Source organism: Lacipirellulaceae bacterium, from assembly GCA_040218535.1.
Taxonomy (GTDB): Bacteria; Planctomycetota; Planctomycetia; order Pirellulales; family Lacipirellulaceae; genus Adhaeretor.
This window is the reverse complement of sequence record JAVJRG010000006.1, coordinates 1-57,671: the sequence shown is the minus strand read 5'-3', so window position 1 is coordinate 57,671 and position 57,671 is coordinate 1. Positions and strand designations below refer to the sequence as shown.

The 57,671-nt window shown below is 54.6% G+C and carries 40 protein-coding genes and 2 rRNA genes (1 of these 42 running past the window's edge); 9 read left to right on the top strand and 33 right to left on the bottom strand.

Annotated elements, in window-relative coordinates; translation table 11 throughout:
- From RIB44_08975 to trmB, 3 genes are all read left to right on the top strand, one after another.
- On the top strand, nt 1–757 hold the 3' portion of the coding sequence (locus tag RIB44_08975; GenBank protein ID MEQ8616712.1) for a hypothetical protein. Its footprint begins 296 nt before the window's first position; the window shows 757 of its 1,053 coding nt (coding positions 297–1,053); its start codon lies beyond the left edge, outside the window; its stop codon occupies nt 755–757.
- Between the two features lie 429 nt (nt 758–1,186).
- Nucleotides 1,187–1,684 carry a 3-hydroxyacyl-ACP dehydratase FabZ family protein gene (locus RIB44_08970; GenBank protein ID MEQ8616711.1) on the top strand — a complete coding sequence of 166 codons (498 nt, stop codon included), beginning with the start codon at nt 1,187–1,189 and terminating at the stop codon, nt 1,682–1,684.
- A gap of 111 nt (nt 1,685–1,795) precedes the next feature.
- A complete protein-coding gene (trmB, locus tag RIB44_08965; protein ID MEQ8616710.1) occupies nt 1,796–2,437 on the top strand; it encodes a tRNA (guanosine(46)-N7)-methyltransferase TrmB in 642 nt (213 codons plus the stop codon).
- Nucleotides 2,438–2,516: 79 nt separating this feature from the next.
- On the opposite strand, the gene RIB44_08960 is transcribed toward trmB, so the two are convergent.
- The 3 genes from RIB44_08960 to RIB44_08950 form a co-directional block, all read right to left on the bottom strand.
- The gene (locus RIB44_08960) at nt 2,517–4,127 is read right to left on the bottom strand and encodes an amidophosphoribosyltransferase (protein ID MEQ8616709.1); all 1,611 of its coding nucleotides are present in this window, start codon (nt 4,125–4,127) and stop codon (nt 2,517–2,519) included.
- A 158-nt stretch (nt 4,128–4,285) separates the two neighbouring features.
- Complete coding sequence (locus RIB44_08955) at nt 4,286–6,754, bottom strand: c-type cytochrome (GenBank protein ID MEQ8616708.1); 2,469 nt, start codon at nt 6,752–6,754, stop codon at nt 4,286–4,288.
- Between the two features lie 126 nt (nt 6,755–6,880).
- Nucleotides 6,881–7,261: a DUF2237 domain-containing protein gene (locus RIB44_08950; protein MEQ8616707.1), complete on the bottom strand. Its 381-nt coding sequence runs from the start codon at nt 7,259–7,261 to the stop codon at nt 6,881–6,883.
- A 216-nt stretch (nt 7,262–7,477) separates the two neighbouring features.
- Here RIB44_08950 and RIB44_08945 point away from each other — a divergent pair, with 216 nt between their 5' ends.
- Nucleotides 7,478–8,491 (top strand): class I SAM-dependent methyltransferase, encoded by a 1,014-nt coding sequence (locus RIB44_08945; protein MEQ8616706.1) that lies wholly within the window; start codon nt 7,478–7,480, stop codon nt 8,489–8,491.
- A gap of 262 nt (nt 8,492–8,753) precedes the next feature.
- The gene (locus tag RIB44_08940; GenBank protein MEQ8616705.1) at nt 8,754–10,172 is read left to right on the top strand and encodes a GIY-YIG nuclease family protein; all 1,419 of its coding nucleotides are present in this window, start codon (nt 8,754–8,756) and stop codon (nt 10,170–10,172) included.
- Between the two features lie 86 nt (nt 10,173–10,258).
- Here RIB44_08940 and RIB44_08935 read toward each other — a convergent pair whose 3' ends face one another.
- Both RIB44_08935 and RIB44_08930 read right to left on the bottom strand, forming a co-directional pair.
- A complete protein-coding gene (locus RIB44_08935) occupies nt 10,259–11,479 on the bottom strand; it encodes a hypothetical protein (protein ID MEQ8616704.1) in 1,221 nt (406 codons plus the stop codon).
- Between the two features lie 308 nt (nt 11,480–11,787).
- Nucleotides 11,788–12,393, bottom strand: a complete 606-nt coding sequence (locus RIB44_08930; GenBank protein MEQ8616703.1) for a RimK/LysX family protein — start codon at nt 12,391–12,393, stop codon at nt 11,788–11,790.
- Between the two features lie 285 nt (nt 12,394–12,678).
- On the opposite strand from RIB44_08930, the gene RIB44_08925 reads away from it, so the two are divergent.
- Nucleotides 12,679–13,935, top strand: a complete 1,257-nt coding sequence (locus tag RIB44_08925; GenBank protein MEQ8616702.1) for a PQQ-binding-like beta-propeller repeat protein — start codon at nt 12,679–12,681, stop codon at nt 13,933–13,935.
- A gap of 21 nt (nt 13,936–13,956) precedes the next feature.
- On the opposite strand, the gene RIB44_08920 is transcribed toward RIB44_08925, so the two are convergent.
- The 12 genes from RIB44_08920 to RIB44_08865 form a co-directional block, all read right to left on the bottom strand.
- Complete coding sequence (locus RIB44_08920) at nt 13,957–14,703, bottom strand: hypothetical protein (protein MEQ8616701.1); 747 nt, start codon at nt 14,701–14,703, stop codon at nt 13,957–13,959.
- A gap of 718 nt (nt 14,704–15,421) precedes the next feature.
- Nucleotides 15,422–16,468 (bottom strand): zinc-dependent alcohol dehydrogenase family protein, encoded by a 1,047-nt coding sequence (locus tag RIB44_08915; protein ID MEQ8616700.1) that lies wholly within the window; start codon nt 16,466–16,468, stop codon nt 15,422–15,424.
- A 33-nt stretch (nt 16,469–16,501) separates the two neighbouring features.
- A complete protein-coding gene (locus RIB44_08910) occupies nt 16,502–16,996 on the bottom strand; it encodes a hypothetical protein (GenBank protein MEQ8616699.1) in 495 nt (164 codons plus the stop codon).
- Between the two features lie 227 nt (nt 16,997–17,223).
- The gene (locus tag RIB44_08905) at nt 17,224–18,408 is read right to left on the bottom strand and encodes a GNAT family N-acetyltransferase (protein MEQ8616698.1); all 1,185 of its coding nucleotides are present in this window, start codon (nt 18,406–18,408) and stop codon (nt 17,224–17,226) included.
- 249 nt (nt 18,409–18,657) lie between these two features.
- Entirely contained in the window at nt 18,658–19,980 is a 1,323-nt protein-coding gene (locus tag RIB44_08900) for a hypothetical protein (protein MEQ8616697.1), read from the bottom strand.
- A gap of 198 nt (nt 19,981–20,178) precedes the next feature.
- Nucleotides 20,179–22,263, bottom strand: coding sequence for a hypothetical protein (locus tag RIB44_08895; protein ID MEQ8616696.1), 2,085 nt, complete (start codon nt 22,261–22,263; stop codon nt 20,179–20,181).
- 65 nt (nt 22,264–22,328) lie between these two features.
- Entirely contained in the window at nt 22,329–22,820 is a 492-nt protein-coding gene (locus RIB44_08890) for a PEP-CTERM sorting domain-containing protein (GenBank protein ID MEQ8616695.1), read from the bottom strand.
- A gap of 207 nt (nt 22,821–23,027) precedes the next feature.
- Nucleotides 23,028–24,134: a hypothetical protein gene (locus RIB44_08885; GenBank protein ID MEQ8616694.1), complete on the bottom strand. Its 1,107-nt coding sequence runs from the start codon at nt 24,132–24,134 to the stop codon at nt 23,028–23,030.
- Between the two features lie 366 nt (nt 24,135–24,500).
- Nucleotides 24,501–24,609 (bottom strand): 5S ribosomal RNA (gene rrf, locus RIB44_08880).
- A gap of 113 nt (nt 24,610–24,722) precedes the next feature.
- Nucleotides 24,723–27,648: ribosomal RNA gene (locus RIB44_08875) — 23S ribosomal RNA — on the bottom strand.
- A 635-nt stretch (nt 27,649–28,283) separates the two neighbouring features.
- Complete coding sequence (locus RIB44_08870; protein MEQ8616693.1) at nt 28,284–28,751, bottom strand: hypothetical protein; 468 nt, start codon at nt 28,749–28,751, stop codon at nt 28,284–28,286.
- A 111-nt stretch (nt 28,752–28,862) separates the two neighbouring features.
- The gene (locus RIB44_08865) at nt 28,863–30,341 is read right to left on the bottom strand and encodes a diguanylate cyclase (protein MEQ8616692.1); all 1,479 of its coding nucleotides are present in this window, start codon (nt 30,339–30,341) and stop codon (nt 28,863–28,865) included.
- A 541-nt stretch (nt 30,342–30,882) separates the two neighbouring features.
- On the opposite strand from RIB44_08865, the gene RIB44_08860 reads away from it, so the two are divergent.
- On the top strand, nt 30,883–31,500 hold the full coding sequence (locus RIB44_08860; GenBank protein ID MEQ8616691.1) for a PEP-CTERM sorting domain-containing protein: 618 nt from the start codon (nt 30,883–30,885) through the stop codon (nt 31,498–31,500).
- Nucleotides 31,501–31,581: 81 nt separating this feature from the next.
- Here the strand turns inward: RIB44_08860 and RIB44_08855 are convergent, their stop codons facing one another.
- The 8 genes from RIB44_08855 to RIB44_08820 form a co-directional block, all read right to left on the bottom strand.
- Nucleotides 31,582–32,817 (bottom strand): alginate lyase family protein, encoded by a 1,236-nt coding sequence (locus RIB44_08855; protein MEQ8616690.1) that lies wholly within the window; start codon nt 32,815–32,817, stop codon nt 31,582–31,584.
- A gap of 25 nt (nt 32,818–32,842) precedes the next feature.
- Entirely contained in the window at nt 32,843–34,327 is a 1,485-nt protein-coding gene (locus RIB44_08850) for a mandelate racemase/muconate lactonizing enzyme family protein (GenBank protein ID MEQ8616689.1), read from the bottom strand.
- Nucleotides 34,328–34,531: 204 nt separating this feature from the next.
- Nucleotides 34,532–35,905 carry a Gfo/Idh/MocA family oxidoreductase gene (locus tag RIB44_08845; protein ID MEQ8616688.1) on the bottom strand — a complete coding sequence of 458 codons (1,374 nt, stop codon included), beginning with the start codon at nt 35,903–35,905 and terminating at the stop codon, nt 34,532–34,534.
- A gap of 12 nt (nt 35,906–35,917) precedes the next feature.
- A complete protein-coding gene (locus tag RIB44_08840) occupies nt 35,918–38,140 on the bottom strand; it encodes a polysaccharide lyase 6 family protein (protein ID MEQ8616687.1) in 2,223 nt (740 codons plus the stop codon).
- Between the two features lie 101 nt (nt 38,141–38,241).
- Nucleotides 38,242–38,637 carry a hypothetical protein gene (locus RIB44_08835; protein ID MEQ8616686.1) on the bottom strand — a complete coding sequence of 132 codons (396 nt, stop codon included), beginning with the start codon at nt 38,635–38,637 and terminating at the stop codon, nt 38,242–38,244.
- A 65-nt stretch (nt 38,638–38,702) separates the two neighbouring features.
- Complete coding sequence (locus RIB44_08830; GenBank protein ID MEQ8616685.1) at nt 38,703–39,212, bottom strand: hypothetical protein; 510 nt, start codon at nt 39,210–39,212, stop codon at nt 38,703–38,705.
- 84 nt (nt 39,213–39,296) lie between these two features.
- A complete protein-coding gene (locus RIB44_08825; GenBank protein MEQ8616684.1) occupies nt 39,297–40,298 on the bottom strand; it encodes a DUF1559 domain-containing protein in 1,002 nt (333 codons plus the stop codon).
- 86 nt (nt 40,299–40,384) lie between these two features.
- Nucleotides 40,385–42,055, bottom strand: a complete 1,671-nt coding sequence (locus RIB44_08820; GenBank protein ID MEQ8616683.1) for a PEP-CTERM sorting domain-containing protein — start codon at nt 42,053–42,055, stop codon at nt 40,385–40,387.
- Nucleotides 42,056–42,662: 607 nt separating this feature from the next.
- Here RIB44_08820 and RIB44_08815 point away from each other — a divergent pair.
- Entirely contained in the window at nt 42,663–43,718 is a 1,056-nt protein-coding gene (locus tag RIB44_08815) for a hypothetical protein (GenBank protein MEQ8616682.1), read from the top strand.
- Between the two features lie 117 nt (nt 43,719–43,835).
- On the opposite strand, the gene RIB44_08810 is transcribed toward RIB44_08815, so the two are convergent.
- The 7 genes from RIB44_08810 to RIB44_08780 form a co-directional block, all read right to left on the bottom strand.
- Complete coding sequence (locus RIB44_08810; protein MEQ8616681.1) at nt 43,836–45,005, bottom strand: XylR family transcriptional regulator; 1,170 nt, start codon at nt 45,003–45,005, stop codon at nt 43,836–43,838.
- Between the two features lie 156 nt (nt 45,006–45,161).
- Nucleotides 45,162–46,889, bottom strand: a complete 1,728-nt coding sequence (locus RIB44_08805; protein ID MEQ8616680.1) for a divalent metal cation transporter — start codon at nt 46,887–46,889, stop codon at nt 45,162–45,164.
- A 45-nt stretch (nt 46,890–46,934) separates the two neighbouring features.
- Entirely contained in the window at nt 46,935–48,155 is a 1,221-nt protein-coding gene (locus RIB44_08800; protein ID MEQ8616679.1) for a divalent metal cation transporter, read from the bottom strand.
- A gap of 72 nt (nt 48,156–48,227) precedes the next feature.
- Entirely contained in the window at nt 48,228–48,980 is a 753-nt protein-coding gene (locus RIB44_08795) for an SDR family oxidoreductase (GenBank protein MEQ8616678.1), read from the bottom strand.
- A 55-nt stretch (nt 48,981–49,035) separates the two neighbouring features.
- Entirely contained in the window at nt 49,036–49,983 is a 948-nt protein-coding gene (locus RIB44_08790; GenBank protein ID MEQ8616677.1) for a sugar phosphate isomerase/epimerase family protein, read from the bottom strand.
- Between the two features lie 54 nt (nt 49,984–50,037).
- Nucleotides 50,038–52,935: a hypothetical protein gene (locus RIB44_08785; protein ID MEQ8616676.1), complete on the bottom strand. Its 2,898-nt coding sequence runs from the start codon at nt 52,933–52,935 to the stop codon at nt 50,038–50,040.
- Between the two features lie 81 nt (nt 52,936–53,016).
- A complete protein-coding gene (locus RIB44_08780; protein ID MEQ8616675.1) occupies nt 53,017–54,426 on the bottom strand; it encodes a polysaccharide lyase 6 family protein in 1,410 nt (469 codons plus the stop codon).
- Here RIB44_08780 and RIB44_08775 point away from each other — a divergent pair.
- Nucleotides 54,359–54,772 (top strand): hypothetical protein, encoded by a 414-nt coding sequence (locus tag RIB44_08775; GenBank protein MEQ8616674.1) that lies wholly within the window; start codon nt 54,359–54,361, stop codon nt 54,770–54,772. The two genes, RIB44_08780 and RIB44_08775, sit on opposite strands and share 68 nt — an antisense overlap.
- On the opposite strand, the gene RIB44_08770 is transcribed toward RIB44_08775, so the two are convergent.
- Complete coding sequence (locus tag RIB44_08770) at nt 54,722–57,670, bottom strand: glycosyl hydrolase (GenBank protein ID MEQ8616673.1); 2,949 nt, start codon at nt 57,668–57,670, stop codon at nt 54,722–54,724. The two genes, RIB44_08775 and RIB44_08770, sit on opposite strands and share 51 nt — an antisense overlap.
- Nucleotide 57,671: the final 1 nt, after the last annotated feature.

Sequence of the window (57,671 nt, the reverse complement as noted above, 5' to 3'; positions counted from 1 at the left end):
CAGTGCTATTCATATCGGAGACAAGGCTTACTACGACACACTCAACTCTCGTTTCGAGAAATACGAGGCCGTGCTCTACGAACTCGTAGCGGACAAAGGGACGAAGGTTCCCAAGGGACGCGGCACCTCAAACACCAATCCATTGGGCGCTCTACAAAACGGTATGGGCAGCCTGCTGGAACTTGAGCATCAACTAGAGCAGATTGATTACACGAAGAAGAACTTCATCCACGCGGACCTCTCGCCGGAGGAACTGTGGCAGACAATGCGTGACCGCGATGAGAGCTTGCTCAAGATGTACATGGACATGCTCAAGGCGGCGGAAGCCCAGCGGGTGAAGAAGCAGAAGGCGAAAGCCAAGAAGGGGGAAGGAGACTTTACGAGTAAGTTGCTCGAGATCGCCTCTAATGCCCTGCCCGCCGGACTGCAGGTATCTGAGGCTGAGGTGGATATTGTGAAGGCCTTCATGTCGGACGATCGTGCTCGCGGACTGAAAGTGGCTCTCGCGAAGCAGTTTCTCGACGTCGAGGCGATCACGGCGGTTCTTTCTGGCCCTGACGGTTCGACGCTGATCAGCGGACGCAACAAGCGGGCTCTCGACGTGCTCGAAACTCAACTCGCGGCTGGCAAGGAGAAGCTTGCGATTTTCTACGGTGCAGGCCACTATCCTGACATGCACGAGCGGCTCGAGAAGCGTTTCAAACTTGTGCCAGTGAGCGTCGAGTGGGTCGATACCTGGGACTTACGCGAGAAGTGAGGCTCGCCAAGCCAAATCGTAGAACGGGCACTCCTGCCCGTTAATGCACTGATACGACGCGAGTTCAAGCGACGGCCAGGAGTGGCCGTCCTACGAAAGGCTCCTCGTCACAGCCTTTTCCGCTGGCATTGAAATTGGTATACTAACGCGATTAGAGACACCAGCATCACAGCAATAGGGAGACCCTTCTCATGGCTAAGCCAGGCCGCAAAGTGAAAAAAGCTAACCACGGCAAGCGCCCCGCGTGCAGCCGTCCTCGCAAGAACCGCCGTCAGAAGATCAAGACCTGATCAGTAACTGTGTGCCACTGGCTCCGCCAGTGTTGTCGAGTTTACCCGTCTTATCGTGCCGGATTCCCGGGAGAACCACTGGTAGAGCCAGTGGCACCCCGGCTTTACAGAAGTTCGCTCCTTCTCAGAGCTTTTCGTTTTGCCCATTCGTGATGTCATTCTCGACCCTGCGGAGATCGACTACGACACGGTCGTGGCGGACATCAACGAGATTCGCTCGCACAATCCACAGCGTTACTTGATGGAGCAGCTCACGGCAATCGTCTACGACGACCCGGAAGCAAACATCTGTGCGGGGTATCGCGACCTGACGCCCGAGGAGTTCTGGGTACCCGGCCACATGCCAGGGATGCCGCTGATGCCGGGTGTGGTGATGTGCGAAGCCGCGGCGCAAGTATGCTCGTTCCACACGCAGCGGCACGATCTGTTAGGAGCCGTGATGGTCGGCTTTGGCGGGCTCGACAAAGTAAGATTCCGCGGGCTGGTTCGTCCGGGTGATCGCTTACTGGTCATGTGCGAGAAGCTGAAACTACGTCGCGGGCGGATGATCACATGTCGCTTTCAGTGCTTCGTCGGCACGGACCTCAAGTGCGACGGCGAACTGAGCGGCATTCCGCTGCCGGTGGACAATATGTAGAGGATGCTGCGTGGACAATAGCCGGAATGCGTTAGCATCCGGTTCCTCAGGGCACCCGGGGGCTAACGCCCTGCGGCCGCCCTGCGGCTGATTCGAGAGAAGTATTAACCCATGGGCCGACGTGCTCTCAAAAAACTCCCTCCCGGGCTCGACACGTCGCGGCACTTCACGACCGTTGAGCAGTTGCCGACCCCCTGGAATCCCGCGGAGCTGTTTGTCGTCGAACAGCCGCTCGAGGTAGAAGTCGGCAGCGGGAAGGGCCTGTTCCTGCAATCCGCGGCGGCGGATCATCCTGAGCGGAATTTCCTCGGCGTCGAAGTCCGTCGGAAGTACGCGGAGTACATTGCCGGAAAGCTCGCCCAGCGAGAACTGGACAACGCCCTTTCCGTCCACGGCGATGGGCTGCGGATGTTTCGCGAATGTATCCCTGAGGCCTCACTTGCCGCGGTGCATGTCTACTTCCCCGACCCCTGGTGGAAGGCACGTCACCGAAAGCGCCGGGTGCTGAACGAACCGTTCCTAAACGATGTCGTCCGCACGCTGCAAACTGGGGGACGATTGCATTTTTGGACAGATGTTGAAGAGTACTTCGTCAGCACCTTGGAACTGATCGCTGAGAAGATCGACTTAGAAGGGCCAATCGAAGTAGCAGAAAAAAAACCCGAACACGACATGGACTACCGCACGCACTTCGAGCGACGGAAACGGCAGGATGACAAGCCGATTTTTCGGGCTGAGTTTGTGAAAAGTTAGCCGCCGACCTTGGTCAGCGCGGGGCTCGTACTCCTTACTAGCGCCGACCAAGGTCGGCGGCTAATCCCCTGGAGAACTCTCAAGTCGCAGCCGCTTCGTAAGTCCGCCCTGCTTCGCAGCCGCCCTGCTCTTCTTGGTTGAGGGCGATGTTGTAGAGCTTCTGGCCCCAGGGCGTGGGGTACTCGCCGGTAACGCACGCTCGGCAGAGGCTGTCGGCGGGTTTCTCGATGGCATTGGCGATCGACTCGACTGGGAGGAAACGCAGCGAGTCGGCCCCGAGTTCCGTGGCCATTCTGGCGAACATCGTTTCTTCATCTTCGCCTTCAGCGACGCTACTATTGCCGCGGGCGAAAAAGGGCGGTGCGAAGAGTTCGCCGATCGTGGACATGTCGATGCCGTAGAAGCAGGGGGCGGTGATCGGTGGGCAGGCGACGCGGACGTGGATTTCTTTGGCGCGGCCCACGTCGCGAATTTTTGAAATCAGCACCCGCATGGTCGTTGAGCGAACAATTGAGTCTTCGACCAGCAGAACACGCTTCCCTTCGAGGACTTCGGGCAGCGGCGTGTACTTGGAGGCGGCTTTCGCTTTACGGTTCGCGCCCCCTTCGATGAATGTGCGGCCCGAGTAGCGATTGCGGATGAGTCCTTCGATGCTCGGGACGCCCAGCTTGAAGGCCATCGCATCCGCGGCGGCTTTGCTTGTGTCAGGTACGGGGACGACGATCGTGTCTTCGTCTCGAGGGACATCTTCCAGTGCGGCGAGTTCTTCCCCCAACGCTTTCCGAGAGAGATAAACGCTTCGCTCGTCCATCGTACTAGCGACGTTCGCGAAGTAGATCCACTCGAAGAAGCAATGTGCCCGGCGGGGATTGTCACTGAATCGCTCGATGCTGATTTCGTTGTTGCTGACAATGATTGCCGTGCCGGGTTCCAGGGACTTGATCGATTCTGCTTGGAAGCCGAGATTCAGCAGGGCGACGCTCTCACTTGCGGCGGCTAGCAGCGGGCCTTCGATGGCGTAGCACATCGGTTTCACGCCGAGCGGGTCGCGAGCGATGAGCATCTCGCCGAGCGCGTTGAGCATCGCCAGGCTGTAAGCCCCGTCGAAGCGGGTCGCCAAGTGCCGCATCACATCAATCAGCGGCATGCGACGATCGCCGGAGAGTTCCCGGCTGATCTCGTGCATGATGATCTCGGTGTCCGTCGTGCGGGCCAGATGGTGATTGTCTTCTGCGAGCAGCTTTTCGCGCAAATGGGCGTAGTTGGCGAGCTGACCATTGAAGGCGAAGCTGAACCACTTGTGTTTCTGGAGGTGATGTCGCTCGAACGGCTGGGCGTAGCTGGCGTCTTCTTTGCCGCAGGTAGCGTAGCGAACATGGCCAATGGCGGCACAGCCGGCATATTCCCGCATCAGGGCTTCGCACTTGCCGCGATGGTTCAAGCGGAAAGCCTCGCTAACGGTACCCAGCTTGCGATAGGTATCGATCAGTTGCTGACGGACGGGGTTGTAGCTAGTCATCCCCGCTGAAAGCTGCCCGCGATTTTGGATGTCGAGCAGCATCCGCGGCATCAAACGCGAGATTTCCTCTGGCCCTTGCGAGGGGCAAAGGTCGCTGACGGCAGCTCCCTCAACGTTGCTACGAAGATGATAGATCGCGGCAACGCCACATTCGTGGTGCAATTCGCTCATGCGGGAGAGTCAAACCGAGGCCAGGCGGGAAGAAAACGTCCTTGAGCGCTCAATTCTATTCCGCGCGGGTGCATCCCTCAACGGGCCAGCAGTATTTCGCCGCTGAGCTTGCTCCGCGTAGGTCCTTGAGCGCGGAGCAAGCTCAGCGGCGAAATGAGCTAGTTTGACGGTTTTGGAGCTGGCGCGAGAAATTCCAAGAGGTCTCTGAAATCTTGTACTGACAAGGTCTTTTCAAGCCCCGCCGGCATGATGGAGATCTCTGAGGGCTCGCGCATTTCGATTTCTTCATTCCGTAAGCGAAAGATTTTCCCGTTGGCGTCGCTGTAGTTCCACGCACCGCCATCGCCCCCTTGCGGCATCTTGAGGCCGAGATGCGTCTTGCCGTCGTCGGTGGAGAGCACCCACGGGACGTAACGGGGGGCGATTTCTTGGCTGGGCTGCAGGATTGAAGCGAGAATCTTCTCGCGGCTCGTGGAAGTCGAGAGTCGAGTCAGGTCAGGCCCTACCCTGGCTCCGCGGCCGCCATGCTGATGACAGGCGGCACACTGGGGGCCAACTTTGCTGAAGAAAAGTCGCCGCCCCGAATCAGCGTCGCCTGGGGATGCGTCGAGAAGTTCACTCCAAGCCGTCAGATCGTCCGCTGGCGGTTTCGCGTCTGTGCCGCTTGCCGGTTTCGCCGTCAACCCGGCTAGTCTGAGAGTACGCGCAGCTTCGCTCGCAACGTTTCGATCAGAGTCTGCAGCAAGCTTCTGAAGTAACTCTTCGTGCCTCTTGGCCGACCCCGAAAGGCCAACGATCGCTTCGCAGCGCAACTTGCTATCGCTGTTCGTGTCGCTAGCGATCTCGGAAAGCTTGACGAAGCGATAGCCTGCTTCTTGTTGGGCGAGCGTACGCACCGCTTCGGTCCGCACTTCCGCGTGGGGCGAGTCGAGCAGCTTCGCGAGCGTATTGGGATTGAGGTATTCGTGATTGGGCGAGAGCAGACGGAGTGCCAGGGCATGAATCGCGGGTGGTCGGTTGGTGTTCTTGAGTTCGCTGACCAACACCCGATCCGCCACGGCTTTATCATGCGGCCCGCCGTTACCATCGAGCCAATCGACGGCGGCAAGTACGGCTAGATAGTAACGCTCGGTGGGAAGTTCACCTTCGAGAAGTTTGGCGACTTCGTCGCGGAGTTCGGTGATTTTCTCGTCGGCGATCCAGCGGACGGCGTAGAGCCGGACATCGGGGGAGGCGTCGCCAAGCGCTCTCTTTAACAAGGCGAGCGGTTTTGCCTCGGGATAACCCCAACGATACTGTGCGAGGAAACCAAGACGCTCTTCTGCAAGCGTGTATTCGGAAAACACCACTGCCAGCGAATTGTCTTGATCGTTTGGCTCCGCCGGAAGGTAGTTGCTGGAGTAGTGAGCTAGGTGTCGTGTGAAGGGATCGTCAGAAGTGACCTCCAGTTCGGGAGCGAGGAAGTCGCCGAAAGTTTCCTCCTCTCCCTCTTTCACAGAGGGAAGCTTCAGACGCCAGATCCGACCTTTGCCGTGGACCGGGTAACTTCGGCTGACCCAATCAGCGAAGTACAGGTGCCCGTCGGGACCGACCGCCATGCCGGTAGGGCGGAAGTCGGCGTCTCCTTGGATGACGATCTCCTGAGTAGCCGTGAACGACATTCCCTTCTGCTGAATCCGATACCTTTCGATGCGGTGGTCACCCCAGCTTGTGACCCAGAGGTAACCACGGTGAGGGATGATCGCCGTCGGAGCTTCGCCGGTGCCGCACATCATTGGCAGCGTGCCAGGGAGTTCTCCATCCCAAGCCTGCAGAGGATGGAGGCCGGCACGACCGTATTCCCAGCGGTGTCCGTAATCGCCTTCGGGAACGACGTTGATCAGCCGGCACGGCGGGCTTGCGTCGGGGTCGTTGTCGACGGTGAAGATGAAGGGAATCTGCCTAGGTAGATCGTTGATGACGCAAATGCTAAAGGGATTCCAAAAACCTGCAGCTAGCCTGCCCAGTTCACTGCCGTCGGGGAGACATTCATAGATGACGCCGACGCCGCCCTCCCCTGAGTCGCGACTTCCGTCGCTGCCAACGAGTGTGTAATCACCGCCGAAGTTTTCACCCAACCCAATCAATAGGGCCTCATCGAGTCCGAATAAGGCAATCCCACTCAACCCATTGTGCGGATACTGCGCTTCGGTTTCCAACGTTAGTACGTTCTTCGTTTCATCCGCTTTGCCATCGAGATCGGTGTCACGAATCCTTGTTACTTCGCGGCGAGTCACGACGTATAGCCACTCACCAGTGGCCATGGTATTCATGGCTTGCTGGAATCCTTCCGCAAATACGGTTGGCTTCTCAAAAGAGCCGTCGCCATCCTTGTCGGCGAACATCAGGATGCGGTCGCCCTTCGGTCCTTCGTAATCGTCGGGACGTTGGTGCGTGTGTGACTCGATGACGAACATGCGGCCTTGGTCGTCGAAGGTCATGCCGACGGGAGTGACGATTTCTGGCTCTTTGGCGATTTGCTCAAGCTCGAAGCCTTCGAGAAGGACGCGCGGGGGGGCGGCGAGGCTTGAAGCGTTTAATGAAAGGATTCCAGCAAGGATCGATGCAATGAGAAATGGCAGTCGCATTTGGGAGCTCGTACTGTGAGTGAGTCGTTGAGAGCAGCACAAGAATCATAACCCGAAGCGTAAGCGAGGGAGAATACTCTCCTGGAGTAGTCCCTCGCTTACGCATCGGATCATGAGCAAAGAACCTCAGAAATGCGATTCTGCGTCGAGGGCGTGCTCTTTGAGGTCGTCGAGATCGACGAACTCAAGTGTCGACATGTGCGTTGAGGCCAAGATGACTGCTGGTGCCATTCCCGCTTCGAACGCTTCTTGCCAGCGTTGTGCGCAGAGGCACCAACGGTCGCCGGGCTCTAAGCCGGGGAATTGGTACTGGGGCTGTGGCGTCGACAAATCGTTGCCGCGTGACTTGGAGAAATCGAGGAAGGCGGCGTTCATTTCCGCACAGACGGTGTGCACTCCCATATCGCCTGGCCCGGTGCGACAAGTGCCATCACGATAGAAGCCCGTCATGGGGTCAGTGCAGCAAGGTTGAAGGTCCTCGCCGAGAACATTCTTCGGGGTGCTCATTCTCTGTGTGCCCTTTTTGTATCGACGTTGATCGCCCAATCTGTCGAGGGGGAGCGTGCAATGTGGCAGGTTAAAGACGAGTCGTCAAACTTTTTTCTTGCAAGCGCATTCAACAACTCCCGCTTGAGTCGCCCAACGGACTTGTCGTGTGCGGTTGGCCGAACCATACTAATCGCTCGCCTGCGGACTCTCCACTCACGAGAAGTTGGGTTATCTATGTTGCGCGTGCCGTTGTTTTTCATCGAATGGTTTGTCTACGGTATTTCTTACGCCTACCTGCAGTTCCACATTCGTTCCCCCAAGCCTTTGGATGAAGAGCAAGCTTGGAAGAATCTGACCGACGAGCTGCCTCGCGGACTCAAATGGATTCGGACGGCGTGGCCGATTCGACCGCTCAGGCGGCTACTCGTCCGCGCGAAAATGAAGCAGGATCACGCGCTGGGCATCGCTGAGCATTACGATGTTTCTAACGAGTTCTACGAGCTATTCTTGGACAGAAAGTACATGTTTTACACGTGTGCGGACTTCCATAGCGCTGAGGAGACCATCGAAGAAGCTCAGCAGCACAAAGCCGACTTTATCCTGAACTTGATTGCTCCCCAGCCGGGTGAGCAGATCTTGGAGCTTGGCTGTGGCTGGGGTGCAATGCTCAAGCGGATTTACGAGGAGACCGGGGACAAGCAAGGTTTGCACGGTTTGACACTATCGCAGGAACAAGTGAAGTACAACGAAAGCCATAACGGTTTCCAAGTGAAGTACGACAACTTTGTGACGCGAGACTATGAGCAAGGGGCGTATGACGCCATCTATTCGATTGGCGCGTGGGAGCACGTCCGCGAAGATGAGATTCCCATGCTTGTAAAGAAATTGTATGGGGCACTGAAACCTGATGGACGGATGGTGCATCACTTCTTTTGCCGAACTCAGGAGCATCTGATTGCCGGGGCAGCAGCGTCGCAGATTTACTTTCCCGGTTCGATGGGGGCTTCGTTTCGTCATCACCGCGATGCTTTTGAGGCAGCCGGCTTTAGAATCTCGCATTGTTCGGTGCATGATTATCGCCCGACGCTACGGGCCTGGTTCGAGCGGCTTGTCGAAAATCGAGAAGCCGCATTGAAGCTCGTCGACGTGAAAACCTATAACCGCTACATCACGTTCTTTGCCGCTTCATGGCGCTATTTTGAGGATGCCTCGGGGATTCTTACGCGATGGGTTCTAGTCAAGAAATGACCAAGTAACCATCTAGGGCTTTTCCGGTAGTAGTGGTGTGAATGCCCAACTGCTTGGAAAATCCCAGCTGACTGGGGACGCTCGGCTTGATTGGGGGCCTGTAGCAGGTCAAAATAGTTCTTTAGCGGGGAGCCTTCGTGTGTGGTGGCGTTCCGCATGCCAGTCAGTGCAACTGCAAAAGCTTTCAGGAAAGCTTTCCCGGCATCTGGCAAGAGTGTCTCGGCAGCGGCTTGTATCCCTTCAGACCACAGTTGTCTCTTCAATGTCGAAGATCATCAAACTGTATTGCCCCAAGTGTGGCTCCGCCGCCCAAGGGCAGGCAGAGCAGTTCGCCGATGCTATTGCTTGTCCCAGTTGCGAGCAGAAAGTTGTTTTCGTCGACTACGCTCATGAGGCGATTGCCGCCCCTCCCAAACCGAAAGGTAAGCCAACCCCTACCTGGGCAGACCGTCTTCTTCAGGTCTTGATTGGCTGTGGTGTTGCGCTTATCGGCATCACTTTGCTCGGTTTGCTCAACGGCAATGTGAGCAATTCGACCTGGGGCTCGATTGGAGCAGTCGTCGCGGCAGGTGCGGCTTTGTTTCAGATCGCACGGCTTAAACGCGATAAGTTACACGCGGACGAGGCTCGCAAGCGGACCGAGCGCGCACTGGTGCTCAGCAATGCTCAGATCACCACGGCAGCAAACATCAACCAAGGCTTTAAGAAAAACTTCGATCAGCTTGTCAAAGACGAAGCCGCTAAACTCAACGTGCAAAATGCGAAAATCGTCGAACGCATTGACGAGGCCAAGAAGGATGCTGAGGGGAGAATCCGCAAAGCCGATGAGCAAGATCTTCGCCTCAAGCGACTTGGGAATCGATTCCTCGAAGATCGATTTGAGGCGATCCTCCTGGATGTCACGGCGACCAACCTTGAGGGTTCAAAGCAGCGTCTAAAAGAGGCGATCGACTTCTGCCGACGGAATGACTGCCACATCCTCAATCGTCGAGAGGAAGAGCTCAATCGCGAGCTCGTGCAGCGTTACCACGAGGAGGTCCGTCGTAAGCGAAACAGGATGCAGCGACATGCAGTCGCGAAGCAGATTCAGGAAGAGAGGCGTCGGCAAGAAGAGTTGGAAGCTGAGCTTTCCCGAATTGAATCAGAAAAGTCAGCGATCCGCGACAAGCTAGCGAGCGCTAGTGAAACGTCGGTTGGTGACGATACGGTTCTTGAAAAGCTCAAGAAGCAACTTGCCGACCTTGAGGCTGAGGCCTCACATACGTCGGATCTTTGGAGAGATCGAGAAAAGGGCCATATTTACGTCGCCTCGAATATTGGCACCTTTGGGGAAGGCATCTTCAAGATCAATATGACAAGCCGCAGCGACCCACACGGAGTGATTGAAGAACTCTCTAAACAAGCGACGCCCTTTCCATTTGAATTGCATATGCTTGTTTCCAGCGAACGCGCCGCGGAACTCTTGGGACTTATTCACGAGGCCTTGCATAGCACTCGGGTCAATCGCGTTGACTTCACAAAGGATTTTTTCCGAGTTAATCGCGATGATATTTGGCGTGTCGTGGTCGCCAATCACGGCGTGATTGAGTACGAAGACTTGCCCTCTCCTGCGCAGTATCAGGAAAGCGCGGCAATGAGTGAAGGGGAATTTGAAAGAGTCTCGAAAGCGGTGCTAGATTAGTCGGACTCACTTGAAGCAAAAAAAGCCTTGTTGAGCGCGTCGTGCACTCAACAAGGCTTTCGCTATTCAAGAACGCTAGTAAATCGCTACCGAACCATTCGGAGTTCGTTACTTGGTAGCTGGCCAACGTCGAAGCGTTCGATCTCTTCTCTTTCAGCAGCAGAAATCTGTTGCGGGGACTCATAGGTCTTTTGCTTGGCGAGTTTGCCGTCTTCTTTCCACCACCGCCATTGACCGATGAGGGCACCTTCTTGGTAATGGCCGATGGCAGCTTTCTGACCATTCTCGTGCCACCAAACCCAGGTGCCGTTGTGCACATCGTCCTGGAAGTCACCCTCAGCCGCTTTCTGGCCATTGGGATGCCAGTAAGTGAAGTGGCCGGTGCGCTTGTCGTATTTGTATTGGCCTTCTAGCTGAGTTTGGCCGTTCGCGTGCCATGCGATCGATTTGCCATGACGTAGAGGCTCGCCAGTATTCTCGTACTTGGCGAATTGCATGCCCCAGAAATCGTCAGCGGTAGTGACGACCGTTTTGGGAGCAAGGTACTGAGCTTCCGTCTTTTTGCCTCCGCGTCGCGAGAAGTTCGACTTCTTCGAGACGATTTGACGGCCATCGAGGTAAGAGGCAACCTTCTTAGGCTGACCAGTCTGGGGATCAAGCTGTAGGACGTCGCCAACGGGAACGCCCTGCTTGTATTGTGTTTGGCGAACGACCTTGCCGTTGGTATCCCACAACACGGCGATTCCGTTGCGTTTGCCGTTGCTGATCGAGACCTGGCTGCACTTCTGCTGGTTCGAATCAAAAATGACCCACTCACCATCCAATTGGCCATTGTTGAAAGTGGCTTGGGAGAGGAACGGAGCCTTAAAGCGATTAAATGGGGCCTGAGAGAACACGGGCGACGACTTGCGATCCTGCCATTTCGTCCATACGCCGGTACGGCTGCCCATGTCGTAGCGTCCTTCAGCGACGACGGCACCATCACGGTTGAGCATCTTCCACTCGCCGTGGTTGATGTAGTTGCCTTGTTCGTCAAGTGTCACTTCACGCTGAATGTAAGGCTTCCCATCGGGGTAGCGTTCCGTGAAAGTTTCGATCTCACCCTGGGTCGCTGAGCGAAGGCTTCTCGCCTCGTAGTTGTCATCAATCGTGTCGTAGCCGAGCGCTTCTTCTTCAGCCGTTAGGGCCGGTTCCGAATCGGGAAAGGAGAATGCCTCCTGGGCGATAACCGGAGATACCAAAGTCGCAGCGGAAATCGCCATGGGAGCGATCGCGCGAGCCAATTGAGTGATTCTTGGGACTGTCATCGATTTCTTCTCCAGAAACGAATGCGGCGGCTTAGCGAGCGGAAAAACTCACGAGCCTCGACTTCAAGTCTCCGAGTGAAGACCCAGTTTGCTCTGCGAGTTGCGTGGGCCGTATCGGGTGGCCGTAATTACCGCATCGACGATCAGGAGAGGAATTTCCGAACTTTTCGGAGATCGTGTTGCGACCCTAAGAACCGTCGAGGATAACCAATGCTGCCTATTTTTACACAGGACAAAAAGAAAACCCCGTGTCAGCGCGGTGCAAGCACCGCGTCGAAACGGGTATGAGAGATTCTTTCGGTTATCGTTTACTCGTCGATTTCGACATCGACGAGAAAGTCGCCTTCGAGATAGTTGCGACCAAGCAGCATCGGATACTTCATGTGAGAGCGATCGTTGAGCGAGACGAGCACTCTTTTCTTCACGCCGTTGCAGACGAGCGTGACGGGTACCTTGTAGCGAGTTTCTTCCCGTTCGGAAGTCTTGATGACGGAAATCTCGGTGATCTTGCGTTCAAGCCACTTACTCTTGCCCTGTTCGTTTTTAATCAGGAAGCGAATCTTCTTGCCGAGGTTTTTCGTCATTTCCTGGGCTTGATCCGCGATTTTCCAATCCTCAACATGAATCGACGAAGTCGTCGCGCCCGTGTCGACACGAGCGGTGAAAACCAGGTCGCTCTGCTTTTCCTCGACACTAGCGACAGCGCCAATGACCTGCTTCTCGCGTCGTGTTTCCTGCTGAGTCTTCGTAGCGTCCTGGCTCTCTTGCTTCGGTGTGGGCTTCTGGCCCTCTTTAGCGAGAGACGGCGCAGCGCTGATACCAACGATCAACGCGGAAAACACTACGAAACGAATAGCACGAGACAACTGTGGCCGGGTAGCCACGTACAGTGATTGTACGGCGGAGGGGAACATCGGAGGCTTCTTGGGGTTTGACGGATCGCTGACGCCGAATACGCATCGGCAACGCGAATCAGACGAGATTCAAGACGATTCGGTTCGGGGGCTCAAGGTCATTTACCACCTCTTGCTAGCAAATCTGAATATCCCGAAGGGCCTCACGTCTTGAACGCAGCAATATAGCAGTTTCTTTAGGTTTGCGATATTCGCGGGGCGGCAAGTCGTTGGCAGGTCTAGCTTTCTAGTTGCTAGCGGGTTAGAACCGAGAAGTCACGGGAACCGAGCAGAGGAAGAACCGACATGTTGAAACTCCCCATTTTGACTGCCCTATGTTTCGCGGTCAGTTTTCCTGCCGCACTCGCCGAGGATTGGCAGCAGTGGCGTGGTCCGAACGGCGACAACCATGCTGCCGCTGGGGCGACCGCTCCTGTCGAGTGGAGTGAAGCCTCCGGCTTGGCCTGGAATACTCCCTTGCCGGGACGTGGTCATTCTTCGCCAACGATCGTCGGGAATCGCATCTATCTGACGACGGCTCATAAGGCCGCCCAGACGCAGTCGCTTTTAATCCTTGATCGAGAGACCGGCAGGTTGCTTAAGGAGCAAATCGTTCATCGAGGCGGACTGATCGAAGAGAAGAATCTTCACCCCAATAACACCCACGCGAGCCCGACGGTGGCTTCCGACGGGCAGCGTGTTTTTACTCTGTTTCTGAATCAAGATGCCGCTTGGTTGACGGCTTTCGATCTTGAGGGTGAGCAGCTTTGGCAAGAACGAGCCATTGGGTTTGATCCTCAGCAGTACAAGTTTGGTTTTGGATCGTCACCGGTGGTTGTTGGAGACAAGGTCATCGTCACCAGCGAGTACGATGGCAATGAGAGCGGAATCGTGGCGCTCAATACAGCTAATGGTCAGCGTGAGTGGAAAGCAAAACGTCCGCAGAAGCTCTCCTACTCTTCGGTGGCGCGAGCCAAGATCAATGGCAGAATTCAACTCCTCATCAGTGGAAACTATCAGCTTGCTAGCTATGACCCAAATACCGGTGAGGAGAATTGGTCGAAGTCGGGGACGACGCAAGCGACTTGTGGAACCATGGCTTACGATCCCGAGAGTCAACTCGCTTTCGCGAGCGGCGGATACCCTGAAGTGTTTACTCTCGCGGTTGAGACGGGCGGGCAGCACAACATTGTTTGGAAGAACCAAGCGAAGAGCTATGAGCAATCGATGCTGGTTGTGGATGGGTTCCTCTACACAATCACGGATCGCGGGATTGCATACTGCTGGGGCTGCCGCTCCGGTAAGCAGATGTGGAAACAGCGTCTAGGCGGCGGTTTCAGTTCTTCGCCGCTTCTTGTGGATGGCAAGATCTATGCGACCAGCGAAGCGGGAACGACGTTCGTGTTTGCAGCCAACCCTGAGCGATTCCAAGCGTTGGGCGAAAACCAACTCGGCGACGAGGCCTTCGCGACACCGACTCCCTTGGATGGTCGGCTCTACCACCGGTATTCAAAGGCGACCGCCGGCGGGCGGCAAGAGTTTTTAGCTGCCATTGGGCAGTAGAAGCCTGAGGCGAGTCGATGGTTACGCAGCCATCCGCATTGGCTCAACCGACCGCCCACCTAGGATTTCATCAAACGCCTGTGAAACGAGGCTCGACCTCTCAGGACTTCGGGTGATTTCACGAACTTGTGCCACCGCGTGCCGACGGCATTCGTTGCGAACCGCCGGCAACCCCAAGAACGCCAAGGCAAGTGCTGTCAACATCACGGTGATCCCCGGTTGTTGAGCTCCGGATGCAACGAGTGCAAGACCGGTCAACACGAAAACGGTGGTTGCTTCGAGACCGATCCATAACCAAGACCACAAATCACGTGCACGGTGAATAAGTGATTCGTCAATTTGCGGATCGCGGCCGCTAACGAAGGGATAGAACGCCTGTCGCATCAGTTCGTGACGTGATTGGGTTAACTGCTCGTCAGTCATCAGGGACAAGTCGTAGCCTGTACGCTGAGCTAGTTCTCGGATGATGACATCCACGTCAAATCGTTCGCGAATGCCCAACCAATCGGCAAGTTTGCCGTGGATGCGGAAAATTCTCGAAGCGAGTCCCACCGCAAGGGCGGGAAAGAGGTAGCCCCCTGCCACTGGAAGGATTTTGTCGCCACCGAACTCCAGCGTGAAATCGATTCTCGTCAGGGTTTCGTCAAGCCATGGCAGGTTCGTCCGCAGCAACCAGACCGCCACCAGCGCAGCCGCCGACGTAAACCAAAAGATGCGGTTGAGCATCGATTGGTAATCCGTGACGGGGCTGAGTGGGTTGAGCGGCATATGGTTATTTGATCGGCGAGATTGATCACAGATGATAGCGAAACTTAGGTGGACGTACGAACACTGTCGTGTTTCTGCTAGAATCACGCGTTTGGCGAAACAGTTAAAAGTAGCAGAGTCTAGTTGCTAGCAATCAGAATCACCAATCAGGAGGCAGAGCTTGAGTTCAGAGCCTAGCCAAATCCCGCGTGTGGAAGGTGAGTTGCTTGTCGTCCCCGACAAGACCGCACTCCCAGAGAGGTGTATTAGGACGAACGTGTCGCTCGATGCTCGAAAATGCCAGGTGGAAAGGATTCCCCACTACTCACACGGATTCAAATTGTTCCTATTCGTTGCGCCTAATCTGCTTGTTCTGGCTCCGTTGCTGGCAAGAAGACATTGCTTTTTGAAAGCAGGTATCGCTGCTAGGGTTCGTCGTCGCTTGTTGCTCAGAAAGCTCATTTTCGGAGCGATGATTGCGATTTCATTGCCCTTGCCATTCGTCCTACTGGCCCTACCCGAACCGAGATATGCTGGCTTGGGGTGGCTTTGCTTCCCGATTGGTTTCTATGGCGGTTTTCTTGGGTTGGCGTTCTATTCCAGGCCGCTGAAGATCGTGAAATATAAGCATGGAATGTATTGGCTATCGGGTTGCTCGCCTGAGTTTTTAGCTAGCTTGCAGGCGTCGGAAGCGAGCGTGCCCACAAGCTAGAGTATTCTCTTTGGTCGAAGCAACGCTTCAAGAGATTCGATCGATAATCTGCATTCCGCTATGCGAAAAGTTGCCCATGCCACGAAGTGCTTCAGGCGCTTCGGAAAGGGATATCAGCCGCTCTATCAGCGGGGACAGATCCAGCCGTCCCGAGGAAACCATGTCCAGGAGTTGGGGATAGTAACTGGCTTGCAGCCCGTGACTACCCACGATTTCGAGTTCGTGAGAAAGGGCAAGTTCTAAGGGAACCCGCGGCGAGGCATCGTCTCCGGTGAGCAGGCCGACTTGTACGTGCCTTCCGCGTTTGCGAAGGCAGCGAATCGAGTTCTCGCAGGTAACTTGTGAGCCAAGGGCGTCTACCGAAAGGTGGGCACCCCTTTGGGTTTTTGAACGGATCGTCGCAGGGATATTCTCGATTTCGGTCGCGTTGAGTGTTTCCTCGGCCCCGAGCAATCTGGCCAGTTGTAGCGCGTCCTTTCGGATATCGATACCAATGACTCTTGCACCGAACGCTGACGCAATTGCTACGGCAGCAAGCCCCAGTCCGCCGCAACCGTGAATGGCTACCCACTGACCGAGCTGTAGTTGCCCTTGGAGAGCCACCGCACGGTACGCGGTTCCGACACGGCATCCCAAACTGGCTGCCTTGGTGAAGTCGAGGTCGTCGGGGAGACGGACGAGGTTCTCATCGGCGTAGGGAACGGCTACATACTCGGCGAATGAACCCCAGGCGGTAAATCCGGGTTGGAACTGGTTGTCGCAAACTTGGCTGTTGCCCGATTCGCACTCGGGGCAGCGTCCGCAACCCGCGACGAAAGGCATCGTGACACGATCGCCCGCTTGCCAATTTTTAACTTCGCTACCAACTTCAGCAACCACGCCGGCGAACTCATGTCCGGGTACGTGCGGTAGCGTTTTGATGTCGGGGTCGTGACCCAGCCAACCGTGCCAGTCACTACGGCAAACGCCCGTGGCCCGAACTTCGATGACGACACCGTCAGCAGGCGGCGTGGGATCGGGAAAGTCGCCGATTTCGAGCGGGCCGCGGAATTGGTTGTATGAGAGAGCTTGCACTGTTGGGCAGTTAAGGGGCTGGAGAAAGCCATCTCAGCGCTTATTCTTCGCGTCACTTACAAACGTCACTTGCATTGCTTCATGCCCATTATGGCCTGCAAGCTGTTGCGAGGACATGGGAGTCAGTCGGCGTTCAATTCTACTTGGTTCGAGATTCCACATGGCTTCATTTGCTGATTCAGCAGCATGACCGAAGAGGCTTCCGATTGCCAAATTGCCAACAAGCCAGGGGCTCAGTTTGGCATCGATAGCAACGCTTTCTGATTCATACCCCTTTTTTTCTAGAATTGCAGTGTATTTAGGGGGAGTCCTAAGCAGGCCGCCACTTCTATTCAGGGAGGCTTTCATTGGAGTAGTGCCCCTAGCAACAAGCTCGCCTTTCTGATTCATTACGGATACACCCGCTTGAGGAGGATTGCTCGTGATCGTCACATCGGCGTAAGGCCCGCCGATAACGGATGTACAACCAGTCAGCGAAGTCGTGCAGAGCAAGCTTAACAGTAAGTATTTGTTCCAGAAGTGAAGCATGATTTCCTCAGCACCTGCAGCGTTTATTCTTCACTGATGCTGTAACCAGATGTGAGGGCTCAGCAGCATCAGTGAGAGGAAGCCTCCTCTCAACACACATGCAGTCATCGGCAGATGCATGGCAGGTCTTGACTAATCGCTACATTTTAACAAGGTGGACGCTAGCGTTTGTAGAGTTGCGGAGTGAAACCACGGACTGCCTGGGTGCTTAGATCAGCTCGATGGCCCTAAAGGACTTCCAGTACAGCCGCTTCCTCTGCAGCTTCAGAGTTAGCAAGATAGCTCTCAGCTCCAAGCTTAGGAGCCTCTTCTGCAGTCGTGCCGCGAATCGCTCGCAACTTTGGCGCGGCCCAGGCGTAGCCGCTGATGATCGCATTTGTAAGCGGATGCCCGGCAGAGCCAATGAGTCGACCGCTCTCGTAGGTTCGGGTAGCCCATTTCGCTTTCGAGTGGCAGAGCGTCCCGAGCATGTCGAACAGTTGGCAATCAGGATCGTCATGGTACTCCTGCAATTGCAGGTAGCGAAGCAAACGCCCCGGACCGTATTTAGAAAAATCGGGGTCGTAGCCAATCTTGTGCGAGAAGCAGGTCCCTCTGGCGAAGTGGCAATACTCAAACGCTATCGGCTGGTCGTTCAAGTAGAGAAACCAAACGTCGAGGCTGCCTCTTTGTGCGACCGCTCGCGCTTCGTCGAGGATGTAATCGAACACACCAGGCACTTTCAGTACTGAAGTGCCTTCAGAGCCCTTCCAGCTTCGGTCTTCGATCTCAAAAGCGACTCTTAGGAGGCGCTGGAGCTGCTCGTCGTTCGTGCGATGCCGTTCCAGTCGGAGCTCGCCTTGCTTTTCGAGCTTTCTTAATTTGCGTTTGACTGCTCCGCGGTGGTTACCAGACCAGCTTTTCTCATACGCTTCCCAATTGCCGCGAATATCAATGACACCGACGGGCGAGAGCGCCGTCGCGTAGCTTCGTCCTCTTTGATCCTGCAGCACTTGGCGAAACTCCCTCCACTGCGGCGCCCCCAAAGAGATTTCCTCGAAGGAGAATATGCCGCTGGGCAAACTTTGCATTGCGCCTACCAAAGCGGCAGTGGCACTTTGAATGTCAACGTCGCGATCAATTAGAAGGTCAGCCGCGTTTCCCCAGCAGTTGACCGGCAGTTTGTAGGTTCGGAGGAAACCGACGCTCCGATCAACAACCAAAGGCAGAGCTGCAATTAGTCGATCCTCGTCGTGAACACAGACACCAACGAACTCGCGACCGTCCGCGAAATGCTTCAACCAAGCAGCGATTCCCTCCGCTCGGACGGTGGATTGCCGCGCGTAGCTGCGTTCCCAGAGGTCGTTCCAGGAGTCTGTGGCGGCGAGGAGGGCATCGCGGCCGGCAAGTAATTCGGTCTGAAGTTGAATCATTTTGGAGGTGATTGTTAGGAATTGGAGACCCCTAAATCTACCTCGCAGAAGACCTCAAACGCCAATTGCCTTTTACGCCCAAACCTTGATTCGAGAGACGATAGAACCAATACAACCGTGCCATTCCGGTTCTCCCATCGCTATCGAGATAGGGAGAGCAAGCGCAAGTACTTGAGCGAGCTAGAACAAACTCAGAGGAGTGGAACATGCGCATGCACGGGCAATACTCATTCGCAACATTTCGAGGCTTTATCGCGATCGACGCCGGACAGCAACACTAGCGATGAAGCCTGACAAGAGAGTCAGCAATGAGTTCATTTCAGGAACTGCGGCAAGGGACGCGGCTGAACCTTGAAGGCGGCCAAAGGATCGTTGCCAATTCAGGAAGCTTTGCCCAGGCTCGAGACCAAGAAGTTTTTCGTGCGTTGCCTGGTACTGCTCGCCCCAATTCCGTATCAAGCCACTGGCCGCTTGCGAAGGCTCTAAGGCTGTCTGCATTTTCAAAAAATCGCTTCCATCAATGTTGCTATCCTGATTGATGTCGGCTTGAGCATCGGGCTGTGTTAGCGAAGATTCCCAAGCAAGCAAGTCCTGGTGATCAACGCTGTCGTCATGGTTAAGGTCGGCGAGGGGATACTGCAACTCGGAAAGAGTCGAGGCCTCAAAGTCAAAAATAAACTCGCCCATCTCATTGGTGGACGCTAGGCCAAACGCATCAAGAGCTGCCAGTGGCGAAATCGTGACTGAAGAGTCTGCTTCAAAATCAAAGTCGTAAATGCCGGGCTCTAGGATTCCTTCCAAAGCGAAGCTAAGTGAGCCTTCGGGGCTGATAAGCTCATCCAGACTTGTCTGGTAAATCGACTGACTGCTGTTTCGCTTACTGAAGTTAAACGTGCCGGACAGACTCTCTGAACCTGCGATTGAGCCACGCAAGTTAAACTGGGCTGGCTCATGGATTCGATAGGAGGCAGAGAAATGAAAGCTGCCATTGGAGGAAGCCTGCGAGCCGGCGTTCATCAATGGGTCTAAGATGGCCGAAGTCGAAAGCTGATAGGCATTTTGAAACGAGTTGTCGTCGACATACGAGGTCTGTCCCATCAGTGATTCGGCCTTGCCTACGGTAAGGTCATCCAGATCAATCACCCTCGCGTAAGTCGACCGATAGTGTTTGGAATAGCCGATACTATTCGAGGAATACGTGTAGGGGTCGCTACTGATCTCGACAAGCTCATTACCGGCTCTCACGTCAACCCAGTTGTCTCTTTCATAGCCACGATTCAGGGAAATCAACTCGATCGGCTTTTGCGCATCGATTTGCCAAGGCTTTGGCGGGGGAAAGGGGTTTGTTATGGTGATAGAGCCGCTCAGACCACCCCCGCGACGCCAATTAATACGACGGGTCGTACCGGATCGGTAAGGAGCCAGGTTCCAGAGCGGCGTCCAGTTGGGCTCTTGCTTTCTAGCGATTGAAATCTGGCTTTCGAAACCCTGTGCGAAACCTTCAGGGAGTGCGATTAACAGAGTTAGCAAACAACAGATAGAGAGAGTGCTTCTCTGAGCGTATTTTCTCACGGCGAATCCCGATCATGTGATGTGTGGCTGGCCGCATTGATTTGCGCCTAGTGTCCACTGTAGCTGGAATTACCGTGCGTGACTAGGTGCAAACAGCTCTAAAGCCCTTGCTCTGGTTGAATGGAGACACCTATTGATTCCAGAGCGAGGATTCGAAATTCGAAAGCTATTGAACTCTTGGACAAGACGAAGTTGCGCTCAGAGCAGCTTCGTTTTCGATTTTGTGTGATTGGGCTGTCGTCGAGTGGCGATGGCAAATGTCGCTCCCAAAAGAGCAAGTGCAAGCGTGTTTGGCTCCGGTGCTGCCACTACGCCGCTCGTAGCGCTGGACGCTTGCGAGTACTCGGACTGCCACATCAGGAAGTCCAGGCCGCTTGTTTCTCCATCTTCGTTTGCGTCTCCCTCAGCCGTTTGACCATAGGCAGCGACCCAAGCGGCCAGATCAAGTTCGTCGACGAAACCATCTTGGTTCATGTCAGCAGGCCCGCCGGAGATGGTGTAGGTTAGGGTCAATTGCGGCGGCAGTCCGAAAGACGATTCCTCTGAGCGGAAACCAACATAGAGCGGCAGGTCGAGGCTACGTAATCGCAGTCCGATGTGCGAGCTCTCTCCCAGGAGCGATTGAATAAACGAGGTGTCGAGTGCTGCCTCTATCGCAGGCATGCCGGCATTGACTGCCCCTGTCGTGGCCAGAACTTCACCTGCGGCATCGATATCTGAAAGCGATGCCAGCCCGTCGCCCGCGTAGCCTAAGATTTCAATTCTCGGCGAGCCTGAACTGACTACTGGGTCGAGTGACAAAGAAGCTGCCGTGATTGTGGCGTCAGCAGGAATGCCTTCGATGGAGAATTCTAGAATCGGTCGTTCTTCAGGGTTTTCCGCATTGAACCCAAGACCCGCAGTGAGACTTGTCTCACCGTCGGTAATTGAGGGTGTGGAGCCCGGTATCGACTTCACGTCAAAAGTTGGAGTCAAGGAAACGGTTTGAGTGGGCGCGGGAGGTCCGATCTGCAACCGCGCGATATGCCAGTCTGAGTCGGCATTCGCAGTTACAACGGAATAGCCACCAACGATCAAGTCACCATTGGGAGCCCACTGCAGGCTGGTGGTATCGGTTCGAAAGCTAGCTCCGACATCGATATCAAAGGTTCCGTTGTTTCCGAAGGAAGTATCCAGGCTGCCATCTGGCATCAAGCGAGATACCGAGAACGAGTCTGCATTGGCCAGCAACAGGCGTCCCTGTGAGTCCTGCAGCATGGCGTTTGGGTCCTTCCAAGGGGCATTGCTTGGAGCGACGATCCGACCATTACTTCCAAAGCTTGTATCGAGCGAACCGTCGAGGTTCAACTGCAGTAAAGCAGTTTCGCTTCGGGAGCCACTCGTCGCGAGAATCTTGTCGTTCGCGAGGTATTTGAGGTCGGTTACCTGTTCCAGATCGAAAGCATTGTTGGAAAATCGCAGCACGCTCTGCCCCTGATTCCCAAAGGAGGTGTCGAGTGATCCGTCAGGATGATAACGCGCCAAGGCATGAGTGTAGGGTGTGAAGCTAGTGCTACTGAAGAAAGTCTCCGTATGCCCTCCGACGAGAATCTTGCCGTCGGGTTGCAATTCAATCGCTTGCAAAAAGTCATCAGGGTTACTGAGGTTAGGCCGGTTGAAGGCAGTAACGACTCGTCCGTTGTTTCCGAAGCTCAAATCGGGGCTTCCGTCGGCGTTAAACCGAGTCAACATGAAGTTCCAATCGCTTGAGAAGATGTCGTACCCACCGATCAGAATCTTATTGTCGGGTTGGATCATCAGATCTCTGATGTAGACTTGCGACGGCGATTCGATCTCACCTTGCCCGCCAATTCCGAATGACGAATCGAAAGTACCGTTGGCGTTCAATCGAATGGCCCTGAATGCGCGAGGTTGAGTAAACTTTGGCACGCCGAGCATCACCTTGCCATCATCCAAAGCCTGTACCGCTGGCGAGCCACCTGAGCTCGAAATAATGAGCTTACCTGAGCCGTTGAAACTGTTGTCGAAGAGGCCATTGGGTAAGAGGCGCGCCACAGCAAATCGATTGGAGGTGCCGCCGGTGCCAACAGCCCAGATATTTCCGTCGCTACCTACCGACAGTCCTTCGAGATCGTCATAGGCACCACCGAAATCGAATCGTGCGATCCCAGAATTGCCAAAATTCGGGTCAAGCATCACCTGTGCTTGGCTGGCTTCATAGGTCAGGCTAAGGAGGCCCGCAAATAGTAGAATTCGTTGATAACGCGAAGAGAGACAACGCATCGGCCAAGCCTCGAAGTGAACAGTGTCTAAGTTTTCTAAAGGGAAATCTGGTGAGCCAGTGGTCCTCAATGTTGCTTAATGTACTCAATCCGACGTCGATTGGCGAAGAAAATTGAGGCGCCTGCCACTAAAAGCACCAAGGTTGCCGGCTCAGGGACATTGCCAAACTGAAGCAAGCTTGAACCACCACTTTGGGCAGCCAGGAACATGCCGCTGGCGGAGTTTGCGGAGAACAAGACGTCCTCGGTGGAAAGCGAAGCGGGCGTTACGCCATCCCATTCGACGAGGATCGAGCCGATAACGGTTGGTCCGTTCTGTCCGATCTGAGTGCGGATGTCGTTTGGGTCGTCCAAGCCGCCAGTGATCGAGGCGAGGATCCCTTCCAGATCGTCGGGAATTCCGGCGTCGAGGTTGGTCTCCAGCAATAACGCGGCTACCGCCGAAGGAGTCCAATCGGAATCCGTGGTATCAAGATTGTCCGTGGCGATGCTGAAGCCGACATTGGCGAAGCCAAGCTCGCCAGGAAAGACTGCTAGGGTTTCAACACTGAAATCCACCTGGTAGACCAAGGCAGTTCCGACCGGCTTATTGGTGTTAGGTAGAGCGTCGCTTTGAAGCTTTCGCCGGTCTGCTGCATTGCTTGACGCAGGAGTTGCTCGGCATCGGGGTCTAGGGTGACGGTGGTTCGCATGTTGCAATCATTGGATCAGGACTTGGTGCTGTCAAGCTGTCAGAAAGGGCAGCCAAAGCACTTATCGCGTTTTTCACTCCGTTGGAAGATAACGCACACGTATTAATGAGAAGCAACCAATCCCCAGTATGAGAATCGCACTTGGCTCGGGAATCTCGGCTACGATCAGATAAATCGGTGCAGTATGCCCGGCTGCTGATGAAAATTGATTGCGGAAGGAGAAGTCAAATTTGTATTCGCCCTCAATCGTAAAGATCGAATTGAATGCCCCGGCTTCATCGAAGAAGATAGGATCCGTTGTGAAGTGTCTGGCGAATCTCATAGCATCGGGAGTGGACTCAGCCTCACCGAACAGGACATTTTGAGGACCAAAGGAAGTACCTGCGGCGTTGTTTTGGTCGATGTCGACCGTCAGCGATTCGCCATTCGGATCGGTGATTGTCATGCGGATGAAGTCATCGGTTCCGTAGTTGAGTTGGCCGAAGAATTTCTCGCCGGGACGAGTCGCGTTCTCAACCAAACCTGGTGAGCCCTGATTCCAGGCAATCCACTCGGTATTCGCAGGATCGATATCGACAGTGATCGAAGCGAAGTCATATTCAGCTCCTCCAGAGGATGCACTATTCGTAGTAAGGCTTTCCGTGACGAGAAATGATGTCGTCCGCGGGCTTCCAGGAGTTGGGAAACCTGTAGTGGTGTCGGAGGTATCTGCTTGAACGATCAGCTTCGGTTCAAAGCTGCCATCTTGATCTGCCCGCATGAACTGCGCATAGAAAGACTGTCCCGATGAATGCGTGCGTGTAGAGAGCAAGCGGGCTCGTACCCAAATGTCCTGGCTGCCAAGGACGTGCGGGGTAATATCCCCATCGTACTTTGCAAAACTATTGAAACTGGTCGAGCTTTGCTGGGTTTCAAGATCAAGATTCGTCCAGTCTATTCCATTCGCAGAAATATCCAGGTAGGCTCGTGCACCCGAGTCGAAAATATTGAAAGCTGCTACCTCACCGAACAAGTAGGCAGAGTCGACAAACTGAGAAGTCGGAAAGCGGTAGGTAACGACGCCTTCGACATTTCGCTGCGTTGGAATCCAGTACTTGACTCCTATCGAGACTGGGTCATCGAATACCCCGGCATTCTCGAATGAGTGGAGATACGTGGTGTAGTCGAAGTTCAGGTCCATCGACGCCGAGAATTCATCTCCTGTGGCATTGCTTGAGCCTAAAACCAGCGCCGACAAACAAGCTACAGCAACCAGAGCACGTAGCTTACGTACTGGACTGGACTGGACTGGACTGGACTGGACATTAGCGCTCCTGGGTCGATTGAATTTCCGAGTTGTAGCTTCTCCAATAAAGCAGAGCTTATCAGATCATAGTGCGATGGGCAAATTTGGACCTTAAGCAGGCTCAGTTGTTTTGCTGAAGAAGTGATTTCTTCATTCGCGACCGAATTTCTTCATCCATGGCTAAGCCGGCAAGCGGCCGGTCAAAAAAGGGTAGCGCAAGAAAAACCCCGCTCGGAATTTCTCCCGAGCGGGGTTCATAAAACCTGGCGATACCTACTTTCGCGAGTGCTCTCACTATCATCGGCTAGGCGTGCTTAACTACTGTGTTCGGAATGGGAACAGGTGTTTCCACGACTATATGGTCGCCAGAAAAGGAAGTGCCGACCTGTCGACCGACACTCCCTGACGTTTTGGTGTTTTGGTTGCAAGAGAGGACCTGCTTATCCGTTGTCCTCAAACATTGTTTGAGAGCGTTTGATAAATGCGGTCAAGCGTTCGTCCATTAGTACCGGTTAGCTGAATACATTACTGCACTTACACATCCGGCCTATCAACCTGATCGTCTTTCAGGGGACTCTCACCCATTGGGTTACGAAACCTCATCTTGGAGCGGGCTTCACGCTTATATGCTTTCAGCGTTTATCCGTTCCGACCTTAGCTACCCTGCCGTGCCGCTAGCGCGACAACAGGAACACCAGAGGGTCGTCCTTCTAAATCCTCTCGTACTAAAGAAGAACCTCCTCAAGTTTCGTGCGCCCACAGTAGATAGGGACCGACCTGTCTCTCGACGGTCTGAACCCAGCTCACGTACCACTTTCATTGGCGAACAGCCAAACCCTTGGGAGCTTCTTCACCCCCAGGATGTGATGAGCCGACATCGAGGTGCCAAACCGCTCCGCCGCTATGGACGCTCGGGAGCGATAAGCCTGTTATCCCCGGAGTACCTTTTATCTGTTGAGCGATGGCCCTTCCATACGGAACCACCGGATCACTAAGCCCTGCTTTCACACCTGCTCGACTGATAAGTCTCGCAGTCTAGCGCACTTCTACCTTTATGCTCGATGCCTGATTGCCAACCAGGCTGAGTGCGCCTATTGGACTCCTCCGTTACTCTTTAGGAGGAGACCGCCCCAGTCAAACTGCCCAACTGACACTGTCCTTCGCCCGGTTTCACGGGAATCGAAGTTAGAACTAAACCATGAAGAGGGTGGTATTTCACCAATGGCTCCCTCCGATCTGGCGACCGGAGTTCAAAGCCTCCCACCTATCCTACACACTACATAGCACAGCCCAATATCAGCCTACAGTAAAGGTTCACGGGGTCTTTCCGTCTAGCTGCGGGAACGTGGCATCTTCACCACGACTACAATTTCACCGGGTCACTGGTTGAGACAGTATTTCTCTCGTTACGCCTTTCATGCAGGTCGGAACTTACCCGACAAGGAACTTCGCTACCTTAGGACCGTCATAGTTACGGCCGCCGTTTACTGGGGCTTCGGTCGGGAGCTTCGCTCTAATGAACTAACCCTCTACCTTAACCTACCAGCACCGGGCAGGCGTCAGTCTCTATACATCCACTTACGTGTTAGCAGAGACCTGTGTTTTTGATAAACAGTCGGAGAAATCGATTTACTGTGGCCCCCAGCAGCGTGAACCGCCAAGGGCATCCCTTATCGCGAACTTACGGGATCATTTTGCAGAGTTCCTTAACCAGTGTTCTCCCGAGCGCCTTAGACTACTCGTCTCGCCTACCTGTGTCAGTTTTAGTACGGTTACCAATGCTTCAACCCTTAGAAGCTTTTCTTGGACGTTCTTCAGATGACATACCCAACATAAATGAGGTTGTCCCGGATCGGCCTGAACGGACGCGCATTTAACTACGTCCTGAGCCTCACCAGGCGAGGGATATTTCTAACCATCCCCTCACCATTCAAACGCCGTCCCTCCATCGGTCCACATTGGTAGCGCAGGAATGTTGACCTGCTATCCATCGTCTACGCCTTTCGGCCTCGACTTAGGTACCGGCTAACCCTGGGCGGAATTACCTTCCCCAGGAAACCTTAGGCTTTCGGCGGGCAGGATTCTCACCTGCCTTATCGTTACTCATTCCGGCATAATCACCTGTACACCCCGACAGCGCTCCTTACGGTACGCCTTGTATCTGATGTACAGCGCTCTCCTACCACTCAGATCACCCGAAGGATCACTGAATCTACTGCTTCGGTGTCATACTTACTCCCGTTCATTATCGGCGCAGAATTGCTCGACCAGTAAGCTGTTACGCACTTTTTAAATGGTGGCTGCTTCTAAGCCAACATCCTGGTTGTCTCAGCAATTCAACTTCCTTAGTGACTGAGTATGACTTCGGGACCTTAGCAGATAGTCTGGGTTGTTTCCCTCTCGACCGCGAAGCTTATCCCACGCGGACTGACTCCTGAGGTAGTTACAACGGTATTCGGAGTTTGGCTCAGCAGGGTACCCCGGGAAGGGCCCCAAACCAAATCAGTCTCTCTACCCCCGCTGCATAGTTAACTCAAGGCTAGCCCTAAAGCTATTTCGGAGAGAACGAGCTATCTCCAGGTTTGATTAGACTTTCACTCCTCCCCACAAGTCATCCCCTCAGTTTTCAACCTAAGTGGGTTCGGTCCTCCACGCAGTTTAACCCGCGCTTCAACCTGCTCATGGGTAGTTCACCTGGTTTCGCGTCTACCACGTACGACCAATTGTCGCCCTATTCAGACTCGGTTTCCCTGAGGCTTCGGACCGGAAGTCCTTAACCGAGCCGCACACGGTAACTCGCCGGATCATTATGCAAAAGGCACGCCGTCACACATTCCCCGAAGGGCATAGTGCTCCGACCGCTTGTAGGCGTATGGTTTCAGGTTCACATTCCTCCCCTAACAGGGGTTCTTCTCATCTTTCAGTCACCATACTGAGTTTGCTATCGGTCATCAGAGAGTATTTAGCCTTACGAGATGGTCCTCGTAGATTCAGTCGGGATTCCACGTGGCCCGACCTACTCAGGAACTCCTCGGGAGTTTGCTCACTTTCGCGTACGGGACTGTCACCCTCTGTGGTTGGCCTTTCCAGACCATTCTGCTAGCAAGCAAGTTTATGACTCCCATGTGAAGAGCCCTACAACCCCGCAGGGGAAACCCCCGCGGTTTGGGCTATTACGCGTTCGCTCGCCGCTACTGACGTAATCGATTTTTCTTTCTTTTCCGGTGGGTACTTAGATGTTTCAGTTCCCCACGTTTGCCACCCAAAGCTATGTATTCACAATGGGTTAATTCAGGAATCTCGGGATCATCATTTGTTTGTCAACTCCCCCGAGCTTTTCGCAGACTTCCACGCCCTTCATCGCCTTCTGATGCCAAGACATCCCCCATACGCCCTTTGTAGCTTGACCACATTTATCAAAAGCTCTCGATCCAACTGACTTTGCCACGGAGGCTTCGCCAGAACTCACAAGAAGCGAAAGATACATGTGAATGACCACAAAGAGATGTTGGCGGTTAGGCCACAAAAGTAACCCAACCGTTGATCTCTTGAGTAACGCTTCAAATATCTTGTCTAAGGACAAAGGAAAATCACAGGATGTTTCACGGCTAAGCACTGTATTCAAATGAATACGTGTCGCTGGCCGAGGAACATCAGTGAAAATCAGATGCCACTCTTGCTTAAAACACCAAATTGTCAAAGATCGTGCGGCTCTCAGAGAGGGCCGTTACTGTTCCCTCCAATCACTTGGTGGGAATCCTAAATCATAGCGATGGCAGGCTAGCTGTCAAAGCCCCAAATTGAGGATTTGCGAGAATCTTTCTTGGCATAGATCGACCTGAGGTAAACAGGTCGTTGGCCAAAAGAAAGGCTTCCGAGCCAGCGAGTTTCGAGAACGAGCAATCTTGCCATGGGCATTACTGCTAGCGTTCCCAACTCATCGGCTCGAATTGTAGGGCAGACTTAGCCCGGATCAAGGGGAGGCGTGAAGAATTTGTGAATTCGTCCTGCTCGGGCGTTCGGCTTGGCAAAGGTGGCAAGCTTTTACATGTCCTTGGAGGCCGGATCAGTGCGTTCGAAGTAGCGCCTGGCATAGATGCAGAGGAGGCCGTTGGCGATAGCGGCCGCGACCAAGACGGCGTACTTGAACCAGAGCCAGATCGCTGAAGTTGAAGATCGATAAGAACTGATCGCCTGCTGCAGCATGACTCCGCCGCCAGTTGTCCAGGTGTAGCCAACTGTTAGCAAGGCACCTAGGCAGAATGCTCTTCGCTGCCCTTTGGCGAATAACAGCCCTGTTGCTGCGACTGAAGTGATCGCAAGATTGAGTACGCTAAGCACAAATAGGCTGAAGCCCAGAGGCAAGAGCTGTGCGAGACCACACAGCAGGCCGAGAGCCGTCATTAGGAATAGCTGACTCCGCAGGCTAAATCGAAACCGTGTCACACTTTGATGACCATTGCCCTCTGATTCCATGGGAAATGACGGCGGAGCTTCTTGCTGATCAGGCATATCTCGATTGTAGCAGCCTTGAGTTCAGCAAGAAAAGTTTCGAGCCGCCATGAGGAAGCTGGTGAGAGTACCACCCGAGGGCTTACGCCTCTCGGCTCGGAAAGTTGTCGCTCAAACCTCGACGGGCAGGCCTTTGGCAACGCGTTCCATTAGCGACTTCGCTCGACTCATCATCGAATTCGCATCGTCGTCCGGCTCGACATTGGCTACGCCGAGGTGCATCTCCAGACGGAGTTGGTCCTTGCCCATCGGGATTGCGCAGTTAGAGATTGCCGTCTGGATTCGTTTGCCGACCAATTTGGCTTCATTCTCGCTACTTCCGGGAAGCATGACCGCGAAGCGACCTTCTCCGAGGCTTCCTAGCAGGTCCATCTCGCGGAGGGTGCTCTTGATATAGCCACCAACGGAATCGGTGAGCAGTTTGCCGACGGCTTCTCCAAACTTTCCATTGAGATCATCGAAGTCCTTAATAGCCAGATGCATCACCGAAAGCGAAACGCCATACCGGTGGCTCTCGGCTACACGACGGCTTAGTTCGTCGCTGAAAGTTGCCGCTGAGGGCAGGGAATTATCAGGCAATGCGGGCTCTTTGACAGGCTTTTGATGTTGCTCTGCCGGAGATGCTTGCTTGCTGTCTTGATCGATGGGTAAGCAGTCGACGCCATCCTGCCAATAGCTCCGATTTCGCCCGTTGTCTTTGGCTGCATAGACGGCATCGTCGGCTCTGCGGATCAGGAGGTCCGCTTTTTCGCCACCGGCGACTTCGGCCAAGCCAACACTGGCAGTCACTCTGAGGTCTTTCCCTTCGAAAGAGACCACTGCTGCCTCGATGGCTTTGCGTACTCTTTCGGCTGCAATTCGTCCTTGGGAGGCATTCGTGCATGGCAGCACGATCGCAAACTCCTCACCTCCGTAACGGCATGGCGCGTCAGTTTTCTTCACGACGTTCTTAAGCGTGCGGCCGACCACGCGAAGCACTTCATCACCCGCTTGGTGGCCATGGGTATCGTTGAACTTCTTGAAGTGATCGACATCTAGGAGAATCATCGAGAAGGGAACGCGCTCTTTGCGGAACTTCTCAAGATTGTGCTCGATGGATTGGTCGAACGCTCGACGATTGGCCAGTTTCGTGAGTGAATCCGTGCGGGCTTCTGTTTCCTGGGTGCGAAGCTCTTCTGCCTGCGACTGTATCTTCAGCTCAGCCTCTTCCAGGCGAGCTTGTAGCTTGTCATTGGCGTCCAGCATCTTGGCAATCGCGGCGGCAACAGCATCGCCGGAGCCTGCACTGTTTTGATCGATCGCGTTCAGTTCGTCATTGATGCCTTCGACGACCGCATTGTGTTGGCCAACATCGCTGACGACACCACGAGTCAGGTCGCGTACTTGATCAACTGCCATGCTGGCACGTTCAGCCTTGTTCGCTTCACGCACGATGTCTTCTTCGGAAGGCTCCGCTTCCCCGTTGGGCAGCGAGTCTTCGCTGGCGAATTGCAAGTAAAAGTAGGCACCAAAGAAGCCTACCACCAGCGCAATCAGTGCTAGCCCGACATCAATCAGGATGCTCGAAAAAGAAGCGCCGAGAAGTAACACAAGGACTCCGGGTGAAATCTCATTTGGGGCAGGATCAACATTAGGCAGATTTCCCAGGCCACGTTGGCAGCAACGCTAGAGGCGTAGTTCTGACTAATAGGAAAACATAGATTGCCCCCTGTGACGGTCAAACATGGCTCGGCAAGGGGGAGCAGATCATCTCTCGTAACAGGTTTTCACGACCGATATTGCGGACTCTATCGATTGCACGTCCGACCAACCTGCATGACCAGAGGCTCGGCCAGGATTTTATGAAATTATCGGTCTGCGAGATTCATTCTTAGTTCAGGGCTGCCGTAAATGACATAAGCCGTTTTAAGGAAGGGAGTTGTGTGCGATGCCACTCGATTCCTTAGGGAAGAAGGCTAGTGATTCATCCTGCTTCCCTACCACCAGAACGGAGTATGGTGTGATGCGGTAGTCCGCAGTATTCTTGCGGGTGGCTGGAGTGTGCGAGGGCTGTCGCCTTTGCTGGGTTGACTGCAGACGTCTGCGGTTGGGCGTCTGAAATGCTTCACTCTTTTCTATGGGGGATGTGGTGATGAGAAAGTTCAACTGCCTGTTTGCTTGCGTTGGCTTTTTGTTGGCCTGCTATTGCACAGTTGTTCAAGCAGACGACTTGGCACCGGCGCCGTATCGGGGCGCACCGAACACCGTGATGGCGAAATTCGATTTGTTCGGTGGCCAAGTGCCCGGGGGACCGAGTCAATTTGCGACTGGGGCGAATCCAACCTATCCGCTTGATGCTTTGCAGCCGATGGTCGGTCCTGCGCAATCAAGCACCAATGGAATTCTCTACCCAATCGCCTTACCGAACTATATCGATCAAGAGCCCCTAAAGCTCATTCGCATTCAGTACAGTTGGTTCGGCTTACCTTCCCAGGGGGCAGATGCTTTTGCGCAAGCGATTCTTCCGAGCCCCGGTGGAGCGGTTCAGCTAGTCAACTCGACGCCGCCGACAAATATTTCTGGGAATATTTATCATCGGTGGGACGACTACCGAATCATACCTAATCCTGATTCAGAACGTTTCGAGGTCGTGTTCGTTAACGCCGACCCACGTTGGGTGATTTTTGACACGATCAGCGTACCAGAGCCAACAAGTCTCGCCCTACTTGGTTTCGCCGGGTTGTTGGTTGGTTGCGGACGCCGTCGCTAGGTGCGGCTCTGTTCCAAGTGATACTATCGAGAGGTCATCCCACATGCGGGATGACCTCTTCTCGTTTTCTAGCCGCTTAGGCTACTCTGTCGCCCGGAATAGAAGTAGGGCGTGATCGAGTTCAGGATGACGGTGTGGGTACTTGCCAATCGGGTCTAAATACTTGGCGTCCTCGTAACGGACAGAAGCCATCCGTAGCAAGTAGACCGTACCGTTGGATAGGGAGAACTCCTGCATTTGTTGGTAGGTCCACTCTTTTTGCTTCAGAACGTAGGGCATGAGAAAGTCGATTCCTGGGCGAAGTCCTGGGTTCGAATCGGTCGACTCCCACAGATTGACCCCAATCTTCTCTCCAATCCGAGCAACCACTGAAAGGGCTTCGAGGTTAAAGAAGCTATAGTGCAGCGACTGGGTTCTCTTCAGCTCCGCAGGTTGGCTACCATCCTTCATGAATTGTTCGGGAATTCGTTGCTGTTGTACCTGCTCCACGATGTCTCGCGCGATCTCAGTTTCGCCGACGAACAGAGCGATTCTTGCCGTCTGGGCGGCATACCAGGAGCCGTGATTGTTGCTCGCGTTTGCTTCGTCCTTCCCCAAGTCACTGGTACGTAGCCAGATCAGATACTCGGCAAACCACTTTTTTAGGTCTTCTAGATCTTTTTGCGGATACCGCCCCTCAGAGGTTAGCAAATCAACGGCATCAAGCACACGAATGAAACCACGTGAATCGAGGATCCCAACCCCGCGTCCGTCCGCTCGCCCTGGGACACCTTGACCGAACTTCATGTGCGGGTTCATTTTCGTTTTGGGATCAAGAAACCATGTGCGAATCAGCTTCACAGCGTGGTTAGCATATTTCTCCTCATCGAAGAGATAGGCAGCCAGTGCGTAAACTTCAACACTCAGGGAGAGCTTCCCTATCTGGTCACGATCACCGCGCCGCCGGAGCGCGTTGTTCACCTTGCCGTCGTGTCGGATGTAGGGTAGCCCATCGGGTTTGGCAGGATCGGGCCACCAGTAGCGGCTGAAACTCAAATAGTCGTGTTTATCGCCGCTCGGGGGAACTTCTTCCTTAAAAGTGACGGAATAAGGACCGCGGGCCAGAGATTGGTCTGCCAGTTTCCGCAGGCGGTCAATTTGCTCTTCAAGCTCAGGCCCCGATTCTCTCGTCGTCCCTCGAACGGTGCCACGAATCTTTGCTAACTGATCCAACTCCCAGTAGACCGGTTCTGGTTTGGCGTTTTCAGCAGGAACGGCCTGGCAGGAAGTAGTCGAGAGAGCCGCAGCAAAAAAAATTGCGAGAAGAGAAAAACGCATGGAAAGTCTTCTGGCGAATCGGCTATTACGAGAGGCTACCCGAGCGTTCTACAGGTTCGTCTAAGTCGCGGTCGATTTCATCGAGCCGATAACCGAAGCCGGGCCCCTGGATTGAAGTCAAATCAAGTTGCCCGTTGCGACGCTGGTAAATCCCAGGATGGACCTTCGCCTCAACTACTGAAGCTTGTGGATAGAACTGCATTGCGTTGGACTCGACTCCTCGCATGGTTTCAGCATGGGCAGCTAGAAGCACGTGGGGAATCTGTGCCAACATTGGGTTCGTGAGGTCTTGGACCATGACATGCATGCCGTGAGCCTTCGCCCAGCAGTGCATAAGCAGCGCACCGGTCTGCGTTTTGCAAGTCTTCAGTGCGACCCCAGTCCAACCGAGCGAACGGCCCAGTCGGACGTATTCCCAACTATGGGCGCTTTCATCCATCAGCAACGGCTTCCGCTGTGAGACGCTACGCACGTCGATTTGGTGTGCTTCCAAGTCGTAGGGGAAAGGCTGTTCGACATACAGAATTGAATCGTAGGCCGTTGGCTGCTCTTCTTTCAGGCGATCAAGAATTCTGTTGACGTAATCCGGCTCGGTCACGGTGCAGTTGAAATCAGCCGTCAGGACGTAATCGCCCTGCGTAGCAGCAATGCGACTGACTTGGACGAGACGGTCGTAGTCCCAGGGTTCGTCGTTGCCACGCAGCTTCACTTTGAAGCAGTCGAGACCGTCTCGCGAAATCCACTCGTCGAGGACCTCCGGTTCCTGGTCGCCCACCGCTTGGCCGTTCAGTTGTGATCGATCCAAGGGGTCGAGCCCGCCCACCAAGTGCCAAACTGGTAAGTGATCTTCGCGATTGGAAGAGAGGTAGTCTTCAGGATATTTTCCGGTGAAACTGATGCTCTCGCCATTAGCACTGCCAGAATTGTCATTTTGGCTGGCACCCTGCATGAACGCGGACAAGTCGCGATTCATGTATTGCCGGTTGTAGGTTGAATAAACGGGAACCTCATGCAGCTTGCCGTAGGCATCGTGGAGTGCGACGTCGAACGGCGAACAGCAGACCAGAGAGGCCAATTTGGGCATGCGTTCATGTGGTTGGCAATCACGGTTGAACCCGGCAAGGAGTGTCGGCAGGACTTGCTGCTGAAAATCGTAGCCGATTTCCATGGGGTGGCCCGTAGCGTGAAACCCTGCCCAGGCAGAGGTAAGCTGCTCGGAAAAATCTTTGAGCGCTGTGTGTCGAGCCTCGTAGCTCATCTCACTCGGCCACACCCATTGCACGCTCAGGGGCACCTCACCCCAGCCGGTAGCCGTGTTGCCATGTTGATCTGCAACTTCGACTTGAACGCGAGCGCACGTCACTGAGGTAAGCGTCTCCGTGCCGAACTTTAGCGGCACGCGTGTCTTGACGGGGAGGAAGTAGAGTTCCGCGCCGCGCAGTTGCACATCGGTAGCCTTCGAACCAAAGTTCTTTGTGTGGGCGTTGATTTCTAGCGGCTGGGGGTTCACTTGGTTTCGCTTCCTTCAAGTCTCGATTCTTGGTCGCATGGGTGCTCGCGGAGGTGCAATCTCGCGAGTTCTACTCTCTTTTTTCTACTAGGGGCCGTTTCAGAATATCAGCCGCAACGCGTTAGCGTCCGGTTCTCTGGGCAACCGGGGGCTAACGCCCGGCGGCTGAAGTATTATTGGAACTGTTTCTACCTACTCTCTTTTTTACGCCTGCCAGGTCTGCCGCGAGGGGCGGCTCATAAGAGCGGTCGCTTCGTCGTTGCCAACGAATTGCTCAGTCTCTGGGTTCCACTGCAGCTCCTTCTTTAAGCGAATCGCAATGTTGCCAAGGTGGCAGACTGTCGCGCTGCGATGTCCCACTTCGATCGGTGCGACGGGCTCTTTGCGAGACTTGACGCAGTCGATAAAGTTGCGTTGGTGATCGTCGTTGCTTTTGTAGACCTCGGGCACGTCGGATCCGAAACGATCGGTCTTGATCGAATTGGGGATCGTCATGAAGTTCCGCCCTTGGTTCTCAATGCGAACGATTCCGTCGGTGCCCTCGAAGACGCAACGAACGGACGGCTCAGCGGTGCGGCAAACGAGTTTCACGCCATTGGCGTACTCCGCTTCGAAATGGGCGAAGGTCGGAGCATTGTAGAGGCTGCCTTTGGGGAGATATTCAGCAAAGACATGATTCACCTTCACAGGGCCGGATTTATCCATCCCTAGACCCCACTGAGCCATGTCTAAAGAGTGGGCACCAAAGTTCGTGACTTGTCCGCCGGCGTAGTCCGAATTGAAACGGAAGCGGTACAAGCAGCGGTCTTCGTGGTAAGGGGCGTGCGGAGCTGGGCCAAGCCACATGTCGTAGTCAAAGCCCTCGGGGACAGGCATCTCTTCCCAGCCGGGGCCGGGGCCGATCTTGTTGTGGCGACCGATATTGCAAATGACTCGCTTGACGTCGCCGATGGCACCGCTCTTCACGAGTTCGATCATCTTCCAAACGTTTGGGTTCGAACGCTCATGGCTGCCCGTCTGGCACACGCGATTGTTATCACGCACTGCCTTGATCATCGCATGTTGTTCGTTGATGGTCAGGCCGAGTGGCTTCTCAACATAAATATCCTTGCCCGCCTCAGCAGCACGGATGGTCATTTCCGCGTGCCAGTGATCAGGCGAGACGATCACGACGGTGTCGATGTCGTCGCGTTGGAGGATTTCGCGAAAGTCGTTGTAGGCATCGCAACCTTTATAAGTTCCCGACTCCTTCGACTTCGCGTAGTGCTTTTCGACTTCTTGTTTGGCTGGTTCGCGACCGTAGAAATGCTTGTCGTCCTTGTATCCTTTGCTGCCTTGGTTGACGTCGCACACAGCCAGCATTTGGCAGTCGTCGTAGCCAAGAAACCGCTTCATTACGGGGAAGCCCTGATTGCCAACGCCAATGCAAGCCATGGTGACTCGGTTGCTTGGCGCAGTGGACCCGAAAACGCTCGAGGGAACAAAATAGGGAGCTGCCATCGCGGAGGTTGCGGCGGCCGTTTTCAGGAATGAGCGGCGACTGGGCGTCTGATTCGCGGTCTGCTTTGAGTCTTTCATAGCTAATCCTTCCTAAACTGAAGTGCTGCTACACCGAAGAGTTCGAGTTCGAACTACGGGAGCGAAGCACAAGAGTGTCACGAGTAAGAGGCTGGACGGTTCAGGAACTTGGGTGCTGAACGCGGTGGCGTTGGTGCCGGTGTATTGGTTCTGCCAAGTCAGGAAGTCATTGCCAACAACACTTCCATCCTCGTCGGCGTCGCCATCGGCGTGGATGGCCCCTGAAAGAGTGCCGTACCCAGTCTCCCAAGCAATCAGATCATCGGCATCGACATCGCCGTCCTCGTCAAAGTCCGCCGGCTCGATAACGATGTCGAACAGGGCATCGAGTTCAGCGTCGTTGAGCGAGAGATCGAGGTGCAGTACTAGGGCGTCGAGTTCGGCCATTTGTTCGCGCCGACCGATGCGGAATTCCAACGGCATCCCAACGTCGCTTGCCGAAATCGTAAACGTCCCGCCGTTCTCCCAGCGAAAGTCCCCGTTTGAGGAGAGCGATTCGTTATTGTCGGGGTCGGTCTCAAAATCATCAGGCACAAAAATACTGTCGGTGCTGCCGCTGAACCCGCGAGCACGGTAATAGGCTCGGTAGGTTCCTGCTTGGTCGAAGGTCAGATCGTAGGTCGCAATGGTGTCTTGCGTGTCTGCAGGCAGATCAATGCGGTCGCCATTGGGGGCCACAATCACTTGGCCACCCAGAGCTTCTGCGACGTTGTCAACTGACCAAGTGAGCCCGTTGCCATCGGGGTCAAGCACGGAGTCGAAGTCTTCCGCTTGAATGGCACATCCGTCTGCGAAACAACCGCCTCCGCCTGGTGGCGGATCGATGGGGTCGCCGAGCCAAGCTGGTCCGACGTCGCCAGATTCGAGCGGCTTGCGGACGATCATGGCTGTCGAAAACTCATCAGCTCCCACGTCATAGGCACCGATTCGTGGCTGGCCGTCCATGTCGTCGACGAGGATGCCACTGTAGTTGCCAACCGCGGTATCGACCGTCGGCCCTGAGGGGTTGGTCGGACGCCAGAGCCCGTCGGTACCCAAACTAAGTTGCGGATCGACGTTTGTGATGCCCGAGTCCCCAGCCTTCGGTCCGAGGCTGCCACCGAAGGCGATGTTCCCTTCCCAGGTCCAGTTCGCACCCTCATTTCCTTCGAAAATCGTTGGCCCATCGGAACGGAAAACGTTGTTTGCGATCGTCACGTCTTCAGCGAGCAAAGTGCGGCCACTGCTGCCAAATCCATCATCGAAGGTTAGCTGCACGCCAGCCGTGTTGACGATCGTGTTATGTGCGATGACCGCGTCCTTCACCTGGAAGTACTCATTGACAGCCGAGCCATCGACACCCGCGGAAATAGAAATCGCGCCACCGGCTCGATCGTCAACATTCGCAATGTAGTTGTTGACGATCGTCTGCCTCTCGCCGATGACGCGGACTGCCCCGGAACGGCTGTTGTTTTCTCCCAGGAAGAAGTTGCCTTCGACGAGGGTATCGTTTCCGTGTCGCAGGGTCAGGGTGCCCTCAGAGTCACGGAACGTGTTGTAACGGTAAGTGTTGTTGCCGCTTTTGTTCGAGATGATTTCAATCTCGCCATCGACTCGCTCAAACAGATTGTTCTCCACCGTCGTGAATGAATCACTGAGCGACTGTGTACTGGTGCCGACGCGGATAGTCTCGAAACCGTTGGAACTGCTGGGGCTCACGGGCTCGGGACGGTCCGCGAAGTAGTTGCGATCGATCGTATGGTTGTCTGCCGTGGGGCTGTCACGTCGCACGACCACGGTCACGCCGGAATGGTTCTGGCCCGTGAAGTAGTTGTTGTCGACCCGATTGTTCGTTCCGAAGATCTCTAGCCAGTGGTAGCGATCGTCCACGTTCGTGGCGCTGTAGTCGATGATCGCTGAGTTGGTGAATCGCGAGTTGGTGGCGTTGCCGTTGGAACCCCGGAACTCAACAATCGCATTGGACCCGTCGGGAAGCGACCCGCCTTCAAACCGCAGCCCATCCACAACCAGCCAGTCGCCGGAGATGTTGAGCGTGGAATTCCCGTTAAGAATCACTTGCCCGGGTGTCTCCGCTCGCAAGGTGATCGGGTTGGTGGAGGTCCCAAAGTCAGAGAAGTTAATCGTCTGATTGGTCCAGGTGCCGTTGGTCATGATGAGCGTATCACCGGGACCAGCATCGTTTTGCAGAACTTGGGTGATTTCAGCGGCGCTGGAGACCATAAAGTCTGCGGCCAAGACACTTGATGCGCAAGACACCGTCACGAAGGCGCCCAGGGCGGCTCGTGCTAGAAAGTTCAGTGGTGGCTCGACAGTTTGCAACCCGGAAAGACTTTCTGTTATTGAACGAACGGCTTGCCGCCATCCCAAGTGAGTTCAATTTTAAGATCATCGACTGGTTCTGTGATTTCGAAGCTGAGCCCCGATTTCTTGTAGTCAGCATACTTGGGTGGTGCATGCCATCTCACTTTGCTTTCACCGATGACCTCTTTTGCTGACACCATGACTTTATGGGTGCCTAGAACAACACCATCGGCTTTATCGTAGCTCTTGAGTGTGAAGCGGCCCTCTTGATCGAGCTTGCTGGCCGCGGGGCGGGCACCTGTGGGAACGAACTGCACGATTCCAAAGCTGAGTGGTTTGCCGTCGATGAGAACTTGCCCTGAGACGGGGACTCGCTCGGGTCGACCGTCGCTGCATCCCGATGCTGGAACCAAAGTCGCAAGAGAAAGCAACGCAATTAGTCTCGATCGGCACAGTGAGTGGGATGAAGTTTCCTTGGTCGTTAACGTCGTGCCATTCATTCCTGCTCACCTTCCTTATCATCCTGTTCTACGGCGGACTCATTGTCAGACTCTGTCGATGCCTTCTCGTGATCCATTCTCTCCGCTCCATCCCAGGTGAGTTCAATCACCAAGTTCCTGTCCTCACCGGTAACCTGCACTTCAAGTTCGGATTTACGAAAGTCTGCGTAACTTGGTGGAATATGCTGTTCGACTTCACCTTCATCCTCATTAATTACTCTCATTGAGGAGATTCCCAGGCGATATTTTCCTGCTGGGACGCCACCTGCCTTTTGTGCACCACCGGAAACGTCGTCGGTCAGACTGAAATAACCTTCCTGGTCAATCTTGCTTGAGTAGGGACGACCAGATTCGGGGACAAACTGAATGGTTCCCGCGGGTACTGGCTTGCCGTCAATAAGTACCTGGCCCGCTATGGGATAGTGCTTCGTAGACTCGCTACAGCCAGTGAATAGTAAGATCGCAGCACAATAAGCGATTTGAGCCAGATGGTATTCTTTGCGCATTAATGAAGACCCTTTTGGGATTTGAATAAGCTGATCCGTTTCGACTACAAATTGTCCCAAGCCGAGGGTGCTCCAAGACTCTGCCTACCAGCCATTTGCTGAGATGCAAATACTGTTATCGTCATCTTGATCTAAAAACTCAGGTGGGCCGTCGATTGTTGAGAGCTCCTGATAGGTTTCAAAGTCAATAGACTCAGAGAGGAATTCGACGTGGCCATCAGCGTACGCGAACTGAGAGCCACCAGCGTGTCGGCTGGCGAATGCTCCATTCACATTGAAGGTGCTATTCGCTTGTTGTCCCACGATGTCCGGCGGGGTGTTCATCGCGACATCGGTCATGCGGAAAGTACTACGGTAACGTTCGCAATAGGTCCAAATATTCTCGCTCTCCTGCGTGTGGCTATCGATGACTTCGCCAAACGAGATCGTTGCACTCGTACCGTCAGTAATCTGGCGGATCGAAATGAGAGTGTGGTAAAGGTGCACCCCCGTGTTGTAGTGCTTGAGCATGCATGCATCGACGCCATAGCCTCCAAAGATAAGGCCTCGATGACCCGCAACCGAAGCATAATTCCCAGTAGCAGGAATTGCCGGAAAGCCCTGCCTGCTAGGGTCTGTGGTCTGGGGCTCATCACCACTAGAGGGGCACACCATCACCTCAGGTCGCACGCCGAGCGCCTCAGCACGAGCCGGGTAAGCGGTACGCCAAGTCGAACCGAATAGTCCCGCAGTCCAAAGTCCCTCATTGTCATTGATATCGAAGCGATCATAGAGAGCTTGTTGTTCCATGTAGGGAAGCAAATGGACGAATGCACTCGCCCCAGATCGCTCTTCCGGCTCGCGTAAGTGCCTAAGTGCTTGTTTGGTCGTACTATCTGGCCCCGACCTAGCAGGCACAAAGTGCCCGACTGCCGAGTGGTGGCTCTGGTCAGCCAGCCCTATGTTCTTGAGATTATTCTGGCACGACATCCGCCGAGCGGCTTCGCGAGCGGCTTGCACTGCGGGTAGAAGTAAGCCCACGAGTACGCCGATGATCGCAATCACAACGAGCAACTCGACAAGCGTAAAACCTTTGGATTTCTTCATGACTAATCCTTTGTGAGCATCCCTAGGTGAGGGTGCAAATCTAGCTGCGTTCTCCGAGAACTATGAAAAGAAACGTAAATCGTAAATCAGGACTGACGGCGACGCACGCCGAACGCCAGCAGACTTCCCAGAGCAAGACTTAGTAGTGCCGTAGGCTCCGGTACCGCTGCGGCGGAGGCCGAGGCCCCACTCGTGCCATAGGTCGATTGCCAGAGTGGAACCAGCGATGAGTCTGTCCGTTGGATCGTTAGGAAGTCAGTGCCGTCAACAATGCCGTCATCATTCACATCAGCATCAGCCACTGGCGCGTTACTACCGAAAAGCTCGACAGTGAAGTTGTCGATGACATAGTCGAACTCGTCAGAGTTGGACGAACCACCGGTGCTGATAGTGAAGTAATCAAAGGCATCGCTCGAGAAGCCCGCATCGGGGTCCATCATCATGGGGTCGAGGGCGTCGAAACCGCTGAGCGAAAAGGTTTCGTTTGCGTCATCTAGGTTCGTGACTGTGACTGTCGCTTCGATATTGTCTCCAAGATCATTGGGATCGGTGCTGCCGCCTGTTTCATCGAAGCGACGCAGCGAAAACTCAATTCGGTACCGCTTCTGGGTCTCGATGTTCTGGAAATCGAAGTTGCCCGACAGTGGGGGATCCTCTTGCGGTTGTGCAACGGTCTGGACATCGCCGCCGCTGCCAGTGCCACTGCCCTGGAGAATGATATCCCCGGCGTTGGGATTGGTTTCTTCGTTGATACGTGCAGCACGGCCATCGGCGAATGGGCCGAAAAGATTGTCAACTGCAGCAGCGGGGTCTTTCAAAGGGAGACGCACAAACCAGCCCGGGTCGCCGCTGGCGTCAGGTTGGTCTGGGTTACGGTCGCCTCGGAACCAGCCAGGCTCTTGACCCCAGATTCGTGCGTTGGGGACACCATCGATGACTGGTCCGGCACCGATGTGAGACCCGCCTAATTCGTCGTCGGCGTCTTGATGGATGCCGAAGCGTAGTTCACCCCGGTTGGGCGTGTGGTTGTTCGTATCACCCTCGTTGTAGTTGGGGGCACTCATCCAAACGCGGAAGTCAAAGCTAACGGTGAGCGTATCGTCGACGTTCGGTCCCACTGCAACGGTATCTTGCTTGCCGTTGCCTCCTGTGGCAGCCGAATAGCTTTGGTCACGTTCGAAAAAACCGGTAACTGAACGCGTGCGGCCCTTGGATTCAATACCCAGTGCGTAGCCGTCGTTGAGTGCAGGAATAACTTGGTTTGCGCCGGCGATCGAATTGAAGAAGCCGATCCCTGTTTCGGGTTGGGCGCCTGTGGTGTCGTTGATGATTCGCGGACGGGCGGCGGGATCGCCGTTCAAGCCATTATTCGTGATGCCACCTGTGGCGACCCAAAGGATACCTGCGTCGGAGGGATCATATTCAGAATCTGTATTCGTGGGCTCCTGAATCATCGTGCCGAGCGGATAGAGGAGGGGTGAATCTCGTCGATTGCCATTGCCATCCAGGAACGGCTCGTAAGTGTCGATCGTGTCACCGCTACCCACAATGACATCATCCATCGCGGCATTCTGGACAAAAACATTATCCTCGAATGCGGTGCCGTTGTTATTCACATCTCCATCACCGAAGCCATCGTAAATAACGACGACTGCATTCGAAATCGCTGCGGTCGTGACAGCCGAAGCGAACGCAGCTACGAAGAGAGATTTCCTTAGCAGTCCGAATGGAACGCAATAGGAGTCTAGAAGTTTCATTAGTGAACCCTTTCGAAGCGAATAAGAATAGTTTCGAAAACCTGCGATGGAGACTCGCTGCCTTGGGAGAGGCACCCTCCGTTCCAATCGCAAAAATTCTGAGTTGAGAAGTCTGTTCCAGAGGAGCTTTAATCTGTACATCTAGGTTGCTTGATAGTTGCAGTTACAGCAATCCAATTACACAGATTCGTGTTCCGAAATTTCTACAGGGTTTTCGGGGTGCTGTTCCGACTATCCGACGACCCATTTAGTCTGGGAACAGGCGTCTTGAGAAAAGACAGGCTGGCTGTCGCTAACAGTTGTTCCTGGGTTCTTCCATCCTCGTGTCGCTGGCACTTATAACTCGCCATTACAAGCACATGGCTGCGTGATGCGTGGAACAATGTTACATCGACTTTGTCTGAGTACCTGAGAGCGTGAGAAGAGTAAGTGGCGAGAAAAACGGACAAATTGTCCGGAAAATTGGATTGCTGTTTCTGTAGTCGCAGGGCTTAATGGAACTAACGCTTATCTGTGACCACGTTCTGTGGGCAATCTTCGATCTGCTCAAGCCGTGCGTGGTGGATCTCCTTCAACAATTTTCTTTTGATTAACGGGGAACGATTTAATGATTGTGAAAAGTAGAGGGTTCATCTTTTCGCTAAGCACGGGCATCGTGATGTCTCTGCTTGCGACTTCTCTCCAGGCGGGCACGACTACAGTAATTATCAACGACAGTTGGGCTGATGGCGATCTCGCTGCGACTGGCACTGGTGGCGAGCTCGACAGCTCCTGGTGGACTTCAAGCTCTAGTTCAGCTGATGAAGTAACCACCGGTGCTATGGGTCTTGTCACGGGTACTTCTGGCCGCGGTTTGCATACGACTTTCGCGACACAGTCTCTTCTCAATGTTGGCGATACGATCACCGCGACCTATTCATTCACAACACCAGCAACTGTTGGAACGAATAGGACAACTGCGTTCAAGGTCGGATTATTCGATCACCTGGACCGCCTTACGACGAATCCTGCCAACGCAGGTATTGACCCGAACGATACACGCAGAGATGAGTGCTGCCTGGACGCTGCCGTGAACGCTAGCAGCGGATCCCCCAATGTTGCCTATGGACATGGGCTCTTCGCTTCCAACAATCCTGACGCTTCAGATTCGCTCTCTTTGCCTGGTTTCCAGCTGGACATGGACGTTAATCCTACCACCGCCGCATCGGCAGACTTAAACTTCCGCGAGCATAACGTCAACACGCTGACAGGTACTGGTCGCCTGATGGGGACAACCGGAAACTTCACGAATATTTCGCCAAGCGGTCCTGATGCTGGTTACGTGTTCGTGGGAAATTCAGACTACGTTGGCTCATTCTCTGTCACGAAGGGGACAGGTGATCGTTTCAAGCTGACGGCTACTCTGGAAGAACCAGGTGGGACAATTCACACCTACACGAACTTCACAAGCAGTACCGACGCGGGTGACTTCGGCTTCCTTGGTTTTCACGCGAACTCCAACACATTTGGCTCGTCAAATGCAGCCGACGATGCAACGACTCTCACGAATGACAATGGTATTAACTTCACGAATATCACGGTCACATTCTCAACTCCTGAGCCAACCAGCTTTGTACTACTGCTGATGGGTCTTCCAGCGATTGCTGGTCGTCGTCGCAGCTAGTTCGAGTCGAGTTGGATTGCTGCAGTTTTCGCCTGCCTTCGGACTTCCGAAGGCAGGCTTTTTCTTGCGCACGAGAAATCACTATTCGTGTCGAGCAAGGCTGCGGTCACACAAGGCTTAGTCAATATCGCGGAACTTGTTCCGATAAGCGGTCGCCGTCATGTTCTCGTTCTTCCGAAACACATCGCAGAAGTACTTTGGCTCAGAGAAGCCAGTTCGATAGGCGATTTTTGAGATCGGCAGTTCCGTTTCTGAGAGAAGCAGCTTGGCACGGGAGAGGCGGATACGGGTGATTTCCGCTTTGATGGTTCGCCCCAGGATTTTCTTGATGCGGCGTTCCAGCGTACTGGGCGACTTGGAGGCTTTCGCCAAGACCTCGCTCACCTTGATGCCTCGGATTGCGTTCTCGCGAATGTAACGAATCGCGTTGGCGACTTCGGGGTCTTCAACCGAAAGCATATCAGTCGACTGGCGAGCCGCCACACCGCGAGGTGGGCCGAGCAGGACAGGTTCCTTCGGCTGAGATCCGCCTTTCATTAAACTGTCGAGCAGGGCAGCCGCTTCGTACCCAATCCGTGTCGGGTTGACGTCGATTGAAGTAAGTGGCGGAGAGCACATGTTGCAGAAGAATGAATCGTTATCGACACCGATCACCGCTACCTCGTCGGGCACTTGTAACTCGGCGCGACGACACGCATCGAGCACTTGATGGCCCCGATCGTCGTGACAAGTCATGATGCCAACCGGCTTGGGCAACTCCGTGAGCCACTCGGCAATTTGCTGCTGCTGTTTCTCCCAATCGCTGGAACTTCCTGACTTCTGCTCGCCGAGGAACACCTCGCACTCGTAGCCCGCTTCTTCGACTTGAGCCACGAAGTTGTCGCAACGCCGATCTTGATTGGGGTTCTCACCACGGGGAGTTCCGCAAAAGGCGAAATGCCTCAGCCCGCAATCTTTCAGGTGGCGAAACGCGAGTTCGGAAACTGGTCGGTTATCAACGCCAATGAAAGGCATTGCTAAGTCAGGAAAACGCCCTCGTAGATCAACTGCAGGGATGCCCGTCTCGGCGATCGCCTTGGCCATGTCACGATCGTTCACACGCACCAGGATGCCGTCACCGTGCCAATTCTTCAGCCAAACAGGTGCCTTGAGGTCGAGCCCGTGCGGTTCGAAGTAGATCGACCACGGGCCATGCTCCTGGTGGTAGCGGGCAATCCCTCGAAGCAGCCCGCGACCGTATTCGCGGGACGTTTCAACGAGGAGCGCAACGTGGGGAACTTTGCTCATCGAGCGAGACGGTCTTGAGGAGAACGAACAGAAAAGTCAGCCGTTACAGGGATTTTGGCGAATTCGCATGAGCAGGCAATCCGAAAAAATGGTGTTTGGTACCGATTTTTCAGACAGCTGTTTCCAGGCTAATTCCCCGACCGCCGCGAATCAAATTCATTCCGTGGATTCTGTCGCCCCACGTCTGTTGAATTGCACAATAAGAACAAGTGCGATGTAGGCACCCGCGAAGCCGAGGCCGTAGTAGCCTCCCTTGTCGAGGATTGCTGAGAGTCCAGCACCTGTCGCCGCAAGGACAGCGATGATCATAAGCAGGTTCCAAACTATGCGGGCGACACCCTTGGGCCGTTCATCCCCGAGTAGCGACTTCTGATTCATCATCAGATAGAAAGTCACGTAAGCGATTGGCAGAAGCATGGCACCATAGACACCGGCGACAATGGTGAGCCACGCTTTCGTTTTCCCCGTCCAGATCAATGGCCACAGCACACCGTTCGCTGAGGCGAGACAGCCGATCCGAAAGAACCAACCCTGTGCCGGGCGGTCAGCGATTTCGCAAATGACAAAGCCGGAGATCAGCATCATGAGCGAGATTGAAGAGAGCGTCATTCCCAAAACACCCACGCCGAAGACGAAGTTTGAGAAGAGTCGTCCGCCGCGACCCTCCTTATCGGAAAACAGATTTTGCAGAGACTTCGCTAAATCGTAGGTGTCGCGTTTGATCAGCACCGCAGCAAGTTGTTTTTCAGCGAGCGAGATGTCCTCGGGAATGTCGTAGGTTTGAAGTTTCTCTGGCTGGGAGCGGCTCTCAAGGATTTCTTCATACTTGTCGGTCAGGTGCTTCGGCATTTCAATGGTTTCACCGACGACACTCGCACCCTCTGGCGCTTGAGCGTGAAACTGGGTTGCCGCGGCAATGACGATACAGCCTGTGGCAAGCACAAAAGGAATGAAGGTGCCGGTCGACATGTCGAAGATCGTCATGCCGCGGAAGTCCTTATTCCAGCCTCTGGAGAGTAGGTTGTAGGGCAACAAAAAGGTCATGTTGATGCCCACGGCAGCCGAGCCGGCACTGATCATGACGTCGCGCTGTTGACTGACGATGTAATCGCTCCAATAGCTTCTCACTGATGAGTCGCCCAAAGCGTCGAGCAAAGGCTTATAAGTATCTGACGGCGCGTAGAGATGGTGGAGTTTTGGGATCATTCCCCCCAAGACACCAGCCCAATCCACGCCTTCGCCAACCATCGCCATGCGAATCACCACGCCGAAAAAGGAAAGCACAATGATGGCGACAACCGCTTTGAGCATCCCTTCATAGATTTTGATGCCTAGGCTTCCGCTTCCGTAGCTCCAGGTGACGAGCGTGCAAAGGACAAGGATGGCAATGGAAACAAGCCACGTTCCTAACTTCGATTCCTGCACTCCCGGGGCAAGCAAACCTTCTCCGGTAAAGACCTCTGGCAGCAGGTTTTGTTCGATCACCGCGAAGCAAAGAGAGTACTGTGGCATCGACCAAACCATATTGGCCAACAGTGCTGCGATGAGCCACGACCATCCCAGGACAGGGTTGATATGCTTGTTGATCGCACGGAAAGGACGCTCCCCTGTGGAGAGCGTCACGTAGCTTATCGCGCTGAGCATGATGACGCCCAAAGCCATCGCAAAAGGCTGCAGCCAAATCATGCTTACCCCAGCCAGGATTCCAAGATAGAGGCTACTCCCCATGGTGCCACCGCCGAGTGTGAGGGCACTTTGCATCCACCCCGGGCCGGAGAGCCTCACGTAAGCACCCAAGGTAGCCATTCTGCCGCGGTTTTTGGCCGCAAGGATTGTCTGCCTGTCGGCTTCGACCTGGGTTGAAATGTCATTTGTCTCTGTCATCAGGTTTCTCCGAGTAGCACAGTAGCAGGCGAGCTATTGGCTCTTTCACTGAGAATTGAATAAGCCATAACCGCCAATAGCGGCCATAACGAGCGAGAACAGAACGATCAGCCCCAGCGTGATGTTCTCCCCTTTGGTATTGCGATAATCCCCCATCACTTCGCGCCTGTTGAGCAAGTAGAAAAGGCAAATCACGGTAGTCGGCAGCAGGACCGCCCCGAGAGCTTGGGAAGCGAGCATGATGAAAACCGGTCTTCCCTCAAACAGGCGAACGACAAGCCCCAGCAACGCCATACCGATCACCAACGCGCGATCGATGGAACTCTTGATCGCCGCCCTCTCGCCGCGATAATCGCGACGCAACCAAGCGAAGGCGACCACGTTTGGGAATTGAGAAGAAACCCCCGCCGCCGTAATTCCAAGCACGAACACGACGACAGCAAATACGCCCGCCAGTGGCTCAAGCAGCGGGATCATCTCCTTGGCATGTTGCAACGTTTCGCCGCGAGCATGCAAACTTCCTGCAGCGCTGGCCATTATTGCTGCACTGATGAAGAAGATCAGCACGGAACAGATTGCGGCATCGCGATTCTGTTGCCGTAGGTCGCTGGTTGTCCACTCTGCTTCCCCGACCAGAATCGAGCGGAAGAAAAGGACAATCGGCGCTACGGTTGTTCCAACCATGCTTGCCACAACCAAGAACCCCGAGGATGAGTCCTCTCCCGAACCCGTCTTAGGAACGCTGGGGACGAGTCCACCGGCGATTTCCTTCAAGGCTGGAAGTGTGAGCGCTGCGTTCAGCAAGAAGCAAACGCCCATAATGCCTGCCAGTGCAGCCAGTAGTTTCTCGAAGCTTCGGACATTGTTGCGAAGCAGCGCAACGACAATCAGCAAGGTGATCAGGGAGGCCCAGGCGAGAGGCGGTAGGGGACTCGAACTCCAACCATCCGACCAGGCAGCAAGGACATCCGCGATGATGCCCATCACGCCCATGATGCTGCCGCTCACACAAACGACCAGTGCGACGAGGATGAACAGCGAGACTGCTGGATGAATGTGAAGCTTGATCGCTTGCAGGGCAGTCAGCCGGCTGACCGCTGTGAGGCGCCCGAAAGCTGAGAAAAGTATGTATGAAGCGACACAGGAAAGTAGCAACGCCCACAACAGAGTCATGCCGTGGTCTGCCCCAGCCTTGACCATCGAGGTCACGCTACCGGTGCCGATCGTAAACCCGACGAGAAACAGTCCCGGGAGAATCGAGCGCACGGTGCGGGAGAGAGCTTCTAACAAAGGCTGCAACCGGGGGTAAAAGAAATGTCGCCCTACCCAAGGGAAGAATCAGCGAACGATTTGCATGGTCATTCCGCCATCGATCGTGACCGATTCGCCGGTCATAAACTCATTGGTGATCAGCATCTGGACTGCTTGCGCAACGTCCTCCACGGTGCCTTCGCGATGCAGTGGAATGCGGTTGGCGAGATTGTGCTTCTGTTGCTCTGGTGTCATGTTTTCGTGGAAACGCGTGCGAATGATGCCAGGGTTCACACAATTCACGCGGATATTGTCATCTGCCACGTCACGGGCGAGCATGCGCGTGAAATGCAGAATCGCTCCTTTGACGGTGCCGTAAGCGAGGGCTCCGGGGCAACCTCGGATGCCTGCTGCCGAGGAGATGAAAATGATCGCCCCTTCGCTGTTTTGCTTCATCAGCGGCATGGCAGCTTGGCAAAGGTGAAACGCCGCATGAACGTGAACCTGAAACGTGTGGTTCCATTGTTCAGTGGAGATGTCCTCAAGCTTCCCTCCGGAAGGGCCGCCTGCACTGTGGACCAGGATGTCGATTCCGCCAAGTTGGGCGGCTGCCTCTTCGACGCAGCGATGGACCTCGGCCGGATCAGCCATGTCAGCCGCGATGAGGCAACACTTAGGGCCGAGGGCTTCGACCTGCTCGGCGAGTTGTTTTGCCTGGTCATCAATATTCCGAGCATTTATGGCGACGTCCACGCCCTGCTTCGCCAAATCGAGGACGATTGCTTCGCCGATTCCTTTCGTGCCGCCTGTGATAAGGGCACGCTTTCCGGACAATTCCATGGAGTTTCTCAAGCTTTGAAGAGGTGATTAGAAAGATCAGATGAGTAGCCGCCGGCTAAGTAAGCCACCCACGCAGGACCTTGAGGTCCCTGCGAAGTGCGTCGATATTGGCCTGCGTTCCTTCTTTGCCAAGGTATTCAACGTGCAGCGAGATCGGTCCTGAGAAGCCGTCCTTCTTCACTTGGTCGAAGAATTTCGGATCGACTCGGCCCGTGCCAAGCGGCACGTGCTTGGCCTTCTTGCCGTCCCAGTTGAAGTCCTTAACAAACAACGCACCAATGTGTGGCTTGATCACGTCATACAGCACGGGCCATGACAACCCCGCTTCGATCGTTGTGTGACGAATATCAAACGCGCTGCCAACTTGATCAACAGGGATGTCTTTGAGAAGCCAATGCAAATCCCAGATCGTGGCCCCAACGTATTTCGCGTCGGAATGATTTTGATAAAGAGCACCGATTCCGAGTTCTTTGTTGAAGGCCGCGAGTTCTTCCACCTGCGGGCGAATCTCTTCGAGCTGTGGCAAAATTGGCTTTTTGAGATCGTACTTGTAGAAGCCCATCCGGTAGCTTTTGATCCCCAGGCTGACCGCAGTCTTGAGGACCTTTTCCGTCAGCGGTTGTTGAGGATTGAGCACGTCAGAAGCCATCGTTACGACTTTTAAGTCGCGCTTATCGAGTGCTTCGACCAGCTTCGGCAAGTCCTCTTCCACACGCTCTGGCAAGACGTGTCCTTTGTTCCGAACGGTCGCCTCGACTCCTTCGAAGCCGAGGTCTTTGATGGTATCGGCAAGCTCATCGTAAGAGAGGTCTTGCAAGAACTTCGTGAAAGCGATGATCTCGTACTTTGTACTGGCAGCCGATGCAGCAGCGGATGCGGCGGCTTCCTTCGCCACGGAGGTCTTTGCAGCCAGAGCAAGTGGGCTGGCTAAAGCAGCGGCTCCAACGGTGCGGAGGCTATGGGAGACGAACCGGCGGCGATCGAGGGGCATAGAATCAGACATGAATTTGAGGCTCTAAGGAACGAGAAGTTAACGCGAAAAGCAACCACAGCTTGCTTAGCCGTGACGAAACTGCACACGACGATGCCTGTAGGATAACGGCATCACCAACGCGAAGAGAGCCAAAAAAACGGCAGAAGGTTCCGGAATTTGGACAGCGCTTGCGAGCGAGACTGAGCTGTCAAATTGCTGTTGCCAAGCCAGTAAGTCAGCCGCATCAACCAGGCTGTCGCCATTGGCATCGCCGTCCAAGCGACTGGCATCGGTCGTGCCGAATCCGGCTTTCCAGAGGGTGAGGTCCATGTCGTCGACCGAGCCATCTTCGTTGAAGTCGGCAGAATATAGGACCGCGAGTGAAACGTTCGCGGAATTGTACTGCACACTCCAAGCGAGTTCCCCGACCAAGCTTGGCAAGTTCACCGAATCAAACTCGCCGGCTACGCTGTTTGCAGAGATGATTTCGAAAAGGTCTCCAGCGCTCGGATCGAATACGCCTTCCAGGTTCACTTCTAGCGTTCCGTCGATCGTGGCAGTGCCGCCGATATCGAGAGTACCGAAATCGCTTGCGCTCGAAAGTTCAACGGTTAAGCCACCAGCGGCGGTTTGGGTGAAGTCGCCGAAGATCTCAACTGTCCCTTCGCTGGTAAGCGAAAGCGTACCACTGCCCGCTTCCCCAATGCTGAGGTCTCCGATCGGTGCCACCGAGTTACTAACGGTGACGGTTCCGCCGTTTTCGACGAACACTTTCGTATCGTTGGCGTTTGAAGTAGGAGTGGCAACGGTGATGGTGTACATCGCCCAGTCGACCCCCGTATCGTCATTGATTTGAACGTTTACGGACCCTGTTTGCAGATCCGAAAGGATCGATGCGAGATCAACGACACCGACAAAAGATTCTGTTGGATTGATCTGCGTGTCCCAGCCGAGATCGCTGAAATTGAAACGGTTACCGGAATTTGCGACACGGATAAAGTCCGTATTCACATCCCCTCCGCCTTGCTTCAGAGCTAAGGCGAGTGTGGCGTGGATGACTTGCTCGCCTGCATCCAAGGCGTGCTGCATCGTGAAGGCGACGTTTTGATTCGTGGCAACCTCGTCGAAACCGGCCAGGGGATGACTCGATGAGCCAAGGATGAACGCTTCCCATGCGGGATCGACAAACGGCTCGTCGACACTACCGCTGCCGTCGTCGACGTAATTGTCGATGTCACCCTGCAAGTAATCGCGAGAGGAAACGGTAAAGACATCCGTAGGGACCAGTTCCTGACCCCAGTTGGCAGCGGTGTTCCAATCCCCTGAACTCGCAGTGAAGCGATACTCTTTGATGTCGCGTGCGTCATTTCGCTGGGCATCGTACAGGCTTGTCGTTCCCCCGGCTGTGACCGGCGTGCCATGCGAATCGTAATTTCCTGAAGGCTGCGGACCAAAGGTCGTGTCCTCAACAATTGTGCCAGTGGAACCGATCAGCCAGTTTTGAGCGGTAGGCGGGTTTTGGATTCGAAAGCTGTCAGCCTCAGAATTCCAAACCGTAATGTTTGCCCCTGACCAACCGTGCGAGGTACCGAATGAGCCGCGGTTGCGAGCGTTGATGGCGTTTCCTTCGACGGTGATGTTGTCGTAAAGCGTTCCGCTTGACCACCGTTGATGGGGTCCCGTGTCGCTGTTGGCATTCGTTGCCGTTGAGTTGTGAAAGACACTCGGGCCAGCAGGACGCGTGCTGTTGGTGACAAAATCATGACGCCCTTCGTCGGCCGTCGAGTTCGTGACGAACCCAAGCTCGCCACTGAGGTCGTAGGTGTAACGGCGACTTCCCGTGATCTCGCTCACGGGCTCGAGGCTCGTCGCATTGGCGACCGTTACCCACTTCGAGCCAGGATTCGAAACCACCAACGAATCCCCAAAGTGCAAAGCCGTGACGTCTCGAATCCAGACATGTTCGGCCCGGTCACTGTTCTGTGAATTGCCAACCTCGATGAATTCCCAAGCGTGATCCTCATCGGTCGGCGAATCGAAGTCGGCATCGCCACGTAGGTTCTCGATGCCGACGTTATTGATGGCACCATTCCAAACGTAGCGGCGGATGGTGCCTCCGCCGTATTGTTGCTCAAACGAATTCCCTAGTGGCTCGTCAATGAAGATCCGATCTCCCTCGACACGAGTGATCGTGCGATCGTAGCGAATGTTCATGGTGCCCGGCTGCCACGGCGGGTCGCCGTTGGGTGGGTTGTTCATCCCGACCGCGTTGATCCAAGCCTGAGTGCTAGGACGCTCGATCCGAACCGTATCGCCAACGGAAAACTCCCCCGGCACATCAACGCGAAAACTGTTCGTTCCTGCCGGTACCGTTTTGTCGATCAGATTTCGGGTGGAGCCAACGTTCGACCGACCGCCGTTGCCAATGATTTGGATCAGCGGACGTTGGTTCGTGCCCTCTGGGCCGACGTTCCTCGCACGTAAAACGGTTCCATTAGTGCCCTGCCCTGCTCCACGAAGCACGACCCCGCTGGCGTTGATCAGAAGTTGTGAGTTGATGTCGTATTCACCAGCGTTGAGAAATACTGCCCCCCGATACCCGTCCGGTCCTAAAGGCATCGCGGCGACTTGATTGATCGCTGCTTGAATACTTCCCGTATCGTCTCCGGCAACTGGTGAGAGGGTGACCACGTTGGGGACGTTATCAGGGATCGCTTCAATACCCTGGCCTCGATACCCGACTCCTGAGAAATCGAGAATGCGATCCCCTTCCGCATCAGGGACATACATCAATCGACCCGTGGAACTGGTCTTCACCCAGGCGCTCTCGTTGGCGGACGTTACTGCGGGGTTCGTAATGAGACAGAGAGTGACCACTACGCAGACCCTCAGCGAAGAAATCAGTTTTCCGAAGACGCTTAGCATGTGAGTAGAAGCTGCAGAAGCAAGAATGAAGATGCGTGCCGTAACGCGATAAGCCATTATTTATCATTGGCTGAGGTAGCGAAATCCGCAATCTTTTTTCGCCGGAGTGACTTCCGGAAAATCACCAAGAACGAGCGTCTACTTTGCGGTAGGCCCCACCTCGGATGGTGTTAGCGGTTTCCTAACGCTTGAAGTGCCCAACTCATCAGCCCCGACATCAGGCTTCAGGTCACGGGCTTCTTGGTCGATATCGTGGGTAAGGAATTCATACTTGGCTTGAGCCGCATCGACTACAGGCGATTCTGTCGACAGTCGGTAGAGCCCCTCGCTTTGCTTGAGTAATGGGTCAACAACTCGAAATTCTCGTTCTGAAAACTCTCGCGATTCGATTCCCGTCTCCTTGCTGCGATTGGCGTAGAGAATGTTTCCAGAGAACGAGATTCCATCCGCTTCAAAGAGATTCAAGAGCTGGCTATCGTTGGTCTCACAGACAATGTTTCCGGAGAACTCGCAATTCTCGGGGGGCAAAGGGCGTTTCTTCGAGGCATGTCCTAACCGCAGTTGAGCACAGCGAACCCAAGTGTTGTGAACAACTTGGCAGTCCGAAGCGGGCAATCCGTCGGCGACTCCTTGGGCACCGCTACCCGCCGGGGCGCCGTGCATGATTGCAAGTGGCGCTTTCATGGACGTTCCATCCAAGCCCTGGAAGTAGTTGTTGTAAACCCGGTGGCCAGAGCCGTAAAACCGCACGCCACCTGCGCGAAAGTCTGCAAACGGTCTCTCTTGGTAAGTTTTAATGACAAAGTTTCCGGCGAAGACACCATCGTTGCCGTCACGGAACACGATGCTGCCGTGGCAATCGATCACTGAGTTGGTGAGGAACTTACCCCCGCCTACTTTGAAGGAAACAATTTCGTCTTCTCCTTGGCACCGCTCGAAAAGATTCTCGCGAATGGTCGTATGCGACTTTCCGCCCACGTTGCCGATGCGACTTTCGCCGATACGAATGGCTTCAAACTCGTTCTCGTCCTTTCCGTAGGTTCGGTCAACAAAGTGGTTGCGCCGGATCAGGTCGCCTTGCGAAACATAATCTCCTTCGCCAGTGATGAAGAGGTAGTAGCCTCTTCCTCGCTTCCCTGAGAACCGATTATGGTCAACTTGATTGTGTGCGCTCGCTCCCCCGTAAAGCGTCAGCCAAGTATGGTTTTTCTCGGAGTCCTCTGCACCTCGCATGGAAAAGTCACAACGGGTGATGCGGCAGTCTTGGCAGTTGCGCACACTGACCAAACCATTCTTTCCACCAGCAGCCTCATCCATCGCGAAGCGGAATCCTTCGAGGACCAAATGCCGGGAATCTCGCACTTTGACGACATGCCTTCCTATGAATCTTGTCTGTAGAAGAAATCCCGCGCGGATCGTGATGGGCAATTTTGGCGTGCCAACGAGTCTTTTGAGCTCAAGATCGCGCTGAAGTTCGTAGGTGCCCTTTGCTACCTCAATGATCGAGCCTGGCTTTGCTGTCTTTATTGCGGCTCGTAGCTCGTCCAACGACGCGACGGTGACTCGTTCCGAGCCCAAGCTAACCGGGGAGAGAGCAAAAAGTATCCATGAAAATACAAAGAGGCTGAAGAATCGCAAATTACTGCTCCTGGGATCGATCGCGGTGGCCAACGAAGTGCAACTGGCTCACTTACCCGATTCATTGAGCGCGTTTTGCGCTCAAGAAGCAATCCAAAAAACGGCACGAGATACCGAATCTGGAGAAGCGAGGACGCAATTTCTGTCTGGTTTCCTTGCCAGCGACAAAGAGCGACTCGTACTTCAGGCAATCAAGGAGTCGCTCTCATTGATTACCGCGTCGCTGGAACACCAAGCCGAGTACGACCACCGTTAGAAGAAATGCCGAGCTCGGCTCGGGGACTGCCTTCAGTGAACTTGTAAGCAAGCCCGGACTCGTGCCGTATTGGGCTTTCCAGATGGCCAGATCATTGGAGTCGATTACGCCATTGCCGTCGGCGTCGCCGTTGGAGTTGTCCAACTGACCGGTGAGTCCCATTCCTCTTTGCAGAATCATCAGATCGGCCCCGTCGACGGTGCCACTGCCATCAAAGTCCGCACCGTAGATCACGCTGAGGCTGACGTCGTTGGCTGAATAGTCGAGAAACCACTGCAGTCCGGAGAGGATTGGGAGTTCGACCGAGTCAAACTCGCCCTGAACTCCGCCATCGGCAGAGAGGATCGTGAAAGTATCGCCGACTGAAGGAGCCAAGCCATCAACCTCGTTAATGTCGAGCAGGCCGTCGAGCGTTGCTGTCCCTGTCACATCAAGAGCATCGTGACTGCTTGGCGAGAAGAGATCCATCTGCAGCGTACCATCGATTTGTTGAAGGTAGTCGCCGTCGATATTCATCTGCGTGGGTAAAGCAACTCCTGATCCGACAAGGTTGTTGTGGTTGATGCCAACTTCGGTGGAGCCGAAAGCAATGTCGTTGTAATAGCGAACAATCGCGATGCTGTCGTGATAGGGTATTGGAGTGCCGCCGGCTCCCAGCACACTTGCGGTGTCCCCAATGCCTGAAAGATTGCCTCCCGCCCAATCGTCGATCAACAAGTTCTCAAGGGTTCCGATGAGCACGTTATTCACATAAAGAGACATCGAATCGTTTGCCAGATCGTCACCCTGGCCAGACAAATCGATCACGCCGACGGCATGGTGCCAACCAGGACTGAGAGATGTACTCAAGGTTGAGGTCGCTGTGTCATCCCCGTTGACGTTGAAGCTCAACGACCCATCGTTGAGCAGAAAGGAAACGCCACGCCCCGTGCCGCCGACTTTGGCGAGGACTTGATCGCCGCCCGCTGAAGTATCCGAGACGTGGAATACGACTTCAAAGGAAGCATCACGCTGACTTCGCTGAGGTGATTGGCCCTCGAAGTACTGATTCAGCCCTTCCGCACCGCCGACCGTGGGAATGTGATACGCGGCAGTAACACCTGGATGGCTGGGAGCGGAGATCGCCGCGGGACTACTTCCACCGGCGAAAGCAACATCGCTGCCTGGGCTGGCGGCATTTGTCCAAGTGGAATCCCCTGCCGTATCGAGCGCTGCGTCGAAGTTTAGCTGCAAACCGGTGCTCACGATCGTTGGCACGGGTTGCATCTCGTTAAAACCGTCCCCACCAACACTCACCATCGAGTTCGAAACCGTCAAGTTACCTTCAATGAGATTCGAACTACCCAGTGGCGTGATCGTACTGCCGCCGGTTGCTTGGATCGAGCCAACGACTTTCCCTTCGAGGGCCAGATTCTGGTTCGAGAGGATATAGCCGCTTGGCTTCTCAGTGACGTTGAGCGTCCCAGAAGGTCGTGCTGCGATATTCTGCGAGCCGCTTAGGGTTCCTCCGCTCGCTAAACGCAGAGTCCCTTCTTCGACCGTCGTATCGACCTCGTACGTATTGTTGTTGGCTAGATAAAGCGTCCCTGAGCCTGCTTTCGTGATTCCACCTCCACCGCCGCCACTTGGAGCCACGATTGGCCCTGTCACCACAAGCAGACCGCTCCCTTCGAACGTTGTAGTTCCGTGAGTAGTGTTCGTTCCGGAGATGATGTGCGTGCCATCGGCGATGGGGTTGCTGACAACCGTTCCCCCATGAAGTTCCAGAGGTTGGCTAATGCCAACACCGGCTCGATCGGGTGCGGAGCCAAGACTCATCGTCGCGCCCGGATCAAGTTGCACACTGCCTGTCCCGGAGACTTGAACGCCATCTTCCAAAGAGACGGTCCCTTGCGATAGGTGAAAGGTGCCCCGATTGTTGACTTGCGTGCCAAGCAAACGGATCGTGTTCGTATCTTGCTTCTGAAGGGTTGCGCCGGAGTTGATTTCGACGGTCCCCTCCTCTCCCATTGCCCAATCAGAGGTTCCTCCCATGACATTGGTGTTCTCTAGTGCATAGACCGAATCGACTGCTGGTGTGATTGGTGCGCCCGTATTGGTGACCGTCCCTCCCTTAAGGTAGATCGTATCTTTGCTGTAGTCGGTACCGTCGATGTCAAACGTCTCGCCCGTACCGTAGGTCGGCAGATAGGGATCTCCAATGACCGTAGGTGTCCAGACACCGTTGATCTGCTCGATGAGTCGGCTATCGTCTTGCTCTCCGTTGTCAGATTGACCGTACTGCCACCAAGAGTACCGATTCACGTAAGGTCGACTTTCGAGGCCCGGAATGGCAACCTCAAGGAACGCGGCATTCGCGGCTATCAGTTCAGGACTACCCACCGTATTCCCAAAATCAAGACCTGCGAATTCGGTAATCCAGATGGGAAGTCCATACGTGTTGTAATACGAGTCGACTCGACTGAGAAATCCATTCGCCGACCCTACGGGATTATTCGGGTTGACTCCGCCATACCAGTGGAAGGCAATCTCATCAACGATCAAATTGTTCGCCGCGGCCTGAGACATGAAGTCTGCGAGCCATTCACGCCCCGCCAGGTTATCAGAGACGCCAGGGCTAACGAGTTTCAACCCAGCCCCAGAGAGCTGATCGTCCATGATGTCCCAGACATCAATCGCTTGGGCAACAGACATATTCGCCTGGTCGGGGCGTTCCGGTTCGTTGAAGCCCAGGACGTACTCGATGTTTAGCGTATTCTGACCTTCCCCCGTTTTCAGTACCAGCCTAAGTGAGAGAATCGGGGTTACTGCAGCAGGCTTGCTGGAGTGAGGCCGTAGGCCGAACGGAAGCAAGCCTGCTGGCGGCGAATGCCGCTGGGGTCTGGTAATCCAATGCACT

Bases quoted from the DNA above. Each gene is read 5' to 3' on its own strand.
- trmB (MEQ8616710.1), top strand. From the start codon at position 1,796: ATGGGCCGACGTGCTCTCAAAAAACTCCCTCCCGGGCTCGACACGTCG.
- RIB44_08960 (MEQ8616709.1), bottom strand. From the start codon at position 4,127: ATGAGCGAATTGCACCACGAATGTGGCGTTGCCGCGATCTATCATCTT.
- RIB44_08955 (MEQ8616708.1), bottom strand. From the start codon at position 6,754: ATGCGACTGCCATTTCTCATTGCATCGATCCTTGCTGGAATCCTTTCA.
- RIB44_08950 (MEQ8616707.1), bottom strand. From the start codon at position 7,261: ATGAGCACCCCGAAGAATGTTCTCGGCGAGGACCTTCAACCTTGCTGC.
- RIB44_08945 (MEQ8616706.1), top strand. From the start codon at position 7,478: ATGTTGCGCGTGCCGTTGTTTTTCATCGAATGGTTTGTCTACGGTATT.
- RIB44_08940 (MEQ8616705.1), top strand. From the start codon at position 8,754: ATGTCGAAGATCATCAAACTGTATTGCCCCAAGTGTGGCTCCGCCGCC.
- RIB44_08935 (MEQ8616704.1), bottom strand. From the start codon at position 11,479: ATGACAGTCCCAAGAATCACTCAATTGGCTCGCGCGATCGCTCCCATG.
- RIB44_08930 (MEQ8616703.1), bottom strand. From the start codon at position 12,393: ATGTTCCCCTCCGCCGTACAATCACTGTACGTGGCTACCCGGCCACAG.
- RIB44_08925 (MEQ8616702.1), top strand. From the start codon at position 12,679: ATGTTGAAACTCCCCATTTTGACTGCCCTATGTTTCGCGGTCAGTTTT.
- RIB44_08920 (MEQ8616701.1), bottom strand. From the start codon at position 14,703: ATGCCGCTCAACCCACTCAGCCCCGTCACGGATTACCAATCGATGCTC.
- RIB44_08910 (MEQ8616699.1), bottom strand. From the start codon at position 16,996: ATGCTTCACTTCTGGAACAAATACTTACTGTTAAGCTTGCTCTGCACG.
- RIB44_08905 (MEQ8616698.1), bottom strand. From the start codon at position 18,408: ATGATTCAACTTCAGACCGAATTACTTGCCGGCCGCGATGCCCTCCTC.
- RIB44_08895 (MEQ8616696.1), bottom strand. From the start codon at position 22,263: ATGCGTTGTCTCTCTTCGCGTTATCAACGAATTCTACTATTTGCGGGC.
- RIB44_08885 (MEQ8616694.1), bottom strand. From the start codon at position 24,134: ATGGACCTGAACTTCGACTACACCACGTATCTCCACTCATTCGAGAAT.
- RIB44_08870 (MEQ8616693.1), bottom strand. From the start codon at position 28,751: ATGCCTGATCAGCAAGAAGCTCCGCCGTCATTTCCCATGGAATCAGAG.
- RIB44_08860 (MEQ8616691.1), top strand. From the start codon at position 30,883: ATGAGAAAGTTCAACTGCCTGTTTGCTTGCGTTGGCTTTTTGTTGGCC.
- RIB44_08855 (MEQ8616690.1), bottom strand. From the start codon at position 32,817: ATGCGTTTTTCTCTTCTCGCAATTTTTTTTGCTGCGGCTCTCTCGACT.
- RIB44_08845 (MEQ8616688.1), bottom strand. From the start codon at position 35,905: ATGAAAGACTCAAAGCAGACCGCGAATCAGACGCCCAGTCGCCGCTCA.
- RIB44_08830 (MEQ8616685.1), bottom strand. From the start codon at position 39,212: ATGCGCAAAGAATACCATCTGGCTCAAATCGCTTATTGTGCTGCGATC.
- RIB44_08825 (MEQ8616684.1), bottom strand. From the start codon at position 40,298: ATGAAGAAATCCAAAGGTTTTACGCTTGTCGAGTTGCTCGTTGTGATT.
- RIB44_08820 (MEQ8616683.1), bottom strand. From the start codon at position 42,055: ATGAAACTTCTAGACTCCTATTGCGTTCCATTCGGACTGCTAAGGAAA.
- RIB44_08815 (MEQ8616682.1), top strand. From the start codon at position 42,663: ATGATTGTGAAAAGTAGAGGGTTCATCTTTTCGCTAAGCACGGGCATC.
- RIB44_08810 (MEQ8616681.1), bottom strand. From the start codon at position 45,005: ATGAGCAAAGTTCCCCACGTTGCGCTCCTCGTTGAAACGTCCCGCGAA.
- RIB44_08805 (MEQ8616680.1), bottom strand. From the start codon at position 46,889: ATGACAGAGACAAATGACATTTCAACCCAGGTCGAAGCCGACAGGCAG.
- RIB44_08795 (MEQ8616678.1), bottom strand. From the start codon at position 48,980: ATGGAATTGTCCGGAAAGCGTGCCCTTATCACAGGCGGCACGAAAGGA.
- RIB44_08790 (MEQ8616677.1), bottom strand. From the start codon at position 49,983: ATGTCTGATTCTATGCCCCTCGATCGCCGCCGGTTCGTCTCCCATAGC.
- RIB44_08785 (MEQ8616676.1), bottom strand. From the start codon at position 52,935: ATGGCTTATCGCGTTACGGCACGCATCTTCATTCTTGCTTCTGCAGCT.